The organism is Kribbella sindirgiensis (genome assembly GCF_004331435.1).
Lineage (GTDB): Bacteria > Actinomycetota > Actinomycetes > Propionibacteriales > Kribbellaceae > Kribbella > Kribbella sindirgiensis.
The window spans coordinates 57,672-115,342 of the sequence record NZ_SJKA01000006.1 but is presented as its reverse complement, the minus strand read 5'-3'; the positions used below and the strand labels follow the sequence as shown (position 1 = coordinate 115,342).

Genomic DNA, 57,671 nt, shown 5'->3' with positions numbered 1-57,671 from the left:
TACCCGACGACGCGGATCGGGCGTTCATCGTGATAGCGCGCGAGCAGGTACGAGCTCATCCCCGATACCTCGATCGGTTGCAGAGAGCCTGCCCGGCCGTCGGTCCCGGTCAACGAATCGTCGCCGTCTCTGAGGACCAGTTCATCAATGCGGTCAGCCGGCGTGCGGAGGCGGGGCGATGAGACATATCCGAGCCGCACGCACCTGGTTCCACCGTGAGCTCGAAGGTCATTACTGTCCGACTCCGGATCAGCCGTCGGTGACCGAGCTGATGCATACCGAGCTGTGCCTGTACCTTTTGAACTCGGTTGCCAACGGTCAAGCAGCCGAGGGTGTGCCAGCGCTCCTCGACGGTTATCGAGCTGTCTGGGACGCCGTGGACACCGTTCCCGCCGATGCCGACGTACGGCTGGCAAACGCCAGGGCCATTCTGTGGCGGACCCAACGACCATACGGCTGGGAAGCGACCCTCCGCGGGTACCTCACGGCGCCGGAGGAAGTACGCGGGTACTCCCTCGACGAGGAGGGTCGACCAGTCGATCGGTCATGCCGAGTAGCTGTGGATCGGTGGCAATTGTACGAACGGCTCCTCACCGAATCCTTGGCCTTCGAGTCGACCGCAGTGAAGTTCGCTGAGGCAGGCGACTATCGGATTAGCTCCACAGCGCGGGGAATCGGGATCTCTATCCCTGACGATCTGCCCGACGCACCAAGCCCAGCACACCACGACCTGTCCGTACGCCGCAGAGAAGTCGTGGAAGTTCCTTGGCAAGACCTGGTTGAGACCGCGAGCGGCATGGACGAAGAAGACCGGCGAGCCGGCCGACCGAACAGCCATTGGGCCGCGAGGCTGGACGATGTCACGTTGCAGGTGCGGATGTCCGACGACACCTTCAGCGACAAGGTCGGCGTACTGCGCATCGATCGAATCCTGCATCTCGTCGGCCTGGTCAGCGTCGGCAAAAGCACGCTGGTGATGGTTCTGGCTGTCTGGGCGGCGCAGCACGACCGCCGCGTGACGATTGTCGTCGGTGACAATTCGGCCGCCATGCGGATGGCGCACGACCTCTCCGGGTACGGCGCGGTGAAGGCTGCGCCCGTCATGGGGCAGAACCGGACACGCCACACCGAGCGCCTGCACAGGCTGCAGCCGCCACCACCTGGGCGTTTGATTCCGATCGATGCCTTCGGCTTCGATCTGGTCAGCACGGCCTGTGCATTGGATGCAGTCCGCGGCGGCCCACAGCCGCTCGCGGTCCGGGAGGCACCGTGCCAGCAGCTCATCGAAACAGATCCCGAGGCCCCGGTGGACGGCTGGCGAGACAAGCCGCGACGCACGTGCCCGCTCTGGTACGGCTGCCAACGGCACGAGGCCTCCAGGCAACTCGTGGAGGCGAACGTCTGGATCGCGACGCCTTGGAGCCTCGTTCACACCCCGGTTCCGGGGCCGCTGGCCGACGACAGCATGCGGTATCTGGAGGCCGCATGGCGACGGAGTGATCTCGTCCTGGTCGACGAAGCGGACCAGGTACAGGCGAACCTCGACGAGATGTTCGCCGGCGCCCAGGTTCTGCTCGGCCCCACCGACGAGGCCTGGATCGACGAACTCAATGAACGAGTCAGCGAGAGGCTGCGGGCATCGGGCCGCGCACAGGTCCGTTCGCATCAGGTCCGTCGCTTCACACTCGCGCTCGGCCATGCCCGCACGGCGGCCGACGTCATCTATCAGCTGCTCCAACGCGACCGTGGGCGGGCAGGCAAACCGGTCCTGCGCTGGATGGACCCCGATTACTTCACAGCTTGGGGACTGTTCGACGACCTCGCCCAGGACTGGGCCGGGTACGGGCGGCCCAGCGGGGGCAAACCCAAACCGGGCTGGGACAGCGACCCGCTCTACGTACACCTCCGGGAACAATTCGACCTGTTCATCGACAACCCGTCCGGCGCATCCGGAGATGTCGCGAGCGGGCTGACCCAACTGGCAGAGGCAGCACTGTCGATCACCGAGGAGGATGTCCGGGAGCAGGCAGTCCGGCAATGGCTGACCAATCTGAGCGACCAGGAACTGGTCGCCGGCCGGAAGATCTCGCCCTCCACCTTCGACTGGACAGTCTGGCGACTCGAGCTCGCGATCGCGGTGGCGGTCGTCGCGGATCGGCTCAACCTGATGCTCGCGATCTGGCCACAGGTGGCCGGCGAGCTCGACATGTACGACGCGCTGCCGACAGAGGCACGGCGCCCGCCCAGCGATCTCGCCGTTGCCGTCCCCGAGTCGCCGATGGGCAACGTGCTCGGATTCCAGTACATCGAGGACGAAACGAGGTCACGTGACGGAGAGCTCGGCGAGTTCCGGTTCTTCCGGTACGCCGGTGTCGGCCGCGCCCTGCTGACGGGGCTGCCGGATCTATTTCCCGCCGATGGCTCCGGGCCGCAGGTGTTGTTGCTGTCCGGAACAAGCTGGGCCGGGACGTCGCCGCGATACCACATCGACGTACCAGTCGGAGCAATCCTCAGCCCACCACCCGACAAGCTCACCGCGATCTCCAAGACAACCTTCGACCTCGACATCCAGCACACCGGCGAACGAACGACTCCGATCTGGGTCTCCGGTCGCTACGGAGCTGCCCGTACCGCAGCGCTGCGGGACATGGTGAAGGCCTTGACCAGGCCCGGTCCGGGATCGGGCAGACCCAACCGGCTCGAACGCGAACGGGACATCTTGCCGGACGGACGCCGTAAGCTCCTCCTCCTCGTCGGCAGCTATCACGAGGCACGCTACGTCTATGACGAGTTGCTGCGGCAGAAGTCTTCGTGGCAAGGCCAGGTGCGCTGCCTGATCCCGGACGACGAGCTCGAGACCGGCTGGGACGACGGTCAGCTTCTCCGCCGAGGCGATGTCGCCGACTTCGGCACAGACTCCGGCTGGTTGCTGATCGCACCGATCCTGGCAGTGGAGCGCGGGCACAACATCCTCAACACGGATGGTGTCGCAGCGATCGGCGCGGCCTTCTTCCTCGTTCGTCCACATCCGCGCCCCAAAGACCTCGCATACGTCACCCAACGCATCAACCAATACGCCATCGAGCAGCTTCGCCCACACCTGGTCGATGATGAATGGCCCGAGTACGAACGTCTGTCGCGCGCGGGGCAGCAGCGGCGACGAGCCGCTCAGCGCCAGTGGCGTCGGCTGCTGCACGCCCTGGTCGCCTACAGCCAGCTGAGCAATGACGAGCGCGACCGGGTCGCGTGGACCCAGCTCGTGACGATCTGGCAGGTCGTCGGTCGACTCCTGCGCGGCGGGCAGGCGGCAAGGATCTACTTCTGCGACGCGGCTTTCGCGCCGAACACAGCCCTTCGCAACGACGATCTCGATGACGCGAGCACCAGTCTGCTGCACGGCATGCGCGGTGTTCTCGCCCCCTACTTCGACGACACCAGCACCGACACCGACCGACACCTCGTCCAGGCGCTCTACGAACCGCTGTACCAGGCGTTGACCACCATGGGAGATCGCTGACATGGCCCCCAAGTACGACGAACTCGCTGTCACCGTGATGCGTCTGAACTCGGACGCACCAATCGAGCGCGGGTACCACCTCATGCACTTCCCCGGACGGTGGAAAGACCCGCTGCGACGGTTGGCAGCGACCAGGCGTGGCGGTGACTTCGTCACCATCCCGATCCGGGAACTCAACGCCGCGATCACCGCCCTCGTTCCGGACTGCGTCGTGACACTGGAGTACGCCGGTCGCGGCGACGACGACCAAGAATGGTTGCTCGCCCATCGCGACGTCAATCCTGCGGCCATCTTCAACATCGTCGCCGCATGGGTACGGTCGCAGAAGGCGGCTCCGGACCAGATCGCACAGACGCTGTCCCAACTCCGCGCTTCCGACCTCGTCTGGTCGACGGTCGAAATCAACCTGGCTGCTCCGGACGAGATCAGACGCGCGATGCGGCTACTACCGATGGACATCGCAGCCGCGCTTTCCCGACCCGAGGCCCACTGCGAATACAACAATCTGCGCTTTCTGCGCTGTCCGACCGACACCGGTGCAGAGCTGATCTCTTGGCCACCGGAACGGATCGAAGACCAGACACCGTTCTCCGTCATGATCGGAATCACCGCCCAAACGCTGCCAACCAGCGGCGAGGTGCTTATCTATACCTCGTACGGCGTCCGGCGTTGGGTACCTGTGCGCCCGATGCTCTCCCTGTCCAACGCTCACTCCGTCTACATCGCCCCCACAGTCCCGTACTTGAGTGATGCCGGGAACTCGCGGCACTTCGGAATCGTCAAGATCCGGGCATCCAGGATCAAGGGCGACGACGGCGAAATGACGTACCCCCCGCGGTGGGACGACAACCTCGCGGAGGTGCTCCGTCAGCTCGGCTGCCTGGACCGGCTGCCTGATCCACAGCAGCTGATCGACAAGCCCTTGGACTATCTTCAGCGCACCGGTGATGCAGCGGCGCTTGTATTCCGGACGGGCATGCTGGGCTCAGAGCGGGTCAGCCCCGGTTTGTCCCTGACGGATCGCGAACCTCTGGTGGAGTGGGTCGCATCCGAGCTGAAGCCCCACCTGGAGTTGGTCGCGCCTCTTCCGCGGGAGAAGACCGTGGTCTACAAGGGCCTGAGCGGAATCAGCGACGGTGCAATCTCACCGGAGTACCTTGGCAAGGTCGTTGGTCCCCGGCTGACCATCGAGCTGCTCACCGACTTGGACAACGCCACCAGCTACGCGCTCGAACGGCTGTCTACCAGACTCGGGGTGCCTCTGCCTGAGGCCAAGGACCTCGGCGAAACCGAAACGCTGATCGAACTCGGACCGGTGACCGTCGGACTTCGAAAGTTGAGCCGGCCAACGATTGTCGCGGACCTCGACCGGTCCAGGACCCAAAACAAGCAGTCTGCGATCGAGCAGCGCGTCGACCATATCGCAGGCGCCCTCGGCGACGTCGCACATCCGACGGTTACCCTCGTCGAGATCGCGCCGGCCGAGGCATACAAGAACGCGAAGCGTGGCAGCGATCCGAAGTGGGCCATCCGGCACGGGTTGGTCCGGACAGGTCGGCTCAGCCAGTTCGTCAATCCAGTAACAACGCCCAAGAAGCCTGGCCGTATGCGCCCGGACGGCACCACGTCGGACGCGAATCGAGAGCGTTTCGCCGCAGCAGTCGACGAACTGTTCCGTCACCTCGGCATCCGGCCGGCCCCACTGCCGGCTCCGCTATCCGGAACCCTCGCGCGGCAGCCCGCACTGCTCGCCGTGTGGATGATCAGGAAGAACAAGACCCGCCTCTGGGGCTTGGCCCGGCAGGTCCCAGTGGCAGTCCTTGTCGACCCGACTGGCCAGCACATCCAGGTTACGGCGCCAGGGATCGGCTGGCAGCCGTTGCACGAAGGGCTCGTCGAGATCGGCAAACGCTACATCAACGAGATGCTGCAATGCGGACCCGAAGACGTGGTGCGGTTCGTCAAGGAGACCATCGGCGAGGCAACTGCGGCGTACCCGGACACCTTGCTCCTGACCCATGCGCAGAACCTGCGGAGTGTGTGGGACCAACTCGGCAACAACCGTATCCGCCTCGACACCATCGCGTTCGGCGCCGCCGAAGTGATGCCGATCAGCAAGTTCCCGGGTCTGCGGCATGTGCGTGTCCGCGGCTCGGACGGCGGTGAAACACCAGAGTGCTACGGCGTCAACGAAGACGGCAGCGGTCAGCCGAAGGGGCTGTGGCGCTTCCTAAGGTCGCGAACCTTCGGCAGCACCAGCGGCAAGCCCAGTACCCATTCGGGCGCGCTCATGGGAGTGTCGAAGCTCATCCCGATGGAGTACAAGGACAAGCAAACCGCCCCGAGGCCGAAGGCTCAGGTGTGGAACCCACAGTTCGTCGAACTGTTCGTCGCCGGCTTGCAGGACGGCGACCAGGCCGAGCACTGGGCCGCACTTGCCCACGACCTACGCGACGCCGCGCCGTACGTCCGCGACACCACCGCCCTCCCTTGGCCACTACATCTCGCCAACAAGATCGAGGAATACCTCCTACCAAACCGAATCACCGTTGTCGGCGAGACCGCCGGGCCGGAGACGGACGAGGAAGGAGCCAGCTGACCTCGTGTGGTCGCTTCGCCATCGTGACGCACGAGGTCGAACCCCAGCGAATCTTTCTGCTCGGCCCGTGACAGCTGGCCGGCGGGGATCAGCGCGAGCAGCGCAACCGCTCGTCGGCTGCGTAGCCAGAGCGGCACGCCACCGAGTCCCGCGAGCACGAAGAGCGCGACTCCGACGGCCACCTTGTGCGATGACGGCGCATTTCGCACCAGCACATCGCCGAAGTACTCGCTCGCCCAGCCCAGCTACCGGGCCCAGGATGACGACTAGGGCAGCAGCAACCGCGTGGCGACCCTGATGTTTCGCGAATAACAGAGTCCCTCTGACCACAGCTTCCCTGGTCAGGGGGCCTCTGCCAGGAGCGGGGCAGGGATTGAATCTGCGACTCCGGACCCCTGCAACGTGGCAGTGATTTCCCTCCGATCGGACCGTTGTGTCACCTGGTCACAAGGCAGCTTGATCACCACTCCGGATCGCTAATCCTGAGCTGAGATTTCTATTCTGACCGTAATCTTGACGGTGGATTCCACATCATCTGCGGTGGCGCGGTTGGCCGCGTTCCCACCAATCGATCGCCTCGCCGTCCTCAGCCATGCGCTGGATGATATGAGCGGTGAGTTCAGCCTGGCTGCCGGTGGTCTGGCAGAACGTCCACAGTTGCCGCGCGGCACGCTGATACTGGAAGATCACTTCGTCGGCTTCGAAGACGTCCAGTTCACCGTCGCGGTGCCGATCGATCGCCGCAGCGACTCGCTGAACCAGAGCCGCCAGTTGAACCTCGTGATACGTAGCGACCTGCTGACGCGCAGCCTGACGCTCAGCCTTCGTGCTCACGGGCCCAACGTTACCCTTCATCCTTCATCCGGCGGTGGGGTACAGGATGGGTGGCTGTGCGTTTGTGATCGCTGGTTTAGATGTGTCGGGGCAAAGAGAAGGCTCGGTTTAGTCCTGGGACCGCGTTGTCTACTTGGGGTTTCTGGTGTCCCGCTCTGGCTTGTGGGCGGGCAGAGACTGTCGTTCGGGTGCTGTCGCCTGGATCCGGACACGGCTGCCTGTGGCGGTGATCATGACGGGGATGTGCAGCACGCGGTCTCGGAAGCTCTGCGGGGCTGGTTCGGGATCTCCCGGGTTGTCGGCGAATCCGAGAAGTCTGGTCAACCCGCCGGTGGTCGAGCGCGACCTCGGCACCAGGAACGTGATCAGCTATTTCTCGACCGACGTCGAGCAACTGTTCGCGGGAACGGTCGTCGATCCACGTCGGCAGCGGTTTCATGAGCGGCACGGGGCCTGGCACATCGGCGAGGGCTGATGTGATGCTTTGCGCCTGACGCGGCACCCTATGCCGAGGGGCGTCATCAGGCCCGGTCGAATCGCAGCCGCTTGTACCCGGGCCTGCGCCGCTGGAGCGAGGCCGCCAGCAGCGGGACGAGCGGGTCGTGGTAGTCGTGCACCTCGGCGACGGTCTTGCCTGGTGCGGGGCGGACGACTCGTCCGGCGCACTGGACCAGGAGCCCGTCGAAGGAGATCGGCGCCGCGAGGAACAGGGTGTCCAGGGCCGGTGCGTCGAACCCTTCGCCGACGAACGGTGTGGTACCCAGGACCAGGACGCCGTCCCCAGCCCTGGCGTCGGTGAGTCGTTCGACGACGGCGCGTCGCTCCTTGGCCGGCATGCCTCCCTGGAGCACAAGTGGTTCGTGGCCGCGACTGGCCAGGAGCGAGGTCATCGTTTCAAGGTGGGCGACCCGGCGGGTCAGGATCAGGCAGTTACGCCCCCGGGTGAGAGCGGCGTGGACGTCGCCGAGGATCTGCTCGTTGCGGTCTTTGTCGGCGGTGAGCGCCCGGTGGGCCTCGGCGATCGGTGACGGGGCGTCCTGATCGATATCTGCTGCGGTGAATGTGGTCTCGTGCATATGCAGCACTCGTGCCGGTCCGTCGCTGGTGTCGGCTGCTTCGGCCAGCGTCCCGGGTATCGCGTCGGTCATCGTGTGCCGGACCGGGCCGAGCTGCCAGCGCAGGAGCTCGCCAAGGCCGTCGCGGCGCTCGGGGGTGGCGGTGAGGCCGAGCCAGTACCGGGCGGTGATTTTCTTGACCGAGTGGTCATAGGCGGCTGCGGCGATGTGGTGTGCTTCGTCGACGATGACCTGCCCGTATCCGGCGGTCAGGTTCGCGACGTCGTCGTGTCTGGCCAGGGTGGGCAGCATGGCGACGTCGACGATCCCTGTCAGTTTGCTCCGCCCGCCGCCGACCTGTCCCGGTTTGACGCCGAGGAACTCGGTCAGTCGGGCGCGCCACTGGTCGGCGAGGGCCTTGCGGTCGACCAGGATCATTGTGGACACCGCTCGTTCGGCGATGATTGCGCACGCCATGACGGTCTTGCCCGATCCTGGCGGGGCGACGAGGACGCCGTCGTCGTGCGCGAGCAGCTCACCGACCGCCGCGGCCTGCCGGTCGGCGAGCTCGCCGATAAGCGCGACGTCGATCTCCATGCCGGCGGTCCGGTTGTCGGTGACGTCGAGGCGTGCGCCGCTGCGCTCGATGATGCCGGTGACCAGGTGCCGCAGTCCGCGAGGCAGGACTAGCTTCTCGTCCAGGGTCAGGTCGTAGCCGGTGACGAAACGAGGGGTGTCCCAGGTGGACTTGCGCAGTCGTTGCAACTCGTAGAACTTCGGGTTGGCCATCGATGCGGCGTGCTTGAAAGTCGCCAGAGCAGCAGGCGGAAGGTCGGTCGCGTCCAGGACGAGGCCGGCAGCGAGTTCGGCGCGCACAACCGGTGGCATGGGTGGGTGCACCTTGGTGGACTCGGCGCGCACGAGGGTCGTGACGTCGTTGCCGACGGATGCGCGCGACGACTTGCGGGCGAGCCGGGCGGCGTCACCGGGCGTTAGCCGGTCCAGCGTCGAGAGGAAGGCCCACTGGTCCTCGTAGGGCTCCAGGGTAGCCGGGTCGAGGAAGAGCGTGAGCCCGTCCTTGCGGCGGTTACCGTGGAGCGGTGCGGCGATCTGGTTGCCCGGCCCGGAGCCGGGCAGTACGTCCTGGCTCGGGAAGAGACGGTCGTAGGAGCCGAGGCTCATGGCGCCACGCTGGAGGATGGCCTCGTGGATCAGCGCGGTCCCGACCGCTCGTGCCATCTGCGCCGGGATCGCCTCGGTGAAGAAGATCCACACGTGCGCCCCGGCGCCGGACTGGGAGATCTCCAGCGCAGCAGGGACACCTGCAGTTCGCGCGGCCTTGACGTACGCCAGGGCGTCGAGCATCGCGGTCTTGCCGTCGAAGTCGGCAGCCAGCCACCAGCAGGTGTTGTCCGGGAGCATCGGGCACAGGCCAATGAACAGGTCCTGCCGCGACCTCGCGGCCAGGTGCTCGGCGACGACATCCGGGGTCAGCGGGAGCAGGCGGGCGGTCGCACGGGTCATGCCCTTGCGCCACCCACCCGCCGCCGCGGGCATCCACCCTCTCTTGCCCGTGCGCGGATCCTCCCAGCGCCTGGCGTAGGTGTCGGTCCTGGCACGGAACAGATCCAGGTAGAGGGCGAGCTTCTGCTGCGGCGTCGAGCCCGCCATCGACACCAGCCCGCCAGGCCCAACCGGCGCCGCGAGCTGCTCAGCAGCGGGCGCGGTGTCCTCGCCCCGCAGTTCCAGCAGACGGGACAGCCGCGCGTTCTCCGCCCGCAGCCGGTCCCGCTCGACCCGGAGCTCGAACAACTCACGACGCAAGTCCGGGCCGCCACCATCGCGATCATCACGAAGACTCACGCGACCATCCTGCCAGGGCGCAAGACCGCCCCATCCCCCTTACGCCGGCGTAGAACTGCGGGACGCGACATCTCCCGGCACTTGACCTCCCGTCAATTTGGTCCATTGACCCAGCCCCACTCGGGCGCGACCCCTCCGCGGAGATTGCGACAACGTTTGTCCCCGAAACTGGACACCATAGTTGCAATGGCTGATTCGACGCTGGTACGGCTCGGCTCCATCGCGGCACGCCGGTGGGGCCTGGTCACCACTGCCCAGGCCCAGAAGGCCGGCGTCCCCCGCAAGCAGCTGTCCCGGATGGCGTCAGCCGGCGTCATCGAGCGTGTGGCACAGGGCGTGTACCGCATTGCCGGAGCGCCACCACAGGATCACGAAGCAATCTACGCAACCTGGCTGGCCTTGGTGGAGCGACCGCCCCCCCGCACCGCGGCCGGCGTCGCATCGATCGTGGCAGCCGGCATCACGGCGGCGAACATTCACGAAATCGGCGACTACTTCCTCAACGGCTTCGACTTCATCGTGCCAGCACGCAAGGGAACCCGGCGTCCCGGCGTACGTCTGCGCATCCGGCAACTGACCCATGCCGAGGTAATGCCCGTCGATGGCGTCCCCACCCTGACCGTCGAACGCACGATCGCAGATCTCGTCGAGCTCGGAACCGACCTGTCCCTGATCGCCGACGCCGTGCGTGGCGCGGTCCGCGCCGACAAGCTCGTGGCACCCGACCGGCTCGCGTCCTACCCCGATCCCACCGCAGCGCGACGCAGGAGCGACGCCAACTCCCTTTGCGAACAACCTGTTCGAGCTGGCCGGCGTCACTCCGGAAGGATGGGACCATGACTGACCATGAGGGCTACGCCGACTGGCAATCCCTGGAACTGGCGATCAAGGACGCCGCGAAGAAAGCAGCCCAGCAAGCAGGCCCCGGCGTCAGCGCCGCCAGCATCGACGCCCAGATCCGACAAGCGCGCTTCGACAGGTTCCTCACCCGAGTCTTCGCCCACGGCGAGCAGACCGATTGGCTCCTCAAGGGCGGCATGAGCATGCTCGCCCGCGTGCCCCGCTCGCGCACCACCAAGGACATGGACCTAGCAGCCCAGCACGCGACCAATCTCGCCGAGGCCGAGAAAGCACTGACCGAACTGGTCGACGTCGACCTCGGCGACCATCTCACCTTCCGGATCATCGATAGCGTGTATCAAATCGCACCCTTCAACACCGCCATGGGGTATGATTTGGTACATGACGCCCGTCGAGCCGCCTCGCGCACGCCAACGGCTCGCGATGCTGCCGCCTACTTTCACCACGGCGCGGGCGCGCCAGGCCGGCCTGCCGTCGCGGGATCTGGCGACGCTGGTCAGCGAAGGCGCCGCGATTGAACTCTCGCGCGGCGTTTACCGTCAGTCAGACGCCCCGGAGACAGCGCACCTCGATCTGCTGGCTGTACACACACGAGCATCCCACGCGGTCGTCTGCGGTGAGTCCGCTCTCGCGCTGCACGAGCTGATCGACGACATACCGGCCGCCGTACATATCGCCGTACCGCGTGGCACCCGCCGTCCGGCGATCTCCTACCCGCCCACCGTCGTCGCGCAGTACGCCGCGAAAACCTTCGACCTCAACATCGAGCAGTACGAGGCGGCGCCAGGCGAGTTCGTGCCGGTCTACGACGCAGCCCGCAGCGTCGTCGATGCCATGCGCCACCGCAACCGCATCGGCCACACACTCGCCCTCGCCGCACTCGGACGGTACCTGCGAACCAGTGGGCCTGACGGAGTCGGCGATCTGCAACGCATCGCGCGTGAACTGCACGCTCTGTCCGTCATCCGGCCCGCCGTCGAAGCAGTGCTTGCCTGATGGTCAACCCAGCCCGCGACACCACCGCCGGTCGCGTCTACAACGACCTGCGGAACTCAGCACGCCGCGAACGGCGCGCAACCGACGAAATCATGGTCGAGTACGTCCTCGAACGATTCCTCTACCGGCTCGCCACATCTCCAGCCAGCCGCGAACACTTCATCCTCAAGGGCGGACTGCTCCTGGCCCAGTTCGGCGCACGCCGCACGACCCGAGACATCGACATTCTCGGGCAAGCCTTCACCGGCGAGGACACCGAGATCACCCGACGGATCAACGCAATTGCAGCGACCGAAGTCGACGACGGAGTCACGTTCGACGGCGGAAACCTGAGAACCGCGCCGATTCGAGACGACGGCCGCTACCACGGACTCCGCCTCGTCATGCCCGCCACTATCGCCCGCGCACAACTCAAACTCCAACTCGACGTCAGTATCGGCGATCCCGTCACCCCCGAACCTCAATTCATCGAGTACCAACAACTACTGGACGCCGGGACCTTCACCATCCTCGGCTATCCACTCGCCACCGTCATCGCAGAGAAACTGTCCACCGCCATCGAACTCGGCGACCTCAACACCCGCGACCGCGACTACGCCGACCTCTACCGCCTGCTACGCGCCAACACCCTCCACGCCGACGAGGTGACCACTGCTCTCGAAGCCACCGCAGCCCACCGACGAATCACCTTGCGACCACTCAGCTCGAGCATCACCGATCTCCCCCAGCAACGACAGCCCTCCTACACCGCATGGCTACGACGCCAAGGCCCAGCCGCTACCGGCTACCCAACCAGCTTCGCGGATGCAGTCGCGGTGATCACAGCCTTCGCAGACCCACTCATCAGCGGCCACGCCCGAGGTAAGGACTGGGATCCAGACAACGCTCAGTGGATCTGAACAACAGGTCACCGCACAGACCGCCGGACAACCTTCCTACGACAGGTCCGCCAACGGATCGACCAACCGACGACGCACCTCTTTACGCACCTCAATCAGCGCGAGAGGATGGTTGCTGATGAGAACTAATGCGAACCGAGCAGTCGCGGGATCCTTTACTTATAAGAGCTTTGGCTCACCAGTGACCGACGCTGGTCAGTCTCAGCTGGAAATCAGCGGGTTCGGGGTTCGAGTCCCTGGCGGCGCACAAAAGCCCTGGTCACGACGGTGACCAGGGCTTTCGCTTCTGTGGGTCCCAGGCTTTATCCCATGCTTTGTGTCCTACGCCACGTCGGACCCGTAGGTGTCGGACGTATCGGCCGGGCCACCGTGTCGGAGTCGGTCGGCAACCTCGGGTGATGTGTTGAGAGCTGCCTCCAGTGCGGCGGCTGCTGCCGGGTTCTTCGCCTTCCGTCCCATGTAGACATCCTGGGGCAGTGACGGCCGGGCGTGCCCGAGCTGGTCAGCGATCTGCCGGGCGCTTTGCCCGGCGTCTTCAGCGACATCAAGCGGATGCGCAAGGACCATGACGCCCATTGGCCCGGCGGATTGCTCCGCTGACGGCTCGGCGGCGCGATCAGATCTCGAGCTCGGTGCTGGCAACTTCGCGGATGGCGGTCGCCGGGCAGCCGAGCAGTGCCGCCAATGCGCTGCCAGCACATTTTGCCGGCCCTGGACCGACTGCGAGCGCCAGGCCCTCGGCGAATTGCTGAACCGCCTCATTCGCTGACCGACCGCATCACCCATGAACAAGCAGTCCTCGAGTGCTGCGGGTCAGGGCTGGTCGTCCACGAGTGCGATGGCGCGTGTCTCGGGAACTCCCAGCATCAGCAGGCTCGTGATCGTCGCTGCTCGGGCGCCGAGGGTCCCGTTCGACGGGTCGCTGTCCGCGATGGCGAACACGACGCCGTAGGCAATCTGACTCAGAATGCCTGGCGGCAGGTGTTGTGCGAACACGTCGCTGTCTTGGCCTCGCTTCACGAGGTCGGCGAGGAGTTCATCGAGCGGCCCGAGCAAGCCGTGGATCGCCTCGCCGTACTCGCCGCGGCGCAGCGCCAACAGCACTCGGTACCGGTGTGCCACCGGCCAGATGCGGGCGATGAATTCGACCCACATTGCGTCCGCTTCAGCGCCGGAGGCGTCGACTTCGGTGAGCACAGCTGTCATCTCGGTGACAGCCCGTTCCGTGAGTGTCCGAATCAGGTCGAGGCGCGAGGGGAAATGGCCGTAGACGGTGCGACGGACGACACCGGCAGCGGAGGCGATGTCACCCATTCCGGCGTCGGGGTTGTCTCCCAGCACATCGAGGGCGACGTCGAGGATGCGATCGCGTGTCTCGTTCATCGAGCGCACACGGGAGGACTCGGCGGGCACACCACCAATTATGCACACCGGTGTGCAATGAATCACAGTGCACACCCGTGTGCAACGAAGTAGACTGCACACTAGTGTGCAACGGAGAGTTGCGCCGTGCTTCGAAGCCCAGGAGAAGAAGGCAATGACCGCACCGACGCCGCCGGCCTCGACCCTCGTCCGCCCGTTCACCGTCTCGATCTCGGATTCGGCGATCGACGACCTCAAGCAGCGACTGGCCAGAACTCGATGGCCGGATCCGGAAACGGTGGGCGACTGGTCGCAAGGGGTTCGCGTCGAGAACGCCAGATCTCTGGTCGACTACTGGAAGCACGGCTACGACTGGCGGCGCTTCGAGTCCGAGCTCAATCGCTTCCCCCAATTCCTGACCGAGATCGATGGGCTGGACATCCACTACATCCACGTCAGGTCCAAGAATCCCAACGCGATGCCACTGATACTGACGCACGGCTGGCCGGGCTCGATCGTCGAGTTCCTGAAGCTGATCGGCCCACTGACCGATCCGGTTTCGTTCGGAGGAGACGCCGCCGATTCATTCGACGTCGTCGTTCCGTCGCTTCCCGGGTTCGGGTTCTCCCAGAAGCCCACGGAGACCGGGTGGACGGTATCGCGCATCGCCAGCGCATGGGTGGAGCTGATGCAGCGTCTCGGCTACACGAGATGGGCCGCGCAAGGCGGCGATTGGGGTGCCGTCGTCACCACCGCTCTCGGGGCCATGCAACCTGAAGGGCTCCTCGGAATTCATCTGAACACCCAGTACGCCTTTCCCGCACAGATACCCGACACCTTGTCGCCTGAACAGCACTACGCCGTGGAGACCCTGGCTCTCTACACCGGCAACCTCGGTGGCTCGAGCCACCTTCAGGGCACGAAGCCGGAGACTGTCGGATTCGCCCTGGCGGACTCTCCCGCTGGTCAGGCAGCCTGGATCTACGAGAAGTTCCAGTCCAAATCCGACAACCACGGTCTCGCCGAGGACGCTCTCAGCATCGACGACATGCTCGACGCGATATCCCTCTACTGGTTCACCAACAGCGCAGCGTCGTCCGCCCGCATCTACTGGGAGAACAAGTCGGCTACTTTCGCCGGCCCGAAGCTGGCGCTTCCGGTCGCGGTGACCGTCTTCCCGAGGGACATCCCACGCCTGCCACGAAGCTGGATCGAAGACACGTACAGCAATCTCATCCACTACGGCGAGGCCGACAAGGGCGGGCACTTCGCGGCCATGGAACAGCCCGAGATCCTGGTCAGCGAAATCCGCGCAGGGCTGCGCACCCTTCGGTCCTGACGCCACCCGCGAGATCTTGACCCACCACTAATTGCAGCGCGAGCTGGAGGCGACGCACCTGAACCCGGCTCATCCCCAATCAGCGGGCCAGCGGCTGGACGCGAATCGCCTATGCTGCACGCTCGGCGTCATGCCGCTGACCTCTCCTGGTCGCCTTCGTCATCGCGATCCTGGTCAACCAGGGCATCCGCGGCCGGTCGTTGTGGCGGACGATCTACTACCTGCCGACGCTGGTGCCGGCAGTCGCCAGTTCGGTGCTGTGGATCTGGATCTCAACCCGGGACTTCGGGCTGCTCAACAGCATGCAGCGACAGGTTGGGTTGCCGGAGTCGAGCTGGATCTACGGCGAGAGGAGCGCCGCACCCTCGCCGACCCTGATGGGCGTCTGGGGCCTCGGCAACACGATGGTGAGCTTCCTCGCCGGGTTGCTGGGCGCGCCGCGGCACCTGTACGAGGCGGTCGCGATCGACGGCGGCGGGACGTGGGCCCGGTTCCGGCACGTGACCTGCACAGGCGATCCCATCCTGCCCCTGAGACCGGCTCGCCGAGGGTCAACTCGACAGCGCACCCGTTGCCGCCAGCAACCTCACCCGTGGCCGTCAGGATCGAACTCGTAGAGCGCCGTCCTCGCGGACCGGCCGTAGACGGGGCCGATGGCAACAAACGGCGTCACTCGCACCAAGACCATCCGACCTGGCAGTTGCCCTGGGTTGCGTCACAGTCGCGCCTCCTTTACGATACGATCCAGCACCGTTTTGTAAATCGAAGGGTGAGGTATGCCAGGGGAAGCATCGCGGAACCAGGCCACGTCGACACCGGGAGTTCTGCGCGCACGGGGCAGGCCGCGCGATATCGGGCGTGATGTGGCGATTCTCGACGCGACACTGTGGGTGCTGACCGAACTTGGGTACGAGCAGATGTCGGTCGAGGCGGTCGCGGCTCGAGCCGGGGTGTCCAAGGCGACGATCTACCGACGCCACCCGAACAAGGCCGCCCTGGTCGTCGCAGCGGTCGAGCAGCGCGTGGCCGCCACTCCGCCCGTGATCACGTCGCGCGACCTGCGCGACGGGCTATTGGAGATCGTGTCCTGGCTGGCGCAGCAGGTCGCCGAGCAGGAGATCGGGCTGCTCGGCGCGCTCTTCGCCGGCATGCGCAGCGACCCGGATCTCGCCGCGGGGATGCGGCGCATCCTGCACCGCGACGAGGCCGCAATGGTCGAGGAGTCATTCCGCGGAGCCATCGAGCACGGCGAGGCGCTGGCACCACGCGCGGCGGAACTGTTCGCCGAGATCGCTCCGGCCGTCATCGTGCACCGGCTTGTCGTCGCCGGGAAGTCCTGTGACAGCGCATTCCTTGATCACCTCGTCGACGACATCCTCCTGCCCCTGTTACGGCGCCGATGAGCCGAGCTCAGGAATTTCATCACCGTTGTCCATATCCAGGAAAGGACGACCTATGCGCATAGTCCGGTACGACCGCTTCGGCGGCATCGAGCAGCTGTGGATCGACGAGATGGCCGTCCCCGACGCTGCACCAGGTCATGCGGTGGTGCAGGTTCAGGCGTCGTGCATCAACCCGGGGTCTTTATCCGCACTGCACGGATCGCCGTACGTACCTATCCGCGACCTTGCCGGGACGGTGACAGCCGTCGCCACGGACGTGCACGACATCAAGGTTGGCGATGACGTCCTCGGTTGGTCGCAAGACTGGTCGGCACACGCGGAGTTCGTCGCCGTGCCTGCAGAACAGTTGATAGCGAAGCCGGCTGTGCTGTCATGGGACGTGGCCGGTTCTCTCTACGTCACACCCATGGCCGGATTGGCCAGCGTCGAGGCTGTCGAAGCCAGCGACGGTGAGCTCATCGTCATATCCGCCGCGTCTGGCGGGGTCGGTCTCACGGCCGCACAGCTGGCCCGACGGAAAGGTGCGACGGTCATCGGCATCGCAGGCCCAACGAATGCAGGTCGCTTGCGGGCGCATGGCATCATCCCCGTCCCGTACGGCGACGATGTGAGCGACAACATCCGTGCCGCAGCCGACGGGCGTCGGATCGATGCCTTCATCGACGCGTTCGGGTCAGGTTACGTCGACCTTGCCCTGGCGCTAGGCGTGCCTACCGGGCGCATTAACACCGTGGTTGATTACCAGGCAGCCAAGGGGACGGGCGTCAAGGCGTTGGGCACGGCAAACGCAGGCGGTGCTCCAGCCCTCCGGAAGCTGGCCGAACTCGCCGCCTCGGGCGACCTCGACATACCCATCGGCGCAACCTTTCCACTCTCGGAGATACAAGCGGCCTATCGCGCACTCGCCGAGAGCCGCCCGTTCGGACGGATCGTCCTCCACCCACAGGCGTAGACGCTGACCTCGTAGCCGCCTTCGCGAGACTCGAGCCTGTTACAGGGCCTGTCGGACTTGCCCGACACACCAGATGCCGAAGCGGCCGACCCACCATTGCCTGTTCCCTGATCCCAGACCGGGATGATCACCACCCACACATCGGACAGGAGAGCGGGATAACCCTTCGGGTCAGACGACGGCGCCGCGGTCGGGTTGGGCGTCGCGGTCCACTTGGGTGCGTTTGGGGCGCGGGGGCGGGGCCGGGTAGCGGCGTTCGAGTTCGAGGAGGAACGGGGCCGCGGTGAGGTTGGAGGAGTAGGTGCCGACGAGGATTCCGAGCAGCAGCGCGAGGGAGAAGTCGGCGAGTGAGTCGCCGCCGAGGAACAGCGACGCGGCGAGGATGCACAGCACTGCTCACGATCTCGCGCATCGCCAACTCCGGCTGGCTCACCTGGGAACCTCACGAATCAGCCGACATCGTGCGCACCGACACCGTGATCCGCTTCTCGCCACACCGACACTATCCAGCCGGCACAGACCAGCCATGGGCCGAACTCGCCACGACCAGCGGCGCCGGCGTCATGATGCACGTGCCCCTGCCAGCGATCGTGTCCTACAGACCAGACCCGGCGATCTACGAACGCTGGTCCTCAAGATGGGCTTCACTCAAGCCATAAACGCCACAGCAAGCACACGCAGAACCTGCTGCCGAAGTCACCCCGATCCCACGGCAGGTAGCCGGTGAGGTGAGGTAACTGAACCCCTAACCCCCGTTTGACCGCGCCAGGCATGCTGGCCTGTCGCGTTGTTGCCCGAAGGTTGGCGCTGACCTGCGCGCTCTCCAATGGAGAGTTGCCGACGGCTGTGATCCGCACTCGCCTTTACTCACTCATTCCAGTGAGTACAAGCGTGAGCACACGACGTCGCCCGTCCGCGGACGCTCAATCCGAAGTCCCGTCTGGCGAGCGCATCTGTGTCGTGCGGTGTGATCCGAAGGGGCCAGATCGAGAGGTCCGTTCTCCAGGCGGACACCATGGATCAACGTTTGCCGCCGTCCGGACAGATGGCTCCCCGCGTCATACCGTTGTCGCGGGATCATTCCCGGCGGCGCACTTCGGCGACCTCGAACGTCGTCGGGTCGACCACCACGCCGTACTCGCGTTCCGCCGCTGTCACCGACACGAACCCGTTGCGGACGTCGGCCGCCACTCGCTCGGGGTCGCGTTCGAACGGGTTCCCGTAGCCGCCACCGCCGCCGGTGTTGTTCACGAGAACTTCGCCGGCCTCCAGCCGGTTGTAGCTCCCGCCCTGCACCACTTCGCGCTCGGTGCCGGGGTTGAGGACGATGTGATTGTTGTCGCCCTCGCGGCCGCCGTCGATCGCCCACGGCTTGGTCTTCGTCTTGTACACAAGGCAGATCCCGGTCGCCGGAGCAGTGAAGCGATAGGTACGGCCGACCCCCACTCCGCCGCGGTGCCGACCGGCACCCCCCGTGTCCGGCCGGTACCCGTACGACTCGATGAACATCGGGGACTTGGTCTCCAGCACCTCGACCGGATTACTGCGACAGCCTGGCTCGGTGAGATGCATGATGCCGTCCGCACCGTCGCCACCCGCGTGCCCGCCGAAACCGACCGCCTCGTTGGTTGCCTCCAGCCACTGCTCGCCGTTGCGAGGGTTGATCCCGAGCCCCATCATCGAGCAGACATCACCGCCCGAGCAGGCCGGGACCCGATCGGGCATCCCCTGCGCCAGCGCCTTCAGGACCACTTCGCCGCCGAGCAGCCCGGTCCACAGCGTGAAGGTCGGCATCGGCGGTACGGCGTGCACCACCGAGCCAGGCTCGGTGACGATCCGCAGCGGCCGGAAGTTGCCTGCGACAACTGGTGTGTCCGGCGTGGTGAGCGCCTTGAACACCAAGCTGCAGAACGCCGCGGTCTGGCCGACCGGCAGGTTGATCGGGCCGCGGACACCGCGATCGGTGCCTGTCCAGTCGATCACCATCTCCTTGTCGGTGACAGTGACGGTGACGTTGAGCTTCACCATCCGGTCGAGATCCACACCGTCGGAGTCGACGAAGTCGTACGCGGTCCACGTCCCCTTCGGCAGCTTCGCCAGCGCGAGCCGGGCCAACCGTTCGCCGTGATCGTTGATCGCCTCCATCGCACCGGTCAGCGCCGGTACGCCGTACTTGGCCGCGATCGCCTGCGTACGCCGTACCCCGGTCACACACGCGGACACCTGGGCCTGGAGGTCGCCGATCGTCCGTTCGGGCAGGCGGCTGTTGAAGCGGATGACGTTGAAGATGTCCTCGTTGGCCTCGCCCTCGCGGTACAGCTTCGTGGCCGGGAAGAACAGGCCTTCCTGGTACATGTCCGTGGAGTCGAGCACGTACCCGGGGTCCTTCTGCTTCAGGTCGAGTACGTGCACGCGGCACGAGGCGAACCCGATCAGCTCCTCGCCGACGTGGATCGGGGCGAAGACCAGCGGGTCGAGGGTGTGTGCGGACGACCAGTACGGGTAGTTCAGCAGGAACACGTCGCCGGGAAGCATCGCGTCCGCACCAAGGAACTCCTTCGCGGCCTTGATGCCGTGGTCGTTCCCGCGCGTGAAGACCGCGATGCCCGGCGCGTCGGCCACCACGTCCCCGGCCGCGTCGTGGATGCCGATCCCGTAGTCGTGGATCTCGTAGACGACGGTGTTGTACGCCGTCCGGCACAGGTTGCGGGCCATCTCCTCGGCGGCGGCCAGCAGACCGTGCCGGATGACCTCGATGGTGATCGAGTCGTTCATCAGACTCCTTCGACAGTGATGATCAGCTCGCCGTGATCGCCGACCCGGAGCAGGTCGCCGGCGTGGACCACGGTGGTCGCGGTGTGCTCGGCGATGACGGCCGGACCGGCCAGCTCGTCGCCGGCCAGCAGATCCTCGCGCGAGTACAGCGCGTACGACTCCTGCGGCTTCTCCGCGGACACATACACGGATCTGGTTGCTTCCGGCAATGGTTTCCCGGTGGTACGGCGGGGCAGCCGGGGCAGCGTCGGTTTGTCCACCAGCCCGGTCGCCCGCAGCCGCAGCGTGGTGATCTCGATCGGATCGTCCATCGTGTGGCCGTACTGCCGCTCGTGCAGCTCTGCGAACGCCTGCTCGACCGAACCCACGCGTCCGCCCTCCGGAACCGGCACCGTCACGCTGTGTTCCTGCCCCGAGTAGCGGACGTCCACGCTGCGAACCAGCACCTGCGCGGCGGGCCCGAACCCGTCGGCGGCCAAGGCGGACGCCGCCTCCTCGGCCATCGCGTCGTACGCCGCGGCCAGGCGCGTCTCGTCGAGGCCGGCGAGTGGCATCACCGAGGTCTGGGCGAAGTCGTGCTGGACGTCGGCGAACAACATCCCGAACGCCGAGAACGCACCCTGGCCGGGTGGAACGATCACCGTCGGTATCGACAACTCACGCGCGACATCGACCGCCACCAGACCGCCGCCGCCTCCGAACGACAGGAGCGCGAAGTCCTTCGGATCCCGGCCGACCTCGACGGTGATCGCCCGTACCGCGCCGGTGATCTTCGCGGTCGAGATGCGGATGATGCCGCGGGCCAGCGCGGCCGGGCTGAGCTCGAGCTGACCCGCCAGCGGTTTCAGCGCTGCCGTCGCGAGCGCGTCGTCGAGGACGAGCCGGCCGCCCAGCGGCGTGGACGCCCCGAGATATCCGACGGTCAGCGCCGCGTCGGTGAACGTCGGCGCAGTGCCGCCGCGACCGTACGACGCCGGACCGGGATCCGCGCCGGCACTCTGCGGCCCCACCTGCAGCACCCCGGCGTCGTCGAGCCAGGCGATGGATCCCCCGCCCGCGCCGATGGTGTGGATGTAGAGCGACGGGGTGTTGATGGGCAACTGCTCGAACTCCGCGCCCTGATGCAACACAGGTTCGCCGTCGACCACCAGCGACGCGTCCAGACTGGTTCCGCCCATGTCGATGGTGATCAGGTTCGGCTCGCCGATCAGTGTGCTGAAGGCGCTGGCACCGATGACCCCTCCGGCCGGTCCGGACAGGATCAGGCTGACCGGCTGTTCCCGGGCGACACTCGCGGTCATCGCGCCGCCGCCGGACCGGGTCATCAGGAACCGGCCCTCGAACCCGCCGCCTCGCAGCTCGCCTTCCAGCCGTTCGAGATAGCGCCGCACGATCGGCTTCACGTACGCGTCGAGGACCGCGGTACTCGTCCGTTCGTACTCGCGGTACTCGCGGGACAGCTCGTGCGACAGTGTCACCGCGACGCCCGGAGCCACCTCCGCCAGGATCTCCCGCATCCGCAGCTCGTGTGCGGGATTGGCATATGCGTGCAGGAACGCCACCGCCACCGAGTCGTATCCGCGCTCCGCGATCGTGGCGGCGACCACGCGCGCCGCATCGGCGTCGAGCGGACGATGGACCGATCCGTCGAACAGACTGCGTTCCGGCACCTCGAACGTGTCGTAGCGCTCCAGCAGCGCCGGCGGCGGGCGATACGTGATGTCGTAGTTGGTCCGGCGATCCGTCCGGCCGAGCAGATAGACATCCCGGAATCCGGCGGTTCCGATCACCGCGGTCCGGGCGCCGGTACGGGTCAGCAGCGCGTTGAGGCCGAGCGTCGTACCGTGCGTGAACATCGCCACCTCCGGCAGCCCGGTCCGCGTGATGCCGAACGCGTTCAGCACCGCCTCGGTGGGCTGTGCGGGGGTGGTGGGCACCTTGTCGAACCGGATCTCACCGGTGGCCGCCAGCAGTTCGACGACATCGGTGAACGTACCGCCGACGTCGATGGCGACACGGCTGGTGCTGGTCATGGTCTCTGGCCTTTCGCTCATCCGCGGGGCGCGGGCGCGCCGCACCGGGGATCGCCGCGACCCAGCGGAGATCAGCGGCGATCCAGGTACGGCGGTTGAGGCGGCTGACGTACAAGGGCCCGTTGTCCCCAAGGCGGAAGCCTTCCGGGCGACGGTCAGCCGGGTGATCCTCGCCGGTTGGCACGGCGGAGGACTCGAAAGTGACACAGCCGAATTCGGGGTGTCAACCAGTCCGCTGGGCCCGGACCCGGCGGCAAACGCCCACATGCACAGCGGTCATGCGGGCCGATGTGCTCGGCGCACATCGGCCTACCGGCGGCCGACGACAGCATTTGCCCACTCGACCACCCCGGATCCACCGGAGGCCCAGATGATCCGCAGTGTGCTCTCTCTTCGCGCCGCCGATATCAGCGCGCTCGAGGATCTGTACGCCGAGCACGGCATTCTGGCACGCGCCCGGCGGTTCCCGGGCTGCCGGGACGCGTCACTGCTGCGATCCGTCGACGGCGGACCGGCCACACACCTGGTCATCGCCGACTGGGACACGGCCGCGGACTACCAGCACTGGGTCGAGGATCCCTGGCGCGTCGCCTTGTCCGGGCAACTCGCCGCCGTACTGGACACCACAGCGGGCGAGCCGATCGTTGGCGCACTCTTCGAACTCGTCGCTGCTGACCCGTCCACTTCAGAATCCCCTGTGAGTTCCGCCCCCATCACGCCCGAGGAGCACCCGTGATACGAGCTGCCCGACTCGCGGTGGTCGGTGTGACCGCCGCACTAGCGATCAGCATCGCGGCCTGCAGCAAACCCGCGACCAGCACCGCCGGCGGAGCACCGACCTCGGTCGCCGCGGACAAACAGCTGAAGATCGGCTTCTTCGGCTTCGCCAAGGCCAACTCGTTCGCGCAGGCGGCCTGGGCCGGCGTCCAGTCGTACGCCGCGGCGAACAACGCGACGGCCACGTTCCTGGACTCCAACTTCGACGGCCCGACCCAGGTCAACCAGCTGCAGGACGCGGTGACCTCCAAGCGGTACGACATCGTGATCGTGCAGGCCAACGACGGGGTCGCGATGGTCAACCCGATCAAGCAGGCGATCGCCGCCGGCATCGTCGTGGTGGTCGAGTTCACCCCGGTCGGCGGCAAGTTCGACACCGCCGAACCCCAGGTCCCCGGCACCATCAACATCATCGACCCGCCGACGGTCAACGGGGAGGGTCTGGCCAAACTCGGCCTGGAAGCCTGCAAGACGGTGACCGGCGGCGCCTGCAAGGTCGCCTACCTGCAGGGCTTCGCGAACTACCCGCTCGACACCGCCAGGACCGAGGCCGCCGTCAACGCACTCAAGGCGGGCGGCGCCACCGTCGTCTCGAACTTCGTCGGCGGGTACACCCCGGACGCCGGCCGGGCCGCGATGCAGAACCTGCTGCAGTCCCATCCGGACGTCAACGTGGTGATCGGCTCGTCCCAGGCACTCCAGGGCGCGACACCGCTTGCCAAGGGCAAGAAGATCGGCTTCGTCGGCAACGGCGGCTCCACCCAGGCCTTCGGGTTCGTCAACGACGGCACCTGGTACGGCGTCTACGACGTACCGGAGAAGTCCGAAGGAGCCAAGGCCGCGGAACTGGGGATCGCCAAGGCCAGGGGCAAGGACGTGCCCGCCTCGACCGTCGCCTGCACCGCGCTGACGAAGTTCGAGTGCCTCGGCACCAAGGAGACGCTGAAAGGCCTGACCGCCGACTACTCCGATTGAGCTCCCCCATGACCACTGCTACCAAGGCGCCCGGCATCTCGGTTCGCGGCGTCGGGAAGAGTTACAGCGGCGTCAGCGTCCTGCGCGATGTCGATCTCGGCATCGCGCCGGGCGAGGTGCACGGGCTCGTCGGCGAGAACGGCGCCGGGAAGAGCACCTTGCTCAAGATTCTCGGCGGAGTGGTCCGGGCCGACCACGGCACGCTGACCTTCGACGGCGAGCAGGTGACGTTCGCGCGGCCGCGCGACGCGATCGCGCAGGGCGTCAGCCTGATCTCCCAGGAAGGCGCACTGGTTCCCGCCCTGACCGTGCTCGAGAACGTCTTCCTCGGTCGCTGGACGCAGACCGCCGGCGTACGGCGGGCCGCGCACGACCGGAAGCGATTCGACGAGCTCATCGAGCTGACCGGTTTCCAGGTGGATCCGCGGTCCCGGGTCGACCTGCTGCCGACCGGCGTACAGCAACAGGTCGAGATCCTCCGGTCCCTGGCCCGCGGTGCGCGGGTGCTCGCGATGGACGAGCCGACCGCCGTCCTCAGCGAGCACGAGAAGGACAACCTGATCGCGCTCATCCGCCGCCTCGCCGACGGCGGTACGACGATCCTGCTCGTCTCGCACTTCCTCGACGAGGTCCTCGGGGTCGCCGACCGGATCACTGTGCTGCGCGACGGGGCACTGGTCGCGACCGAGGACGCCGCCACCCAGACACCGCGCAGCCTGGTCCGGCAGATGGTCGGTCGCGAGATCGACATGCTCTACAGCACGCCGGACCCGGTCCCGGACGACGCTCCGACAGTGCTCTCGGCCCGCGGCCTGCGGCGCGGACCTGTCCAGGGCGTCGACCTCGACGTCCGGGCCGGAGAGATCCTCGGCCTCGGCGGCCTGGTCGGCAGCGGGCGCTCCGAGACGCTCCGGCTGCTGTTCGGCGCCGACCACGCGACAGCAGGCACAGTCCAGGTCGACGGCGCCACGCTCACCCGGCTGTCGCCGCGGCGGGCGATGGCCGCAGGCATCGCCTTCGTGCCGGAGTCACGCAAGGAGCAAGGCCTGGTGATGGCACGCTCGGTCAGCGAGAACGTCGCGCTGTCATCACTGCCACGCCGCCGGACCGGTCCCGTCGTACGCCGTACGGCCGAACGGACCGCGGTCGACACCGTGTCACGCCTGGTCGACATCCGCGCCGCGGCCAAGGACGCGCCGATCGAGACCCTGTCGGGCGGCAACCAGCAGAAGGCGCTGTTCGCCAAGTGGCTGCTGTGCTCGCCCCGGATCCTGCTCGTCGACGAGCCCACCCGCGGTGTCGACATCGCCGCGAAGAGCCACATCCACCACCTGATCACCGAACTCGCCCGGGACGGAATGGCCGTCGTGTGCGTCTCGTCGGAGATCGACGAGCTGCTCGCCCTGTCCCATCGGGTCCTCGTCCTCCGGCACGGGCGCCCGGTCGGCGAGTTCCCGCGGGGAACGGCCAAGGAGGTCGTCATCGCCGCCGCATTCGGAGACGAAGGAGAGCCGACGTGACCGTCGACGCAGCCACCCCCGCCGAACCGTCCACCCAGTCGCCGCACCCGGCCACAGGGTCCACAGGATCGCGGCGGGCGATCCGGATCCGCGACTACGGCATCCTGGTCGCACTGATCGCGATCGTGATCGCGTTGTCGGTCAGCACCGACACCTTCCTGACCAGATCGAACCTGATCAATCTGCTCGACCAGTGCACGGTGGTCGGGCTGCTGGCCGCCGGCGCGACGGTGTGCATCCTGAGCGGCGTGTTCGATCTGACCTCGAGTGCCACGCTCGCGGTGTCGGCGATCGTCGGCGTCGAGATCATGCGGTTGACCAACGTGCCGGTCGGCTTCGGCGCGGCCGTGGCGGCCGGGGCGGTGCTCGGTTTCGTCACCGGAATGATCGTCGTACGCAGCGGGATCAACTCGTTCATCGCGACTCTGGCGACCAGCATCATCTACCGCGGCGTCGCCGTCGTCGTGACCGCGGGAGCCATCGTCTACCCGCTGGAGACGCAGACGGAGAACTTCGGAGCGTTGACCTGGCCTTCCGTGTTCGGGCTGACCTCGGCCACGGTCATGTTCGTCGCCGTCGTGGTCGCCATCGGGCTGCTGATCTCGACGACCACCTTCGGGCGCCGGGTGTACGCCGTGGGCGGCAACCTGGAGGCCGCTCGGCTGTCCGGGATCCGGGTCGGTTCGGTCCACGTCGCGGCGTACGTCATCAGCGGGGTCTGCTCCGCGCTGGCGGGGCTGATCCTCGCCTCCCGGGCCGGCTCGGGCCAGTCGACCATGGCCACCGGCGCGGAACTGACCGCGATCGCGGCGGCGGTGATCGGCGGCACCAGCATCCTCGGCGGCGAGGGCGCGATCTGGCGCGGCGTGGTCGGAGCGTTCCTGCTGACCTTGATCGGGAACGGCTTCAACCTGCTCGGCTGGGACACCATCTACCAACAGGTCCTGCAGGGCTGCCTGATCCTGTTCGCGGTCACCACCGACCGTTGGTTGCGCCGACGGTCCCGCTAGCGGCTGTACCCTGACGTGGTGTCTCGCACTGGCGAGTTCGCACACGTCGGCGTGAGCCTGCACCCGGAGCGCTCGTTCGCGGTCGTGGTGCATGGCGCGGCCGTTCTACCGGTCGAGCCGGCTCGGGCCGACCTCGACGGGACGATCGCGTCCGCCGTCCGGACAGCGATCGGCGAGTTCCCGGGCGGGCCGATCGCGGTCACCGTGGACCTCGCGCCGATGTTGCTCGACGCCATCACCCGAGCGGACAGCGGGCTGCCGCGGGTAGCGGTGATCCGCGTCGTACCGCGGCCCGCCACCGACCCCGCGCTGGCACGCTCCCCTGCCGCCCTGGTCGAGCGGCAGGTGGCGCGCCGGTTCACCGTTGCCGGCGGCCACGACCTGCTCGGCAACGAACTCTGTCCGCTGGACCAGGGCCGGCTCGCAGAGGTCTGCGCCGAACTCGCGGCCGGCTCGATCCGGCATGTGGCGATCGTTGCCGCGGGCTCCCAGGCGCGCCCGGGCCACGAGCGGGGCGTCGCCGACGCGATCCAGACCGCGATTCCGGGCGCCCGGATCTCCGCCGCGAGCGAGTACGGCGGCCACGGACTCGTCGCGCGGGAAGCCACCGTTGTGCTCGACTGCGCCCTCGCGGGCGTCGCCGAGCAGCTGATCGACCGATGCGAGCGGGTGCTGAGCCGGTTACCCGGCGAATTCCAGCTGCGGGTGGCCCGGGGCGACGGCGGCTACACGACCGCGTCGCGGATCCGGACCATGCCAGTGGTCGCGTTCGGCGCGACCGACGCCCTCGAGGTCTGCGGCGCCGCCTACCTCGAGGGCCTGGCCGACTGCCGGGTTCTGCTGACCCGCGACGGAACGCAACTGGCAGGCGAGGTCCGGCACGGCCTGGCCCAGGTCAGCCTGGCCGAGTCGGCGGGCATCGGCACCGAACTCGTCGTACCGACCGCGGTCCTGACTCCCGAACGAGACGTCACGCGGAGCGGAGTGCCCGGCCGAATGCCCGACGTACCCATCGTGCGGGCACGACGGACTCCGGAGCTGCTGGCCTGCGTCGGCGCGGCCGTCAGCTCGCCGACGTCCTGGCTGGACGAGGTGGCGTTCATCGAGTCCGCCGACCAACTCAGGACAGTCCGCCGCGACGCCGAGGAACGCGCCACGGCGTACGTCACCGCCAACGGCGCGGCACCCGGTACCGCCTTCTTCACTGAGGTCTCGACGGTGGCCGTCCCGTACAGCCCGGCAGGCACGGTCCGCATCCGGGTCCGTGTCGCCGGTACGCCGGACATCGGCCTGGCCCAGCCACTCCAGGAAGCCCCATGAGCGGTGCCGCCACCTGGATCAGCGCAGCGGACGTGCCGGCGTTGTACGAGGGCGCCAAGTTCTACGCTCCGGCTGTCGGCGACGCGAGCCGGTCCTCCCTGACGTCATGGTTGACCGGGCTCCTCGAACGAGAGGGGCCGGTGCCGCTGCATCGCGTCGAAACGATGGCCCCGGAGACCCCCTGCGTGTCGTTGTGTGTGCTCGGATCCGGGTCGGCGCTGGCCGACCTGCCACCGGCCGGGGACGAGTTCGTGTCCGCGATCCGCCAGATCGAACAGTTGCAAGGTGTCCGATTCGGGGCCGTGTACCCGCTCGCTGCAGCCACGGTCAGTGCCCTCGTACCGGTCGCCGCCGCGGCCCAGCTCGGCGTACCGCTGCTGGACGCCGACGGTATGGGACGTGCGTTCGCGCTGATCCATCACACCGCGATGCACCTCGCCGGAATCTCGCCGACGCCGCTCGTCGCCTACGGACCCACGGGTGACAGTGTGCTGGTGGACGCGAGGACAGGTCTGCGGGCGGACCTGCTGCTCCGGGCCGGCCTCGATGCCCTGGGCGGCTGGGCAGCCCTCGCCTCCTACCCGACCACAGCCGGCGCGCTACGCCGGGGCGCACTGCCCGGCACCATCTCCCGGATCGCCAATGTCGGACGGGTGCTGCTGCAACAGAACGATCCGGATCTGCTGATCAGCCGGCTGGCCGCGATCACCGGATGCCGCCGGCTCGGCCGGGGACGGATCTCGGAGCTCGAGCAGCTCAGCCGGCCCACCGACGGCAGCATCCCGGCCCACCCGTCCAGCGTCGTGATCGACGAGATCGACGGTCAGCGACGACAGTTGCGCATCGAGCTGCGCAGCGAGATCGTCGCGGTGTTCGCCAACGGCGAGCTGATCGCGGGCGCACCCGACCTGCTGTGTCTCGTCGATGTCGCCCGCGGCACACTGGCGACCCTCGACAGCCTCGAACGCGGTGACCTGGTCGACGTGCTCGTGACCCCGGGCGACGCGGTCTGGTACTCCGACGAGGGCATGGCGATGGTGGGCCTGAACTTCCACGGCATCCCGCTCGACCATCCACGGCGACTGCGAGGTGAAGCGTGAGCCAAAGTCCCTCGACCCTGCCGATCACCCTCGGCGGCCTGGTCCGCATCCAGCCCCTGGCGGGCGCGAGCCGGTTGCACTTCGCCGACCCGTTGCGGCAGGTCGAGCAGGTTGTCCTGGCCCAGACGTTCGAGCGAATGCGCCGGTGCGCTCCGCACGTTCTCGTCGTACTGCACGACACGGCCGCCGCCGGCGGCTGGTCGCTGGCGGCCGCACTTCACCTGGCGTGGGAGCGCAACGTCTCGGCGGTCGTCGTTTCGCGCACCATCGCCGGGTCGGCCGGTGCCGCGCTGGCCGAACGACTGAACATGACGCTGCTGGCCATCGACACCGATCCGGTCGACGTCGCACTCCAGCTCGCCGGCCAGGTCAGCGCACCGGCCGCGGCACGGGCGTTGGGCCAGGCCCTGTGTGCCGAACGGCTCGCCGAGCAGACCAACGTTCGCGGTGTTCTGGGCGTCCTCAACAGCGAGCTCCAGAACATGCCGGTGGCGCTCGTGATCGGCGAGACTGCCGTGGCCGGCCGGGTCGCCGCGTTACAGGACAAGACGAAGGCTCGGCGGGTCGAGGTCGAGGTGCAAGGACCGGGCGAGCAGCCGTGGGCACGGTTGGTCGCGGCCGTTCCGGTGAACGGCCCGATGGCTGTCGAACAGGTCGAATCACTGCTCCGGTTGGCTCGTCCTTCTCTGCAAGCAGCTTGGGCTCAGACGCGGCTCGACTCGACCGTTCACTCCGCCCACGAGCAGGCGGCGTTCGGATTGCTGCGACGGCTGGCCGCCGAGCCGGTCCACGACGCTCCCGCCGTACAGCCCGAGATCGAAACACCGTCCTGGAGCAGCGAACTGGGCTGGCAGGTCGACGGCGCCAACCGGGCGGTGTGGATAACACCGCTCCGCCCATCCGGTGAACCGTCCGAAGAGGTCACTCATCTGGTCCGTGCAGCTTGGCAGCGCGGCCGAACGCACTGGCCTCTGGTCGTCGACAGCGACAGCTGGATCTCCTGGCACAGCAGTGAGGAACCAGACGACGTAGGACCGCTACGCCGGGCCGTGACAGCCTTTCGCGACTCGGCGGAAGCGCACCGGCTCGTCATCGGCGTCGGCCAGGCCCATCCGGGCGTCGCCGGGTTGCTGCGTTCGGTCGCCGAGGCGCGGCTCGCCGCACATGTCGCGCGCGAGCAAGGGCCGGCCGGCGTGCAGTGGTTCGACCAGGTCGGCGCGTCCGCCGCACTCGCCTGGCTGCCGACCACCGAGATCGCCCAGGTCGCCGACCTCTGCCTCGCCGAACTGATGGACGCCCGCGACCGGATGGCGCTGGTACAGACGGTGCTCGCCGTACTGGACTGCGGTGGCTCACTCAGTCAGGCCTCGCAGCGTCTCGGCGTACACCGGAACACTGTGCTGGCGAGACTGACCAGGGCCCGGCAGCTCGGGCTCGCGTACGACGAACCCGAGCAGCGGCTTGCCCTGCACGTCTTGTGTTACGCGCTGGCGGCCCTGTGGACGCAAGCCGGCGCCGAGGACTAGAGCGCTACCCCCCGATGCCGTAGCGGGTCATCGCGGCCTCGGCGCTGATGTTGCCGTCACTGACATCGGCGCGTACGTCGTCGGACGATCGCTCGACCGGATCGCCGTACCCACCGCCGCCACCGGTCGAGCAGCGGACCACGTCACCCGCCTTCAGGTCGAGGCCGTTCACCTTCAGCAGCCGCCGTTCGTCCGGGCGGCCGGGGTTGACGACCACCTCGGGGCCGACCGCGTCCTCGCCGCCGAACAGCCCCCAGGCCGGCTGCCGGGAACGCTCGAACCACAGTGACACCGACAGGTCGGTCTGCGCCTCGTACTCGCGGATCACCCCGTTGCCGCCACGCCATCGCCCCGCGCCGCCCGAGTCCTCCCGGATCCGGTACTCCGTGATTCGCCACGGGTACCGCGTCTCGTGGACCTCGATCGGGATGTCCTTCAGCGATCCGTTCACGTTGTTGATCAACGCGCTCTCACCGTCCGAGCCCCGCCAGGCGCCCCAGCCCCCAACCGTGGCCTCCAGGCTGACGAACTCGCGGCCGACGCGAGGATCGACCCCGGCCGTCAGGATGATCATCGAGTCGCCGTGGCTCGCCCCCGCCACGCTGTCCGGAAGCGCCGGAGCCAGCGCCCGGGCGACCATGTCGATCAGCAACCCGAGATGGGAGAAGTACCACTGGCAGGCCGCCGGAGAACGGGCCCCGAGCACCGACCCTTCCCGCACCTGGGTCGTCATCGAGCGGAACGAACCGCCGTTCCCCGGCAGGTCGGGACTGACCAGCAACTTGTAACCCACCCGCAGGGCCGACACCGCCTGGGCGACGCCGCAGTTCACCGGCCCGACGGTCTGGTCGGCGGACTCGGTCACGTCGAAGTCGATCGTGTCCCCCGCCACCGTGATCCGGAGCCTGATCGGGACCGGGGTGCTCAGATCGATGCCGTCGTTGTCGAGCACGCCCTCCGCGTCGTACACCCCGTCGGGGATGGCCGCGATCACCTCGCGTTCGAGCAGCTCGGTCTGCCGGAAGATCTCGTCCCGCGCGGCCTCGACCGTCTCCAGGCCGAACCGGCGCACGATCTCCTGCAGCCGCTTCTCCCCCATCGTGATGCACGCGATCATCGCGTTCATGTCGCCGGTGGTGGGATACGGGAACCGGACGTTGGTGGCGATCGTGTCGACGACGCCGTGCACCGGCTCACCACCGGCGACCAGCTTCTGCGGGCCCAGCCGCAAGCCCTCCTGGAAGATGGTCACCGAGTCCATCGAACCGCCCGGATCCTTCGAGCCCACGTCGATCCAGTGCGCCCGCGACGCGGTGAACCCGATCAGGGCGCCGTCGTCGAACACCGGTCCGAAGATCGTCACGTCGTTGAGGTGCGTGCCGCCCAGGTAGCTGTCGTTCAGGATCCACACGTCACCGGGCTGCCAGACCTCGCGCCCGAACCGCTCCTCGGTGGCCAGCGTGCAGGTCTCCAGGTTGCCGAGGAAGATCGGCAGACCCGCCGACTGGCCGAGCACCTGGTGATCGGCGTCCAGCAACGCGACCACGCAGTCGCCGCACTCGTAGATGATCGGGGTGTAGGCCGAGCGGATCAGCGTCGCGTTCATGTCGTCGGCCGCGGAGGTGAGCGCGTTGCGGATGATCTCGACCGTCACCGGGTCGATGTCGACGCGGTCCAGAGTGGTGGTCACAAGGTGTCCTTCCGCCGGATGAGCAGAGAGCCGATGTCATCGACGCCGACCGTGTGGTCCGGCGGTACGACGGTGGTCGCGGTGTCCTCGACGACGATCGCGGGGCCGTCGAAGGTGTGGCCGACGGACAGGTCGTCACGGCGTACGACGATCGACTCGCGAGGCTCACCGTCGAAGACCACCGTGCGGATCTGATGCGGGAACTCCGCGGAGGTCGCGGCCGGCCACGGCTGGGGAGCGGGCCGCGCCACCTCGCCGATCGCGGCTGTACGCAAGGTGACCAGCTCGATCGGCGCGCCGAGATTGGCATGCCCGTACCGTGCCTCGTGCAGGGCGGCGAACCGTTCCGCCAGCGTTTTCAGGAAGCCTGGCCGGGACGGTTCCTCCGCGTCGGTCAGCGGGACGGTCAAGGTGTATTCCTGCGCCTCGTAGCGGACGTCGACGGAGTGGTTCGCCGTACGCCGGTCGTCGGCGACGCCCTCGCTCGACAGCGCCTCGATACCCGACTGCTCCATCCGGGCCAGGGTGGCCGCCATGTCCGCGCCGTCCAGATCCTCGTCCAGGAAGAAGTACGGCTCGCTGTAGTCCTGCCGGATCTGCGTCTGCAGCATGCCCCAGGCGGAGAAGGCGCCGGGGAACCGCGGCACCACGGTCTCGGTGATGCCCAGCTCGCGGGCCAGGAACGCCGCGTGCATCGGTCCCGCACCGCCGAACGCGACCAGTGCCGAGTCGCGCGGCTCGATGCCGCGGGCAACGGTGATGGTCCGGATCGCCTGCGCCATCTTGGCGTTGGCGATGTCGCAGATCCCCTCGGCCATCGCCGTCGTACCGAGTTCGAACTGCTCCGCGAGGCGACCGACGGCCTCCGCGGCCAGCGTGGTGTCGAGGGTCAGCTGACCGCCGGCGAACCCCTCGGGGTCGATCCGGCCGAGGACCAGGTTCGCGTCGGTGACCGTGGGCTCGTCGCCGCCCCGGCCGTAACAGGCCGGCCCTGGCCGCGCACCGGCCGACCGCGGCCCGACCCGGAGGCCGCCCGCCTCGACCCATGCGACCGAACCGCCGCCCGCCCCGACGGTGTGGATGTTGACGACGCTCATCAGCATCGGCAGCCCTTCCAGCTGCGCCTCGGCGGAGACGTCCGGCTCACCGTCCACGATCAGCGACACGTCGAACGACGTACCGCCCATGTCGATGCCGATGAGGTTCGGCCGTCCGGTGCGGCCGGACAGCTCGGCGCACGCGATCGCACCGCCGACCGGGCCGGACAGCAACGTCTGCAGCGGCCGGCGACGCGCCGAGTCCGCGGTGAGAATGCCACCCGACGACTGCATGACGTGCAGCGGTACGGCGAGTCCACGCTCGGTCAGACGCTGCTCCAGGTCGGCCAGGTACCGCCGTACGATCGGGCCGGTGTAGGCGTCGACGACCGCCGACGAGGTGCGTTCGTACTCGCGCCACTCCTTGGCCGCCTCGTGCGACAGCGACACCGTGACATCGGCGCCCAGCTCCTCGATCAGGATCTCGCGGGTACGCAGCTCGTGCTCGGGGTTCTTGTAGCTGAACAGGAACGCCACCGCGATCGCGCCGTACCCGTTGCCGGCCGCGTCCCGTGCCGCCTTACGCACGGCCTCCTCGTCCAGCGGGGTCAGTTCCGAACCGTCCGCGGCGATCCGCCCGCCGATGCCGACGATGTCGCGGCGCGCGACCAGCGGTACGGGCTTGCGGTAGTGCAGGTCGTACAGACGTGTCCGCGGCCCGCGGGCGATGTGATAGCTGTCCTCGACGCCGGCGGTCCCGAGCAGCAGCACCGGCACCCCGCGCCGCTCGAGAAACGCGTTCAGCCCCTGCGTGGTGCCATGGACCAAGAACTCGATGCCGGCCGGCTTCTCGACCACCGTGTCGAGCCCGGCCAGCACCCCCTCACTGAGATCGCCCGGCGTCGTCGAGGCCTTGGACGCCGCGAACACCCCGTCCTGCTGGTCGTACGTGACCACATCCGTGAACGTCCCACCGATATCCATCGCGACCCGATAACGCCCGCTCATACACACTCCTCCAGCCGTCGGAACGTGCGAGAACCGTAGGTCGGACGACCGCGACCACACTGTGCGCCCGGCCCACCCGAACCGCCTTCACGCGTGCCGAGCGCACGATTCCACTACCCCGCGCTCGAGCGACCGGACTCATGTCGCCGAAGATCTGCCCGTCGACGCGCCGCTGGCCGGCGGTATCGCCCATCGCACTCGATATGAAGACGCGCTGCTCGGCGAACCATCACCCTACTCGCTGCTGACTGCGTCACACCGTGACATCTACCGGTCGCGCTAGCTGTCGCTGGTGCGTGGGGTGAGGCGGAAGCAGATTTCGAAGCGTTCGCCGTACTTGCGGAAGAACAGCTCGTTCGCGCGCCGGCGCTCGGCCCCGCGGACCTGGCGGACCGAGAACTCCGTCGGCGGCTCGTTCTGCCATTCACTCATCTGGACGAAGGCACGCTCCGCCAGGCCCGGATCCTCGGCAAGCTCCTCGCCTCGGACGTAGAAGATGCCTTGATCGGTGACATAGTGGACGTCGATCGTCATCGGATCATCGGCCGGACCGGAGAGCGTCAACTCCTTCGACCGGTACTGGTCGAGGGTGCAGGTCCGCTTGTCCGCGGTAAGGGCCGCGCGACGTTTGTCGATGAAGTAGCCCCAGGGCGTGCTGGTCATGTGGGTCTCGATCTGCGGCGCCTCCGCACTCAGCTCTCCCTCGATATGGAACGAGATCAGTGCGCGATCGTCCCACCGATACACCTGCACCTGCGGATGCTGATGGCAGACGTAGACGTGGAACTTCGACAGAAACTCCGCACCCTGACACTCGTCGCGCCACTTCATGATCAAGCGCAAGTTCGTGTAGATCGTCGTGGTGACGTCGAGCCGCGGGCCGAGCTCGTCGGTACGACGTCTCGCCGCGGTGGAGTCGGGATTCAGAATGAACAGCTCGAAGTACGCCCCGCGACGCAGCGACTCCTCGACAGCGGCGAGGAAGTCGTCACTCATCCACGGCTCCAGGAGTTCGGTGCAGGTCTCCAGAATCGTCACCTGCTGACTGCTCCTCCGCACATTGCGGATGTACACATTCGGGTCGAACCTCGGATGCTCAATGGTCGAAGACTCGTTCAGCGCGACCACGACCGCCTGCACCAGACCGTAGGTGATCAACGCCAGCAGGAGCGTCGACCCGACGTTCAGCAGCAGTCCCTGCCAGTAGCTGCCAGGGTCGTCCGGCCGGACCAGGAATGCACCGACAAGCATCGCGGCGGAGATCCCGGAGGTCGCGACCGCGAGTGCCAACTGCCTCGGCCTGCGTCTGGCCAGCATCCGCAACCGCACCGCCACACCGAGCCGCGTGCGGCGGCGCCTCAACGAACTCGAACCGGCCACCTGCCGAGACAATCGTCCTCCAGTTGCGCTCTCGGAGGGTCCGACCCTAGCGGCAATCCGGGTCCTGCAACTGCTACCCAGAGCGGTCGTCGGGAAAGTACTTGTACTCCACAATGATCCGCTCGTCGTCGACGCAGTAGTCCACCCCGCCGTCGCCACCCGGCCGTTCACCGCGTAGCCCCGCTCACCAAACTCGCGCCCCAGCAGGCACGGACTGATCAGGAACCTGCGCCAACGGCGAGCATGACAGACGCTCGTTGCCGAACGCCTCACAGCGACGCGGGAAGCGGGATGGAGATCAGCGGACTACGGCGCGTTCTGGGGCCACGACACCAAGGCCAGGGACGCCTACCGCTGGGCCAAGTCCTACGCCTTGAGCGAGCAGCATCTCGGTCCGCAACTGAAGGATCTCAGCGAGGAACTCCACGGAGCCGCGTGCTGACGACCACTCGCGACTACATCTACCGCGACGCCCGCCCAAGGTTGAAGGAGTACATGTTCTCGCGGCTGCGCGAGCAGAAGGTCGTCGTCGACATCATGGAACTAGGTACGACTGAGAAGGAGCAGATGCTCTACAACCATCTGAAGTCCGGCGATCAGCCGGCCGCAGTGCTGGCGGCAGGCGTCCCCATCTGCGCGCGGTGGCGACCGCTGAACGATTCCAACCCGAGATCGCACATCACTTGTCGTTGCGAGGATTCATGCCACCCGCTAGGCCCCTGGCGAAGCCGACCTGCTGGCGTGCTTCGAACACCCGAACGATCTTCTGACGGATGTTCTGAACGGCCTGGAACCCGAACAGCGCGCGGCCTTCGAGGCGGTTTACCTCTCGAACGATGAGCTCACTGCGCCGTTTGGTTGTGCCCGACAACCGATTGTCTGCAGCAGTGACGGCTCTCGACGCGACAGTCGCTGGAACCGCCCGAGCGTTCTCTGCCAGCATGGCTGACATCAGGCAGTGGTGACGAGTTTGTTGATGCGCTTGCGTACTCGGCGGCCGCCTCGGGCCAGGGCGAGGCCAGCGGGTGCCGATCGCTTGAGCAGGCAACGGAATCGCAGGTCTGCTTTCCAGAACAGCTTCACCACGTCAGGGTCGCCGAGGTCGGCCTGCCAGGCGATCGCGCCCGATCGCACATCGGCTACGAGTCGCTTCGACACCGATCGGACCGACCCGAGCAGGATGGCGACGGGTACGACGTACAGGAGCAGCAAGCTGAACACCACAGTGGTTGCCAGCGCCGATCGCCAGACCCAGTTCGGATCAGCCGGCCACCACCAGATGATGCCAACGGCAATGATTGCGTAGCACGTCCCATAGATCACCGACCAGGTTGCCGCCACCCCGCTGGAGTGGCTGACGCCGCGGGCCTGGTACACCTGGCCGGCGTCGGTGTTGACCTCGAACCAGGATTGCAGCCGCCGCCCGGTCAAGTACCCGACGATCCATCCGGCCGCTGCGGCACCTGCAGCGACGACAAGCAGCCAGAAGCGCTCGGTCTTCCAGGTTTCCACCTGACCGTCGGTCCAGTCGACCAGGCGGACCAGCCCGTAGACCGCGGCCGCGAGCACCGCGAGCCCAATGGCCGCCAGCACGATCCAGCCGAGGCAGGCCACAAGTCGCAGCACGACTCGCTGACGGACGGGCAGATCCGCAGCCGTCTTGCGGAAGAAGCGCTTCACCAGCTTGTCCAGCGCCCGGTACAACGTCGAGATCGGACTGCGCAGCTGCGACGGCAAACTCCCGAGGAGCATCAGCGCGAGCGCCAGCGCGACGATGATCCCGGCCACCGCCAGCGAGTGGTGCTGACTGGAGTCGCTGGTACTCGACCAGCCCTTGGACGCGAACGCGACGAGCGGAATGACCGGCGTCAGCAGTACGACGCCGTGCAGCAACGTACCGGTCCGCATCGCCGCAACGCCGAACGCTGTCAGCAATGCGCCGACGCCGATCGCGGTGGCTGGGCCGGCAGCCCATCCATTGATCTCGCCGAGCAGCGAGAGCGCAAGCAACAGCGCGCCCACCGCGAGGGTCAACTGGGCCAGGAACCGCGCGATAGCGCCACCACCCGCGAGGCCGAGAATCGTCCAGTAGGGCACCATCATGCCGCCCCGGAGTGTTCGGGTGACCGGCTTGATCGCATCCAGACCGGACCGGCTGCTGTCGGCCACCGTCACGGCGACACTCGCCGCCGTCGCCGCCGTACGGATCAGCTGGTCGCTGCGGGCCTCCTCGTTCAGCGGCTCGCGGCCGATACCGGCCCGATCGAAGGCCCGCAAGGCCTCCACACCTACCGTCACCTCTTTCTGCGTCAACGGTCCCGAATCCACGACATTCGCTCCGACCGCCTTCACTCTGGCGAGCAACGCCTTGTGCTCGACCAGGAACAGCTCCCCTTTCGAGTCCGGGTTCGCCCGGTCGATCCTGTCGGCGTTCACCGCGGCCTCGATCGACGGCAGTTCCTCGACCACCACCCGCAAATGCACCGCCCAGGCCGCCAGGGAAGCGAGCTTCGGCAGGTTCGCCGGCAACTCCTGCTTGTCCAACGAGTACACGGGCTCGAGCTCCGCCACCGCCTCGACCGCGAGCGCCTTCAGGTCCTTCGTCAGCGGCCACCGGAAGAGCTTTGACGTCAGGACGGCGACGAACTTCTCCGCGGTCTCGGGATCGGCGCCCTGGCTGAGCTGGATCGCGCGTCGCCGGAGTCTCTCCGGCGACAGGATGACCTGGCACAGCATCGTTGCCGCATCCATCCGGCCCCAGGTCCAGTCGTTCATCCGCCAGGACCGCTTGAGGAAGCCGCCGAAGCGGTTGAGCGACATCCCGCCGACCTTGTCGTCCAACGTGGTCGACTGCTGCGCGAAGTGGTTCTGCGTCTGCAGCGAGATCTGCACCAAGTCGAGGGGATGACTGCTCGCGGCACCGGACTCGTCCGCCAGTGTCCAGGCCGCGACGTGTAACCAGAGCAGGCGGGCGCGGACGATCCGCCGGTTCCGCTCCCGCGCAGCGGGATCGCCGTCCGGCGCGAGGTCGGCGAACAGTGTCTGCCACGGGCGGAGCCCGGACCACTCCGCGATCCTCGCGTCGTCGACCGACTGCAGGATCCCGAGGCTGTCGACGACGACGCCGACGATCCTGCTGATCGCATCGGCCGACGTGATGCCTGGTGTCCCGGCCGGCACGAAGTTCGCGTCGAGCGGAGCATCATCTGCCTGTCCGCTCAAGGACTCCAGCGCCTCCCGGCGTCGGCCGTCCCGCAGCCCGTCCTGATCGGCGCGATGCTCGCGTACGTCCTCGAAGATCTCGAACCCAAGGACTTTCAGTTCGGCGTCCGCGACTGCCGCACCGTCATTGGCCATCGCGCGGGCGTAATGCGCGAGCCGCAGCGTCCAGTAGTCCGCTCCCGGCCTGAGCGTACTGAGGACACGATCCTTGGTCCAAGGCCGGTCGATCTTTTCCCGTACGTCGCGAAGCTCGGCGCGGGCCGTACTGACAATCCCGCGCGCCGCAGACAGCTGTTCGCAGATGTCCGTTGCCGACGTCACGCTGATCAGCCGGTGCAAGAGATCCATCACCGCGTCGGCGACGTCGAGTCCTGCGGTCGTACCCCACGGCCAGTGCTCCGGCGGCTCGTCACCCTCGGTCGGCAGCTCTGCAGGGATGTACGGCAGACCTGGTGGGTCGGCTTCGAACCAGTGGCGCTGGGCGGTCTCGACGGCCCGTTGGATCCGGCGCAGCGACCAGTCCGCCGGAGGCACGACTCGCTCGGCGAGATCGCGAGCGGCCCGCCTGATTCGTTGGTTGCGGTACTGGCCGAACACCGACTTCGCCAACGGCTGCAGACCGCCCGGTCCGTCGAGTCCGCCCATGATGTCCAGTCGGGTGCCGCGCCGAGCGGTCGCGGCCGAGTTGTGTGCCTCAACCTCGTTGACGAACGTCCGGCTGCCCTGGCTCAACAGAGCACCGAGCACTCCACCCATCGCTCCGGCGGCCGTCGGCGGCTCGTCGTCCTGGTCGGCTTGATCCGGCCGATTGACCGGCGCGTGCGGATAGACGAGCAGCATGACGCGCTGCACCAGACCGGTGGCCGGCATCCGGGCGATCGCGCCGAGCGCGGCCTGGGTCGGCGTGTTCGCGAGCAGACCGCCGTCGACGGCGTACCTCGATCGATCGGGTGGCACGGCCTCCGCCGGTCCCGCGGACCGCCACGACACGAACCCACCGAGATCGGGCCGTGCGCCCGGGTCGGTGAGATCCATCGGCTTACCGTCCGGCATCGACGCCGGTCCGTCGTGGTGGCGAGCCGGGACGAAACACGGCTCGAACGCCAACGGGAACCCGGCCGTACAGCGGGCCGCCAACGCCAGCGCGGCGGCGAGTTCATGATCCTTGTCGAGCGTGAAGTCGTCACGCGATTCGCCGCGGCGGAACGTGAACACACCTTGATGCAACATCTGCGGCAACTGCTGCCCGAGCGAGTCCACCGTCACCGTCCTTGCCCCGTGCAGCAACGTCGTAGTGATCATGAGCTCGATCGGATGCCTGGCCCCGGTGTTGCTGTCGAGTCCCTTGCTGAGCTGCTTCATTGCCTCGTACAACTTGGGCAGGAAGTAGTCGTCACCCCGCAGCAACGACGCCGGCGATCCCTTGAACGGCCGCTGCAGCAGTGAATCCATCCGCCCCTGCTCGGACCACAGATCCCGCATCACCGCGACGTCGGCCTTCTCATTGGCCTGACTCAACGCCAGCGCAGCCCCATTGATCCCGCCGGCCGACGTACCGGCGATGACGTCCGCCCGAGCCGTCACGTCGAGCAGTTCAAGCAACCGCCCGTACGGCCCCTTGGGCTTGGTGACGCGATCGATCTCCCGCACCACCCCACCCATCCAGACCGCCAGGCTCACCCCACCATTCAGGACAACAGCAAACCGAATCTCCTCCGGCACACCCATGACGTCCCCCAAGCCACCCCTGAGCCGCCCCCGGCCCCTGGCTGGATGGTACGCCCACTGTCACCCTCCGTCACCCCCTGCAGCAGTCCTCCGCTCGGTGACGACAGGTCGCTCGCCCTCGACCTCGTCAGGGGCACCGGCGGCACCGACGATCAGGGGTGGAAAGCCAGTCATGGAAGCGGGAAATCGGGGGCGGTGACAATAGTGTCCGAACCACCTGCGTCGTTGCGAGAGCTCATCCGATCAACGGGCGCCAACGTCAACTTCCTCCTCACCGACGCCTACGGCCCACAACGCCTCGGCGACTGAACCAACCGCAGGACACGCCCCTGCCCCGGTCCGGCACTGCCGGACCGGGGCAGGGCCTTGTGGAGGTCTCGGGGCAGGGCCTCCCGGACTGGATTACCTTGGAAGCTTGACATGTCGAGACCACCGCTGCCGATCGGAACATGGGGACGCGTCTCCACCAAGGTCGTCAAGACCGAGAAGAACGGCAAGCCATCGAGCACCAGACGCCACCAGGTTCCGCGACCACGCGACAGTGGCGCATTCAAGGTCACCCGCAACGGCACGGGCGGCTCTCACCCCAGATGTCGTCCGATGGTCATGCGGAGCGTCGGCCGGTCGGCAACAGCGATCCCAGGTCGAGGGAGGTCGCAGCTGTGAGCAACTCCAGGCGCGACGCCGTGACGTGCTCGATCACGTGAAGTTCTCGCCTTGCGGCCCCTGGATCAACGGCGGAAGGTTGTGGTCGTCCCGCAGCTGATCACTTTGCGTTGTGCCGGCCAGAACGACCAGCTACCGACGCAGGACTTCATCGCATAGCGGGCGCCCTCTCCGGCATTGACATTGGCACAGGTACCTTCGCCCCGCCCGTTGTGTTCCCAGATCAAGGTCCGCCGTTCGTAGTGACCCTCGGGCCAGACCACAGTGACCGCGCTGTTGCCGTCGGTCTTCTCGTCCACAGCACAGGCGTTGTTGGTGGAGTCGAAGTAGCGAGCCGCCGTGGCGACTGAGCCGTGACCAGCCTCGATGCACTTGTTCGGATCTGGATTCACCCAGGTTTGGGTCCAGCACTTCGCCGATTCGTACGACGCGGCGTTCGCCGATGTCGTCGCCACGGACAGCAGCAAGCCCAAGGCGCCGACCACAGCCGCCACTCCCTTCATCATCACCTTCTCGATCTCCTCTCGCCTTCTGGCCTGGGCGCGGATCTGTCCGGCGCTGGGGTCAGCGGTTCGGGTTCCACTTCCAGTCGCTCTGGGCGTTGTCGTTCGGCGACGTGTTGCAGCCGTCCTTGCCTTCGCACTCCCGGACGATGACTCGTGCCGCGCCGATTGTCTCGGAGCTGTAGACCCGGAAGTCACCGTGATCGACATCGCCGTCGCTGCAGCCCGACGTGTCCGCGATGGGCGTGCGCTTCCACTCGCTGAACCCGTTGCCGAGACGCGTCTGGTACCAGATGTACGCACCTGCGCCGTCGCCTCCGCTGAGGCAGATGTCGGCAACCCGCGCGACGTGGATCGTGAACGACTTGGCGCCGTGCCAGGCGATCCGGCCGCCGGCCTCCGCATGGCCTGCGAACTCCCCGCCGTTCTGCGACTTGATCGCGAAGCCCGGCCCTTCCGGTACGTCCGGAGTGTCTGCCGCGGTGGCTGCCGTCCCGGCCGCGACCAGGCCGGACACCCCGATGGTCCCGGCAACCAGCAATGACGCGATCCTCATCATTTCCTCCAGATGGATGACTCGTGCCGGGTGGTCCCGGCCGGATGAGCATGCCGCCGTCGTGCCGGTCCGATCAGCCGAACTGATCGAATCCGATCACCTGCGGCCGCCGGACTTGCTAGCGTGCCGCCATGGAATCCGGCCGCGAGCCTCCCCGACCGGGCTCGGTGCGCACGTACGACGACCTCGCCGAGCGTCTTCGAGCGCTCAGATCGTGGGCCGGGGTGTCGTACCGCGAGGCGCACCGGCGGACGGTCCGCGACCGGACGGCCCGCGGTGTGTACGAGATCCCCGCGTATGCCACCGTCTACCACTGCTTCCAGCCTGGCCGGAGCCGGATCGACCCGGAGCTCGTGGTCGACATCGTTCGCGCGCTGGTCGGGGACGACGCAGCGGCGGCCGAGTGGAGGCAGGTGTGCCAGGTGGTCGACCAGCGCGCCGCCGAGGCGTCCGTCGTGGACGTGGCAACCCAGCTCCCGGCCGACCTGCCGCATTTCACCGGCCGCCGAGATGAGCTGAACCAGGTACCGGCCGACACCGAGTCCGGGCTGGTGACGATCCACGGAATGGCGGGCGCCGGCAAGACGACCCTCGCCACCCACATCGCCCAGCGACTGGCGCCAGGGACGCGCCTGTTCGTCGACCTGCGCGGCTACGACCCCGATCGACCACCGGCAGACCCGGCGGCCGTACTAGGTGCCTTTCTCCGCCGGCTCGGTGTGCGCGGCAGCGAGATCGCGCCGCTCGACCTCACACGGCGTACCGCGATGTACCGCGCCCTGCTTGCCCGTTCGCGGGCGCTGGTGCTGCTCGACAACGCCGGCAGCGAGGACCAGGTGGCGCCGCTGCTGACCGACGCTGACGGCTGTCTGACCCTGGTGACGAGCCGTCGGCGCCTCCAGCTGCCGGGTATCACCCAGGAGATCACGCTGGAGCCGTTCGCTCCGGCGGAATCGGTCGAGCTGCTGCGCCGGACCGCCACCGGCCAGGTCGACGCCGCGCCTGAGCTGGCCGCCCGGATCGCGGACCTGTGTGGCCATCTTCCGCTGGCGGTCGCACTCATCGCAGGCTGGATGGACAACCGACCGGACTGGACGCTGTCGGACCACCTCGATCGACTCGCAGACAGACGCGGCAGCCTCCGCCTCGACAACGCTGTCGAGGTCGCTCTGGCTGCGTCGTACGAGCGGCTGCCGGAGGACGACCAGCGGCTGCTGCGACTGCTGTCTCTTCATCCTGGCCCGGACCTGGACGCGTGCGCCGCGGCCGCGCTCACCGGCGGTGAGCTCAGCAATACGACTGCCACGCTCGACCGCCTGGTGTCCGCCAGTGTGCTGCGGCAGCCGGCGACCGGCCGGTTCGCGATGCACGACCTGGTCCGGATCTTCGCCTCGGACCGGGCTCGCGAGGAAGTGCGGCCAGCCGCACGGCGCTCCGCACTGGTCAAGCTCTACGACCACTACCGCCGTACGGCGAAGTGCGCGCTCGTGCACTACGCGCCGCAGGACCGCCACCGCCATCCGGAGGTGCCGGATCCGGGAACCCCCACGCCGCCGGTCGCCGACCGTGACAGCGCGGCTGCCTGGCTGGAGGCGGAGAGGGCGAACCTGCTGGCGATCGCCAGCCACGCCGGCAACAACGGTTCGGCTCAGCATGCCGTCGACCTGTCCGTCCTGCTGTTCCGCTTCCTCGACGATGCGGGGCACCACCAGGACGCCGCGAACCTGCACGAACTGGCGGCCAGGGTCGCGGCGCCACCCGGGCGAGCCCGCGCGCTGATCAACCTCGGAACCGCGTGCTGGCGGCTCGGCCGGTATGACGAGGCGCTGCAGCACAACCAGGATGCCCTGGTGATCCACCGGGAACAGGGCGACCGGATCGGCGAGGGGATCGCCCTGACCAACCTGGCTGTCAGCTACGGACGACTCGACCGGCTGCCGGAGGCGATCGAGCACTACCGATCCGCGATCGACATCCTGGCCACGACCGACGACCGGGTCACCGAAGGCGTGGCGCTCGGCAACCTCGGGTACGCGCTGGAGCGCAGCGGCCGGCTCGACGAGGCGCTCGAGCAGAACCTCAGGCACCTGCAACTGGCGAGGCGAATCGGCGACCGGGTAGCCCAGGGTGTTGCCCTCGGCAACGTCGGCAGCGTGTACCAGCGGCTGGGACGGCTCGACGAGGCACGGCAGCACCACGAGCAGGCCCTGGCGCTCGCCCGCGAGACCGGATATCGACTAGGCGAACTGTCGATCCTCAACGAACTCGGGGCGGACCTGCACCTGCTCGGCCGATTCGATCCCGCCCTGGAGACCTACCGCCGCGCCGAGTCCCTGGCCGACGAGCTCGACAATCCTGGCGAGCTGAGCAGTGCCCGCGCCGGGATCGAGCAGTGCCGGCAGGCCTTGGCCTCCCGGACCTCCGACTCAGGACGCTAGGACGGGAAGCAGCGCTTGGCCGGTTTGCCGTGCGGCGGATACTCCCTGGGCCGGCGGTCAGTGAACTGCTTCTCGGTCGGGTGCACCCGATGATCGGCGTAGCTGTAGTAGGCCAGCCGGGCGTAGATGCGGCCGTTCCACTCCCAGTACTGCGTGCCGGGCACGTACACGGTGCCGTCGGTCGGCCGGCGGAAATGCGGATAGCCGATGAACATCCGGCCGACGCCGTCGGTACCCAGGTACTTCCCGTCGAGCTTGCAGTTACGGACGGTCGCCCGCCACCAGCCCGCCCACTCGTAACGGTCCTCGTCCGGGTAGTACCAGCCGGTCCGACCGAGGTCTCCGACGGTCTGACCGCAGAACGCGCGGACCGTACCGTCCGACTCGACGCGCTCCGGCCCGCAGGCCTCGTACGCCTCGGCAGCCTGCACAGCCTGCACAGCCTCCCTGGACTCGGGCGCCACCCGGGCCACGGCCGTCGTACCCGGCCCCGGAACCAGCACCGCCAGCATCGCGGTAGCCGCGGCCAAGTGCAGGACGCGCCGAACGTGCTGTCTCGCAAACATCAAAGCTCCCCCGTAAGTCGACTGCGCGAGCCCGCCAGATCCTAATGGCTCGCGGGGCCAGCGGTCTGGTCAGCTCAAACCGACGCGGACGTCATGTCACGCACGGCCTCACCCGGCTCGCGGCACGTACTCTTCGGCGAACCAGCGCATTGAGTCAGCTCGACCGGTGTGGCTGCCGTTGTGATGCAGCGCTCGCAGCTTCAGGCAAAGTCCGTCGCTCGCAACGACTCGCCGCTGCCGGCGATCAGTGACTGCACCACTCGATTCGCCCGGTAACGGCCGCCTGTCGACGAGGGTGACGACTACGGCCGCCAGGTGGAATTCAGCGGGTTCGGGGGTAGTGCATGGGAGTCCCCGGTCGGTGGTAGTGGCTGGCGGCAACTGGGTGCGGCTCCTACTGTCGTGGGATGCGAGCGGAGCGGATGCGGGCCGGAATACGGGTACCACCGTGCCGGACCTCGTCGAGTTCGCGGCAGCACCACTGGACAATTGGTTGTCTATAGCAACTTTAGGCGCCGCCTGATCAGTCAGACACACGTCCGAGTGCTCCGCCACCAGCCGCTCTCGTTCGCTGAACCGCATCCGCACCACAATCGACGCGGAGTCGTACTGACGGGCCACGAGCCGACCACCAAGGCGATCGACCCACCGGGGGGCGAGCGGTATGCGGCTTAGTCAGCAGGCGTAGGACTTGGCCCAGCGGTAGGCGTCCCTGGCCTTGGTGTCGTGGCCCCAGAACGCGCCGTAGTAGCAGAGGATCGTCCAGGTCTGGGCGCCGACCCAGCCGTCGATCTTCGTGTTCGGATGGTTCGCGGCGCGGGCGGAGTTGCTGATGGACAACACGTTGGCCAGGCTCTGGATCGCCTTCACACAGGAGCCGGTGCCGCCCAGGCCGTAGATGTTCTGCCGGCAGGAGGCGGTAGCTGCCGAGGCCGGTCCGGCGACGACGGAACCGCCGAACAGAACCGTGAAAGCGACCAGGCTGCTGGGGTGATGGGCCCCTGGGACTGGAAGGATGGTGGACCGTCCGTGCCACCGGGGGGTCACGAAAGGACGTACGACGATGGCGGGTTCGATCGCGAGGCGCAGGAAGAAGGACGCCCTCTGGCTGGTCGCGGGTGTCCTGCTGATCGGCCTGGTCGGGCTGCTTGTCGGGCTCTTCGCACAGACAGGAGAGCAGGTCGCGCGGATGTGGGTCGGGGCCGAGGTGCGCCCGGACGGAAGCGCGCGGATCACCGAGGTCATCGACTACGACTTCGCCGGCAAGGACAAGCACGGGATCTACCGGACCGTGCCACTGGACAAGCGCGGCGATCTGCGGGACGTCTCGATCACGATGGACGGTGCGAAGGTCCCGTTCCGGCTCAACGGGTCCCTCGTCACCAAGATGGTGATCGGCGACCCGGCGTCGACCGTGACAGGCACACACCGGTACCGGATCGAGTACACCCTGCAGACGTTGGGAAAGTTTGAGCGGCTGGCCTGGGACGCCGTAGGTACCGAGTGGGAGGTGCCGATCAGGCGGGTGGAGGTGCACGTCGCCACGCCGTACGCGCTGCGGTCGGTGCTGTGCAACGCCGGTTCGTACGGTTCGGGAGATCCGTGCGCGACGATGCAACAACCCCGGCCGGGACAGTTGGATGCCGGCCACGGTGGCCTGGACAAGGGACAGGGCTTGACCGTGTACGGCACATTCACGGAGGCCAGTGGTGGCGGTGCCACACTGCCTGTGCCACCGACTGGACCGGCGCCCGCCGAGCCTGACGGGCACCTGGTACAGGGCTGGTTGTGGATCACGGGGATCGCTCTCCTGGCCGCGCTGGTGATCGCAGAACTCCTCCGGCTGGCGGGACGTCAGCGTGTCCAGGGCGGCCGCCGGATGGACCTGGGCAAGCTGGCCCGGACTGTTCGGCCCTCCCCCGTCCCCCCGGCCGAGCTCGGCCCGGCCCAAGGCGGCATCCTCCTGACCGGACAGGTGCGCAAGAACCATCTGGTCGCGTGGCTGCTCGGCGCCGCACTGGACGGCCACCTGCGCATCACCGGGGCGACCCGACCAGTACTGCGCAAAGCCCTCGAGGAGCCCGGCAACGCCGACGAACTGACCGAGCGAGTCGTCGGCACCCTGTTCGCCAGGAATCCGGACGTCTCGCTGCGCAAGTACAACAAGAATTTCGCCGAGGCCTGGCGCGAGTTGAAGAGTGGACTGAACGATTGGCGGCTGTCCGATGAGATGAAGCTGTGGGTGCCAGGTGCGGAGCGAGCGCGCCGCGTGGCCCTGATCGCCGGTGTGCTGGCCGGTGTCGCCGGTGTGATCCTCTTGATCTTCACGGCCGACGGCACGCTGGAGACGGGCACGGCCTGGCGCACGCCCACCGCCGTCGGCGCGGCACTGGCTGGTGGCGGTCTCGCGGCAGTACTGCGGTCCTGGGAGCTGCGGGCCCGTACGGCGCGTGGCTCGGAGCTGTGGTGCCAGGCCGAGGCGTACCGCCTCTATCTTGCCGGCCTTGAGGGGTGGGACGGCCGCGACGAGGACCTGCTCACCGCGTGGGCGGCCGGACTCGGCGAGACCACCGCCTGGACCATCGAAGCCGAACGGGCCACGAAGCAGGGCGGTTCGGCCCAGTATCACCATGACCGCTGGAAGTTGGGCCTATACCTGCCGATGGCCACCGACAGCGCCAGATCAGCCTCCGGCAGCTCCAGCGGGTCATCCTCCAGCAGCTACAGCGGAAGCTCCAGCAGCGGCGTCGGCGGCGGCTCCGGCGGCGGAGGCGGCGGCTCCTGGTGAACAGGACTCCACGCACGTTCTGGTACTCCAGCCGCGGATCGTCATCAGGGGCGGTGCCAGGATGGCGGCCTCGAGCACCGAGCAGCACCGGTCGAGACGAAGGCGTCCGCGATGCCCTCCGGCGTCAGGCGATCACCCTCGTAGTCGGTGTGCCGCCGCACGGCGTTCTTCGCTCGGCAGTCTCAGAGCACGCGCTGTTGGGTCGCTGTCTTGTCGGTACGGGCCACGTGGAGCACGATTCGGTGGCGGAGTTGCGGTAGGCCGAGAACCGCGGCGAGGTCCGACGCGGACTGGGTGACGAGCGGGTGGACCGCGTCCAGGTCGGCGCTCGGCTCGATGGTGCACTGGAGCTCCGCGACCAGCTCGCCGCGGTCTGCGACAACCCGCCCCGAGCTGTCCCGGATTTCCGGATGGCTCGTCAGGTCCCGTGCGGCAGCCGCGACGGCCGCGTGAGCATCGGCGACCAGGCGACCGTTCGGATCGGTGTCCGTGAGGGTGAAGCGACCGCTGATGCGTCGCGGCAGATGCCGCAGCAGCCACCACAGCCCGAGGAGGGCCAGCAACACGCCGCCGGTGCCAGTTGCCCACGGCCACCAACCGGTCCGTGTGTGGTCGGCTGGGCCGGACAGACTGATCCTGTCGGGTGCGCCGGGCAGTACGTCGTACCACCAGCTGACCGCCAGCGCCCCGGCCGCGATCAGTACGAGAGCGACTACGACGCCGACCGTCCGGTCCACGGCGATGACTCCACGTCTCATCTCAGTCCTCCCGGAGATCGATCCGAACGCGTGGACGTGGATCGATGCCGGCAAGCCGCCCGTCGATCGCTGCGCTGACATCGTCGGTTACCCGGTCCGGGTCACCGAAGGTCGTGACCCTGGCGCGGAGCCGCTTCCTCTTCGCGACGACGGACGTCGCCGTGACGGAATCCACCCGGCCGGCGCCGTCGGCTGCGAGCCGTGCGGTGTCCGCGGTCCGGAGCCAGACGATCGTGTCGGGGCCTTGCACCGCCAGATGCGTGCGTCGCCGTGGTTTGACGGCGAGGGCGAGCAGCATCAGACCGATGGCTACGGTCGCGATGCCGACAGGTCGCATCCAGCTCTCCGGTCGGAGTACGACGCTGCGCCCGAACCAGCTTCCCGGAATCACCTCGCCGTCCAGCAGCCCCACCGAACGCAACATCTCGGCTGTACCGACCGCGCCGAGTCCGATCAGAGCCAGCGCCACCACAACTCCGACGTACGCAACCGCCGGTGCCGCAGCCGGAGCCTTCGCTGCCGACGGAGGGGTGTCCACGGCCTGCCCTGGCGATCGGTCGAGGGACTCCACTGCGGACAGGTCCACGTCAACGCGGTCAACGCCGAGACCTGTGAATCGTTCGACGTCGGCCGCGACGTTTCGTCGTACCTCGGCCGCGACTTCGTTCAACGGGACTCCGAAGGCCGCGGCGACCTGTACCTCGATCCGGACACGCTGCCCCGCGATCACCGCCCGGGCTTTCGGCAGGCCGCGCCCCAGCACGGCGTCCCGCCGTACCACCGCACCATGGTTGCGCGCCGTGATCTCGGCGATCCGCTCCACCGCCCGCTGGGCGATCTCGAGCCGTCCTCGATCGCCCCCGTGAACGACCGAGGACGGCCCGGGCGCAGGCGTCGAAACCGCCGGGGCGGCAGTCGGTACGCCGGCGCCGCCGTCGTCAGCCACGACCACGGCGCGAGATCAGGTCGTCCAGACCCTTCGTCCCGTCCGACAGGAACCGGCCGACCACGAAACCGACCGCGCCCAGCACGAGAGCGAGCAGGAAGCCGGCGAACCCACCGGCCGCAGCGGCGATCGCGATCAGCAGACCGGCGAACAGCCCAATCGTCGATGTAGTCACGTGGTTCCCTCTGCTCTCGTGGAGATCTGTCAGTGCACCCGGCGTTCAGCCGGGGCCTCGTCGGTGTCGTCGTCCTCGTCGTCGCCCTCGAGGTGCACGTCGCTGACGGCGATGTTGACCTCGGTGACCTCCAGGCCGGTCATCCGTTCGACCGCCGAGATCACGTTCCCGCGGATCGCGACGGCCAGGTCGGCGATGCTCACGCCGTACTCCGCGACCAGCTCGATGTCGACCGCCGCCTGCTTCTCCCCGACCTCCACCGAAACGCCCTGCGACAGGTTCGTCCGCGAGCCGGGGATCCGATCCCGGAGCATGCCGACCGCCCGGGCCGCGCCGCCACCGAGCGCGTGCACGCCCTCGATCTCCCGGGTCGCGATACCGGCGATCTTCGACACCACCACGTCGGCGATGGTCGTCCTGCCGCCGGTCAGCTCGGTCGATCCGGTGCTGTCGGCAACGACATGACCGGAGCCACGCTTGGCAGCGGTCCGGCCGTCGGTCTTGGTCGTCACAGTATCGGTCATCGCCTGATGCCTTTCTCGTCAGCGGGTTGTGCCCGTACGCCGGTTGGACAACAGCACGACCGAAATCGTCACGCGACCTGCAGCAGGTCTTCCGTACCAGCCAACCGTGACATACCTCACGTACTCGATCCGGGAGATCAGCGTGACGTCTGCGCACTCCGTGTCGTCCTCACATCATGAAGCACCAGGAGTCGCGATGAGCGGCGGCACCACGGCGCTGGTGGAACTCGACGAGGCAACGCTGGTCGCCCGGGCGCGCGACCGCGACCCGGCGTCCTTCGAGCTGCTGGTACGGCGCTACCAGCGGCGCATCTACACGCTCTGTCTGCGGATGCTCAACGGCGCCAGCGGCGAGGCCGAAGACATCGCCCAGGAAACGTTCGTCACGGCGTGGCGCCGATTGCCTGAGATCCAGAACGACGCAGCGTTCGGCGGCTGGCTCTACCGAACCGCGACGAACAAGTGCCTTACCGTTCTCCAGCGGCGCCGGCCCACCGTCGACCTGGATGAGGATCATCCGGCGGCCGACGGCGACCCGGCGCGGACGGCAGGCACCAGCGCTGCGATGAGCGCGTTGTCCGAGGCACTGCGACAGCTCCCACCGCAGCAACGAGCCTGCTGGCTGCTGCGCGAGGTTCACGGCCGCTCGTACCACGAGATCGCCGAGTTGGTCGGTACGACGCCCACCGCGGTACGAGGACGAATAGCCAGAGCCCGCGCCGAGCTCGCGGAGGTGATGAAGCCATGGAGATGACACCCGGCAACCCGGTGACCGACCTGCACCCGCTAGCCTGCGGGCGCACCGTGGAAGACGTCTGGGACGATCTCGACAGCGGTAGAACGACCGCGCATCTCAAGGACTGCCCACACTGCCGGACGGCGCGCGCCAGCCTCGGGCAACTCGCCGACGCCACCGCGTTCCTGATCGACGACCCGGCCGAGGTTCCGGCCGGGCTGCTGGACCGCGTCATGTCGGCGGTCCGCGCGGACTTGAGTCTCGGCCGGACGCTCGCGCTTCCGACGGGCGCAGCGCAGGTCGACCTGTCAGTTTCGGCGCTGGCTGCAGTACTGCGCTACGCGGTCGACGGAGTCGCCGGGATCAGAGCCAGGCACTGCCGAATCGAGCTGGTGACCGACCAGCCCGACACCTTGACGGTGTCGATGACCGTCGCGCTGAGGTACGGCTCCGGGCGGGTCGCCGCGCTCGAGCTCGCCCGGGAACGGGTCGTGTCGGCGGTTCGTGCCCAGGCCGGCTTCGAGGTCGCTGAACTCGATTTCGAGATCGTCGACGTCTGGACGGATCAGCAATGAGTCAGGCCGAGCCTGAGATGCAACGGATTGCGGAGGTCGCTGCCGCGGCAGCCCGCGCAGTCCCGGGGGTGATCCGCCTACAGCCGGGGCTCGTCGGGCTCGTCAAACAGATCGCAGCCCAGGCCTGGCAACGCGGCACCGGCAAGCCGGTCGTAGACGTCGCCGGCGTCGATGTCGACCTGCATCCCGAAGGCTCCGTCCGCATCGACGTCCGCGTCGTCTCGGCCTTGAACCACCACGCGACCGACGTCGGCGCCGATGTACACACCGCCATCACCGCCGCTGTCGAAGCAACCACCGGCGAGATTCCTCACGTCCGCGTCCGCATCGTCGAGATCGATCTGGAACCACACCACCTCTGATCCCCACAACTGCGATCAGACCAAGTGGGCGGGATGCGCGTAAGCACATCCCGCCCGCTCACTCAGGATCGGCTGGAGCTGTATCTTTTTGGGTCCTGCAGGGAGACGAACGCCTCCGAAGACAGGATGTGCTCGCTGCTCGTCCGAGGCGGATGCGCGCGGCTCGCTTCGAGGTAACAACTGTGACACTGCCGCCACCAGGCACGCGGCGTTCGCGGATGGATGCCGAGTCAGACCCAGCAGTAGGTAGTCGACGAGTTGGACAAGCGGTTGGTGTCGTCGAGCGCAGAGCGGCGGCGAGTTCGACTCAAGCCCCTCTCGGCGGGCGTAGCCTGGGGTAGTGCAGTACACCGACTGGGGTGAGCGCGCGGCTCGCTGGTCCGGAATTCGCAGCGAGACAGTCGATGTGCACGGCACGAAGGTGCACTACCTGGTAACTGATCAGACGCGGACGTCAGAAGCGCCGGTTCACCTGCTCGTTCCCAACCCGGCCAACAGCGCCTCGAACTGGCTGGATGTACTCGCGGAACTGCGACCACGCGCACACGCGATCGCGGTAGACCTGCCCGGCACGATCGCCGGCCACACCGCGCTGCCGAACCGGCGCGCGGCCGGCGTCGAAGCCAACGCGCTGTTCCTGCTCGATTTCGCTGAGGCACTCGAGCTCGATCGAGTCGTGGTTCACGGCTGGTCCGCGGGCGGGATGATTGCACTGCTGTTCGCCGACCAGGCACCCGAACGGGTCCGCGGGCTCGTGTTGGTGGATCCGGCACTGCCTCCCCCGCTGAGCGACGGCGAGGCGCGGATGTGGCAAACCCTCGGCAGGGCGGGGTTGGCCATCGTCGCTCCGGTCGCCCTTGTGCTGCTGCGCGTTTCGGGGCGGCGCCTCCTCGCAGCGCAGCTGCGGGTCCTGGACGATCCCGCGTCGATTGCGGGCAGAAGATGGAATACGGGCGGTGACCTGACGAGAATGTCGCCGGAAATCGCCGGTCTTCTGCGGGAAGAGATGTCGGCGGTCGAGCCGACCCGTTTGGGAGGCGCGGTCACGGTGTACGCCTCGCTGATGTCGCTGATGTTCGTCCGGCGGCGACCCGTGCTCCACGCGATGCGCCGGGTCGCGTCGCCGACTCTCCTTGTCTGCGGCGATGAGGATCGCCTCATCCCCCGGGCGTCGATCGATGACTGGACGGCGCAGCGGCCCGACTGGAACCTGGTGGTCCTCCACCGCGTGGGTCACGCGCCACCGTTCGAAGTCCCCGCCGATTACGCCCGCACGGTCATCGACTGGTGCGGTCCACGGGTTCACGACCGGTAGAGCCACAGGGCGGTCACCGTTGCGTGGCATGATGTGGCGCGATGACCGAAGGACAGGTGGCCCGGCGCTCGCGACGCGGGAGGGACGCGATCAACTGGCGCCACCCGGGCCGGGTGGTCGTGGCCGGTTTCGCAGTGGGGACCGCGATCGGGACTGCCCTTCTCATGCTCCCGTTCGCCACCGCGAGCGGCGAAGCAACCGATCTGCTGACAGCGTGGTTCACCGCCGTCTCGGCAATCTGCGTCACGGGGCTGGTCGTGGTCGACACACCGACGTACTGGTCGGGATTCGGCGAAGGGGTCATCTTGGGGTTGATCCAGATCGGCGGGCTCGGCGTGATGACGCTGGCCTCGGTGCTCGCGCTCCTGGTCGCGCGCCGGCTCGGCATGCGGATGCAGCTGTTCGCGCAGACGGAGACCAAGGCGCTCGGGCTCGGTGACGTACGCCGGGTGGTCGCCGGCGTGATCCGCCTGAGTCTGACGATGGAGGCCGCCGTCGCTGTGTTGCTCGCCGTACGCTTCGCCTGGCGGTACGACGAACCGTTCTGGGACGCGGTCTATCTGGGGGTGTTTCACGCGATCTCGGCGTACAACAACGCCGGCTTCGCGCTGTACAGCGACAGCCTGATCAGCTTCGCCACGGATCCGTTCATCCTGGTGCCCATCATCGTCGCGGTGGTTGTCGGAGGCCTGGGCTTCCCGGTCATCAGCGAGTTGCTCCGACGACGCCTGCGCCGCGGCAAGCCGTGGTCGTTACACACGCGCGTGACGGTGCTGACGTACGGCGCGCTGCTCGTGGTCGGCTCCGTTGCGGTGACATTGACCGAGTGGTGGAACCCCAAGACCCTCGGCCCGCTCGACCTGCACCACAAACTCCTGGTCGGCCTGTCGCACGGCGTCATGCCTCGTACGGCGGGCTTCAACAGCCTCGACCTCGCGCATTTCGAGCCGACCACACTGCTGATCAACGACGTGCTCATGTTCATCGGCGGCGGCAGTGCCGGAACAGCCGGTGGAATCAAGGTCGGCACCTTCGCCCTGCTGGCGTTCGTGATCCTGGCCGAGATCCGCGGTCAACCGACTGTTCATGTGTTGGGGCGCCGGCTGCCGGCCGATGCACAGCGCCAGGCTCTGACCGTGGCGCTGCTGGCCGTTGGCGTGGTGATGACTGCGACGGTCGCGCTGCTGGCTGTGTCGTCGTTCGCTCTCGACCAGGTGCTGTTCGAGGTGATCTCGGCCTTCGGTACGGTCGGCCTGTCGACCGGGATCACCGCGAAGATCCCGGCGGTCGGCCAGCTCATCCTGATCGCGCTGATGTTCATCGGCCGGCTCGGGCCGATCACCATGGCCTCGGCGCTGGCGCTGCGTGAGCGCCCGCGCCGCTACGAACTACCAGAGGAGCGACCAGTCGTTGGCTGACAGACAGCGCCCCACAACCCGTACACGCGTGGTCGTCATCGGGCTCGGCCGATTCGGCGGCGCCCTGGCGCGTGAGCTGGCTCGCCGGGGCCACGAGATCCTCGGTGTCGACGCCGATCCGCGGCGAGTTCAGGCGCTCGCCGACGACCTGACCAACTGCGTGGTGGCCGACACCACTGACGAAGAGGCTCTGCGGCAGCTCGACGTACCCGGCTTCGAGCGAGCAGTGGTGGGGATCGGCACCAACCTCGAGGCCAGCATCCTGACCACCTCCTTGCTGGTCGACTTCGGCATTCCGAAGATCTGGGCGAAGGCGCTCAATCAGCAGCAGGCCAGGATTCTCGAGCGCGTCGGCGCGCACCACGTCGTACGCCCTGAACACGACATGGGAATGCGGGTCGCGCATCTGGTCACCGGCCGGATGCTCGACTTCATCGAGTTCGACGACGACTACGCGATCGTCAAGACGACCGTGCCCCGGGAAGCCGACGGTCTGCCGCTCGGCCAGAGCAGGCTGCGCAGCAAGTACGACGTGACCGTGGTCGGGGTCAAGCGTCCGGGCGAAGGGTTCACCTACGCGACCGCCGAGACGGTCGTTCATCGGGGCGACGTCATGATCGTGGCCGGGAAGACCGCAGCCGTCGAGCGAGTCGCCGACCTGGACTGATGACGTCAGCGGGAGAGCATCAGGTCGACGAGCAGCGCGAGAGGAATCATCGCGGCTCCGGTGACGAACGAGACGACCACGACCTTGATCGGCCGCCGTTGTGGCACGAGGCCCGCGGCCCCACGACCGAGCGGCACCCGCGGCGTGGCGTAGTAGACGGTCCGCGGCTCGTTGCCGATCGCAACAGACAGGCGAGCCTTGCCGGTCCGGAGACAGCCGAGCTGCGAGTACAACTGCAGGTCGTAGGAGCCCGGCGGCAACCGCAACTCGTTGGCGCCGCGACCCAGCGAATAGCGCAGTCCTCCGCCGAAGTCGGCGTACATCACGTATGTGTGGTACCTGGCTCGGAGCGGCTTCGACGCGATGACGGTCACCGGAACCAGTGACGGCTGCTCCTCCGGGAGAATCACAACCGCGACGCTACAGTCCACCCGGTCCGTTACTCCAAGGAGGATTGGGGCCGACCCGGGGTCGTTCAGCATCAGTCGTCGGCGTGGTGATGCGCGCGGATCGTGGTCGGGGCGGTTCATCAACACCTCACGCAGGCGGAAGCCGGTCTGGCCGTCACGGGGGGAACGGCCAGACCGCGCGGGTCGAAAGTAGCGGCTGCCAACCCTCCCCAGCAAGGCCCTCGCTACGGCAGTCATCTTCGGCGGGGACCGCGACCCATCTCTTCATGAGATCGACCTGTGTGAACAGCCGGAGGCGCGGCGGCGTTGGAAGGTTGTTTGCATCGGGCGGGCGGATAGGAGAGGGTGAGATTCGGAGCGCCGGGAAGTCTGGTCGGCAGCGCCCGCCCCCTGGCCTGGGGTGCGGGCCGGTCGACGACCCCGGGAGGCTTCGTGACGTTGCAGGTCCCGAGTTGCCCCGATGCCGTCTGCGCCCTCCACCCGGTCCGAGTACTGTGGGAATGTGCACGCCGATCAGATGGCCGAGGACTTTCCGGTCGTCACCCTGGATTCCGATGCCCGCGACGCCGTGAAGCTGCTCGCGGAGCGTCGCTTGCCGGGGCTCATCGTGGTGGATGCCAAGGGACAGCCGACGTCGGTGCTCGGAGCGTCACAGGTCGTTCGCTTCCTGGTGCCGAGCTACGTGCAGGACGACCCGTCGCTGGCCCGGGTGGTCGACGAGACGCTGGCCGATCGGGTCGCCGACAAGCTGGGGAATCTGACTGTCCGCAAGCTGCTGCCATCGGATCCGGCGGAGCTCCCGGTGGTGAATCACGACGACACGGTCCTCGAGGTGGCTGCGATCATGGCCCGGCTGCGGTGCCCGTTGGTCGCGGTGATGAAGGACAAGGAAGTCGTCGGCGCCATCACCGCCTCCCGCCTGCTCGAACTGGTGATGCCGCACTGACGATCGGGCCGATCGTCGCATGACCGTCATCGCGCTCGTCGTCTTCGTCGCCGCCTACGTCCTGATCGCGACCGAGTGGACGCACAAACTGCTGGCCGCGCTCGGCGGCGCCGCCGTCCTGCTGGCGCTCGGCGTCACCGATTCCGAGCACGCGTTCTACTCCCACGAGACGGGCATCGACTGGGACGTCGTCTTCCTGCTCCTCGGGATGATGATCATCGTCGGCATCCTGCGCCGTACGGGCGTTTTCGAGTACGTCGCGATCTGGGCCGCGAAGCGGGCGAAGGGCTCGCCTCTGCGGGTGATGATCCTGCTGACCCTGATCACGGCCGTCGCCTCGTCGTTCCTGGACAACGTGACCACAGTGCTCCTGATCGCGCCGGTCACGCTACTGGTCTGCGACCGGCTCGGCATCAACCCGGTGCCGTTCCTGATCGCAGAGGTGATGGCATCGAACATCGGCGGTGCCGCCACCCTGATCGGTGATCCGCCGAACATCATCATCGCCAGCCGGTCCGGCCTCACGTTCAACGATTTCCTG

The 57,671-nt window shown here is 67.6% G+C and carries 50 protein-coding genes and 2 pseudogenes (2 of these 52 cut by a window edge); 31 read left to right on the top strand and 21 right to left on the bottom strand.

Translation table 11 applies throughout. The features are described from left to right. The 4 genes and pseudogenes from E0H50_RS18355 to E0H50_RS18345 all read left to right on the top strand — a co-directional run. On the top strand, positions 1-182 hold the 3' portion of the coding sequence (locus tag E0H50_RS18355) for a restriction endonuclease-related protein (protein ID WP_131289839.1). 931 nt of this gene lie to the left of the window's left edge; the window shows 182 of its 1,113 coding nt (coding positions 932-1,113); its start codon lies off the left edge, out of view; the stop codon is at positions 180-182. After that, positions 179-718 (top strand): annotated as a pseudogene (locus tag E0H50_RS44530) (pPIWI_RE_Z domain-containing protein); the annotation flags it as partial. The gene E0H50_RS18355 and the pseudogene E0H50_RS44530, both read left to right, overlap by 4 nt. A gap of 78 nt (positions 719-796) precedes the next feature. Continuing rightward, entirely contained in the window at positions 797-3,517 is a 2,721-nt protein-coding gene (locus tag E0H50_RS18350; protein ID WP_238151051.1) for a hypothetical protein, read from the top strand. A gap of 1 nt (position 3,518) precedes the next feature. After that, positions 3,519-6,116 carry a pPIWI_RE module domain-containing protein gene (locus tag E0H50_RS18345; RefSeq protein WP_131289835.1) on the top strand — a complete coding sequence of 866 codons (2,598 nt, stop codon included), beginning with the start codon at positions 3,519-3,521 and terminating at the stop codon, positions 6,114-6,116. Between the two features lie 531 nt (positions 6,117-6,647). Here the strand turns inward: E0H50_RS18345 and E0H50_RS18340 are convergent. Next, positions 6,648-6,950: a hypothetical protein gene (locus E0H50_RS18340; RefSeq protein WP_131289833.1), complete on the bottom strand. Its 303-nt coding sequence runs from the start codon at positions 6,948-6,950 to the stop codon at positions 6,648-6,650. Between the two features lie 295 nt (positions 6,951-7,245). On the opposite strand from E0H50_RS18340, the gene E0H50_RS18335 reads away from it, so the two are divergent. Next, complete coding sequence (locus tag E0H50_RS18335) at positions 7,246-7,425, top strand: hypothetical protein (protein ID WP_131289831.1); 180 nt, start codon at positions 7,246-7,248, stop codon at positions 7,423-7,425. Positions 7,426-7,471: 46 nt separating this feature from the next. Here E0H50_RS18335 and E0H50_RS18330 read toward each other — a convergent pair whose 3' ends face one another. Continuing rightward, positions 7,472-9,868 (bottom strand): DEAD/DEAH box helicase, encoded by a 2,397-nt coding sequence (locus E0H50_RS18330; protein ID WP_202868204.1) that lies wholly within the window; start codon positions 9,866-9,868, stop codon positions 7,472-7,474. Between the two features lie 186 nt (positions 9,869-10,054). On the opposite strand from E0H50_RS18330, the gene E0H50_RS18325 reads away from it, so the two are divergent. The 4 genes from E0H50_RS18325 to E0H50_RS18310 all read left to right on the top strand — a co-directional run bounded on the left by E0H50_RS18325 (position 10,055) and on the right by E0H50_RS18310 (position 12,624). Next, positions 10,055-10,708: a type IV toxin-antitoxin system AbiEi family antitoxin domain-containing protein gene (locus E0H50_RS18325; protein ID WP_238151050.1), complete on the top strand. Its 654-nt coding sequence runs from the start codon at positions 10,055-10,057 to the stop codon at positions 10,706-10,708. Beyond that, positions 10,705-11,247, top strand: coding sequence for a nucleotidyl transferase AbiEii/AbiGii toxin family protein (locus E0H50_RS43855; protein WP_238151049.1), 543 nt, complete (start codon positions 10,705-10,707; stop codon positions 11,245-11,247). The genes E0H50_RS18325 and E0H50_RS43855 overlap by 4 nt, the downstream gene beginning before the upstream one ends. Next, positions 11,153-11,725 carry a type IV toxin-antitoxin system AbiEi family antitoxin domain-containing protein gene (locus tag E0H50_RS18315; RefSeq protein ID WP_238151048.1) on the top strand — a complete coding sequence of 191 codons (573 nt, stop codon included), beginning with the start codon at positions 11,153-11,155 and terminating at the stop codon, positions 11,723-11,725. Before E0H50_RS43855 ends, E0H50_RS18315 begins: the two co-directional genes overlap by 95 nt. A 92-nt stretch (positions 11,726-11,817) precedes the next feature. Next, positions 11,818-12,624, top strand: a complete 807-nt coding sequence (locus tag E0H50_RS18310) for a nucleotidyl transferase AbiEii/AbiGii toxin family protein (RefSeq protein ID WP_202868203.1) — start codon at positions 11,818-11,820, stop codon at positions 12,622-12,624. Positions 12,625-12,945: 321 nt separating this feature from the next. On the opposite strand, the gene E0H50_RS43010 is transcribed toward E0H50_RS18310, so the two are convergent. Both E0H50_RS43010 and E0H50_RS18300 read right to left on the bottom strand, forming a co-directional pair. After that, positions 12,946-13,083, bottom strand: coding sequence for a hypothetical protein (locus E0H50_RS43010; protein WP_165547184.1), 138 nt, complete (start codon positions 13,081-13,083; stop codon positions 12,946-12,948). Positions 13,084-13,437: 354 nt separating this feature from the next. After that, positions 13,438-14,037 carry a TetR/AcrR family transcriptional regulator gene (locus E0H50_RS18300; protein ID WP_131289823.1) on the bottom strand — a complete coding sequence of 200 codons (600 nt, stop codon included), beginning with the start codon at positions 14,035-14,037 and terminating at the stop codon, positions 13,438-13,440. A gap of 124 nt (positions 14,038-14,161) precedes the next feature. Between E0H50_RS18300 and E0H50_RS18295 the strand changes: the two genes are divergently transcribed. The 4 genes from E0H50_RS18295 (at position 14,162) to E0H50_RS18280 (ending at position 17,680) form a co-directional block, all read left to right on the top strand. Next, positions 14,162-15,325, top strand: a complete 1,164-nt coding sequence (locus tag E0H50_RS18295; RefSeq protein ID WP_131289821.1) for an epoxide hydrolase family protein — start codon at positions 14,162-14,164, stop codon at positions 15,323-15,325. Between the two features lie 200 nt (positions 15,326-15,525). Then, positions 15,526-15,942 carry a carbohydrate ABC transporter permease gene (locus E0H50_RS18290; protein ID WP_131289819.1) on the top strand — a complete coding sequence of 139 codons (417 nt, stop codon included), beginning with the start codon at positions 15,526-15,528 and terminating at the stop codon, positions 15,940-15,942. A gap of 246 nt (positions 15,943-16,188) precedes the next feature. Further along, complete coding sequence (locus tag E0H50_RS18285) at positions 16,189-16,728, top strand: TetR/AcrR family transcriptional regulator (RefSeq protein ID WP_202868202.1); 540 nt, start codon at positions 16,189-16,191, stop codon at positions 16,726-16,728. Positions 16,729-16,780: 52 nt separating this feature from the next. Beyond that, the gene (locus E0H50_RS18280) at positions 16,781-17,680 is read left to right on the top strand and encodes an NADP-dependent oxidoreductase (protein ID WP_131289815.1); all 900 of its coding nucleotides are present in this window, start codon (positions 16,781-16,783) and stop codon (positions 17,678-17,680) included. A 171-nt stretch (positions 17,681-17,851) separates the two neighbouring features. Here E0H50_RS18280 and E0H50_RS18275 read toward each other — a convergent pair whose 3' ends face one another. The 3 genes from E0H50_RS18275 to E0H50_RS18265 form a co-directional block, all read right to left on the bottom strand. Next, entirely contained in the window at positions 17,852-18,073 is a 222-nt protein-coding gene (locus E0H50_RS18275; RefSeq protein ID WP_238151047.1) for a hypothetical protein, read from the bottom strand. 684 nt (positions 18,074-18,757) lie between these two features. Then, a complete protein-coding gene (locus tag E0H50_RS18270) occupies positions 18,758-20,455 on the bottom strand; it encodes a hydantoinase B/oxoprolinase family protein (RefSeq protein ID WP_131289812.1) in 1,698 nt (565 codons plus the stop codon). Then, entirely contained in the window at positions 20,455-22,488 is a 2,034-nt protein-coding gene (locus E0H50_RS18265) for a hydantoinase/oxoprolinase family protein (RefSeq protein WP_131289810.1), read from the bottom strand. The genes E0H50_RS18270 and E0H50_RS18265 overlap by 1 nt, the downstream gene beginning before the upstream one ends. Positions 22,489-22,858: 370 nt before the next feature. Here E0H50_RS18265 and E0H50_RS18260 point away from each other — a divergent pair, with 370 nt between their 5' ends. The 7 genes from E0H50_RS18260 to E0H50_RS18230 are packed head-to-tail and all read left to right on the top strand — an operon-like array spanning position 22,859 to position 30,716. Beyond that, positions 22,859-23,224 carry an antibiotic biosynthesis monooxygenase family protein gene (locus E0H50_RS18260; protein ID WP_131289808.1) on the top strand — a complete coding sequence of 122 codons (366 nt, stop codon included), beginning with the start codon at positions 22,859-22,861 and terminating at the stop codon, positions 23,222-23,224. Continuing rightward, a complete protein-coding gene (locus E0H50_RS18255; protein ID WP_202868200.1) occupies positions 23,221-24,240 on the top strand; it encodes a sugar ABC transporter substrate-binding protein in 1,020 nt (339 codons plus the stop codon). Before E0H50_RS18260 ends, E0H50_RS18255 begins: the two co-directional genes overlap by 4 nt. Positions 24,241-24,248: 8 nt before the next feature. Beyond that, positions 24,249-25,760 (top strand): sugar ABC transporter ATP-binding protein, encoded by a 1,512-nt coding sequence (locus E0H50_RS18250; RefSeq protein WP_131289807.1) that lies wholly within the window; start codon positions 24,249-24,251, stop codon positions 25,758-25,760. Next, positions 25,757-26,770 carry an ABC transporter permease gene (locus E0H50_RS18245; RefSeq protein ID WP_131289805.1) on the top strand — a complete coding sequence of 338 codons (1,014 nt, stop codon included), beginning with the start codon at positions 25,757-25,759 and terminating at the stop codon, positions 26,768-26,770. The genes E0H50_RS18250 and E0H50_RS18245 overlap by 4 nt, the downstream gene beginning before the upstream one ends. An 18-nt stretch (positions 26,771-26,788) precedes the next feature. After that, complete coding sequence (locus E0H50_RS18240; RefSeq protein WP_131289803.1) at positions 26,789-28,090, top strand: hydantoinase/oxoprolinase N-terminal domain-containing protein; 1,302 nt, start codon at positions 26,789-26,791, stop codon at positions 28,088-28,090. Continuing rightward, positions 28,087-29,190 carry a DUF917 domain-containing protein gene (locus E0H50_RS18235; RefSeq protein ID WP_131289801.1) on the top strand — a complete coding sequence of 368 codons (1,104 nt, stop codon included), beginning with the start codon at positions 28,087-28,089 and terminating at the stop codon, positions 29,188-29,190. Before E0H50_RS18240 ends, E0H50_RS18235 begins: the two co-directional genes overlap by 4 nt. Continuing rightward, positions 29,187-30,716: a PucR family transcriptional regulator gene (locus E0H50_RS18230; protein WP_131289799.1), complete on the top strand. Its 1,530-nt coding sequence runs from the start codon at positions 29,187-29,189 to the stop codon at positions 30,714-30,716. Before E0H50_RS18235 ends, E0H50_RS18230 begins: the two co-directional genes overlap by 4 nt. A 4-nt stretch (positions 30,717-30,720) precedes the next feature. Here E0H50_RS18230 and E0H50_RS18225 read toward each other — a convergent pair whose 3' ends face one another. From E0H50_RS18225 to E0H50_RS18215, 3 genes are all read right to left on the bottom strand, one after another. Beyond that, positions 30,721-32,406, bottom strand: coding sequence for a hydantoinase B/oxoprolinase family protein (locus E0H50_RS18225; protein WP_238151046.1), 1,686 nt, complete (start codon positions 32,404-32,406; stop codon positions 30,721-30,723). Continuing rightward, positions 32,403-34,451: a hydantoinase/oxoprolinase family protein gene (locus E0H50_RS18220; protein WP_202868199.1), complete on the bottom strand. Its 2,049-nt coding sequence runs from the start codon at positions 34,449-34,451 to the stop codon at positions 32,403-32,405. Before E0H50_RS18220 ends, E0H50_RS18225 begins: the two co-directional genes overlap by 4 nt. A gap of 279 nt (positions 34,452-34,730) precedes the next feature. After that, on the bottom strand, positions 34,731-35,831 hold the full coding sequence (locus tag E0H50_RS18215) for a hypothetical protein (protein ID WP_131289797.1): 1,101 nt from the start codon (positions 35,829-35,831) through the stop codon (positions 34,731-34,733). Between the two features lie 243 nt (positions 35,832-36,074). On the opposite strand from E0H50_RS18215, the pseudogene E0H50_RS44525 reads away from it, so the two are divergent. After that, positions 36,075-36,407 (top strand): annotated as a pseudogene (locus E0H50_RS44525) (nSTAND3 domain-containing NTPase); the annotation flags it as partial. Between the two features lie 103 nt (positions 36,408-36,510). On the opposite strand, the gene E0H50_RS18210 reads toward E0H50_RS44525, so the two are convergent. From E0H50_RS18210 to E0H50_RS18195, 4 genes are all read right to left on the bottom strand, one after another. Then, a complete protein-coding gene (locus tag E0H50_RS18210) occupies positions 36,511-36,783 on the bottom strand; it encodes a hypothetical protein (protein WP_131289795.1) in 273 nt (90 codons plus the stop codon). After that, positions 36,783-40,781 carry a patatin-like protein gene (locus E0H50_RS18205; protein WP_131289793.1) on the bottom strand — a complete coding sequence of 1,333 codons (3,999 nt, stop codon included), beginning with the start codon at positions 40,779-40,781 and terminating at the stop codon, positions 36,783-36,785. Before E0H50_RS18205 ends, E0H50_RS18210 begins: the two co-directional genes overlap by 1 nt. 731 nt (positions 40,782-41,512) lie before the next feature. Continuing rightward, positions 41,513-41,941 carry a hypothetical protein gene (locus E0H50_RS18200; protein WP_131289791.1) on the bottom strand — a complete coding sequence of 143 codons (429 nt, stop codon included), beginning with the start codon at positions 41,939-41,941 and terminating at the stop codon, positions 41,513-41,515. A gap of 70 nt (positions 41,942-42,011) precedes the next feature. Beyond that, positions 42,012-42,506 carry a hypothetical protein gene (locus tag E0H50_RS18195; RefSeq protein WP_131289789.1) on the bottom strand — a complete coding sequence of 165 codons (495 nt, stop codon included), beginning with the start codon at positions 42,504-42,506 and terminating at the stop codon, positions 42,012-42,014. 131 nt (positions 42,507-42,637) lie between these two features. Between E0H50_RS18195 and E0H50_RS18190 the strand changes: the two genes are divergently transcribed. Then, the gene (locus E0H50_RS18190; protein WP_131289787.1) at positions 42,638-44,944 is read left to right on the top strand and encodes an ATP-binding protein; all 2,307 of its coding nucleotides are present in this window, start codon (positions 42,638-42,640) and stop codon (positions 44,942-44,944) included. On the opposite strand, the gene E0H50_RS18185 is transcribed toward E0H50_RS18190, so the two are convergent. Next, complete coding sequence (locus E0H50_RS18185; protein WP_131289785.1) at positions 44,941-45,510, bottom strand: hypothetical protein; 570 nt, start codon at positions 45,508-45,510, stop codon at positions 44,941-44,943. The two genes, E0H50_RS18190 and E0H50_RS18185, sit on opposite strands and share 4 nt — an antisense overlap. A 675-nt stretch (positions 45,511-46,185) precedes the next feature. Next, entirely contained in the window at positions 46,186-46,557 is a 372-nt protein-coding gene (locus E0H50_RS18180; protein WP_131289783.1) for a hypothetical protein, read from the bottom strand. Between the two features lie 16 nt (positions 46,558-46,573). On the opposite strand from E0H50_RS18180, the gene E0H50_RS18175 reads away from it, so the two are divergent. Further along, entirely contained in the window at positions 46,574-48,298 is a 1,725-nt protein-coding gene (locus E0H50_RS18175; RefSeq protein WP_165547191.1) for a DUF2207 domain-containing protein, read from the top strand. A 182-nt stretch (positions 48,299-48,480) separates the two neighbouring features. On the opposite strand, the gene E0H50_RS18170 is transcribed toward E0H50_RS18175, so the two are convergent. From E0H50_RS18170 to E0H50_RS18155, 4 genes are read right to left on the bottom strand one after another with little or no spacing between them, the layout of a single operon-like run. Continuing rightward, positions 48,481-49,056, bottom strand: coding sequence for a hypothetical protein (locus E0H50_RS18170; protein ID WP_131289780.1), 576 nt, complete (start codon positions 49,054-49,056; stop codon positions 48,481-48,483). 1 nt (position 49,057) lies between these two features. Beyond that, complete coding sequence (locus tag E0H50_RS18165; RefSeq protein ID WP_131289778.1) at positions 49,058-50,008, bottom strand: DUF6286 domain-containing Asp23/Gls24 family envelope stress response protein; 951 nt, start codon at positions 50,006-50,008, stop codon at positions 49,058-49,060. After that, complete coding sequence (locus E0H50_RS18160; protein WP_131289776.1) at positions 49,995-50,177, bottom strand: hypothetical protein; 183 nt, start codon at positions 50,175-50,177, stop codon at positions 49,995-49,997. The genes E0H50_RS18165 and E0H50_RS18160 overlap by 14 nt, the downstream gene beginning before the upstream one ends. Before the next feature lie 29 nt (positions 50,178-50,206). After that, the gene (locus E0H50_RS18155; RefSeq protein WP_131289774.1) at positions 50,207-50,701 is read right to left on the bottom strand and encodes an Asp23/Gls24 family envelope stress response protein; all 495 of its coding nucleotides are present in this window, start codon (positions 50,699-50,701) and stop codon (positions 50,207-50,209) included. A 106-nt stretch (positions 50,702-50,807) separates the two neighbouring features. Here E0H50_RS18155 and E0H50_RS18150 point away from each other — a divergent pair, with 106 nt between their 5' ends. The 6 genes from E0H50_RS18150 (at position 50,808) to E0H50_RS18125 (ending at position 55,774) form a co-directional block, all read left to right on the top strand. Continuing rightward, complete coding sequence (locus tag E0H50_RS18150; RefSeq protein WP_202868198.1) at positions 50,808-51,455, top strand: RNA polymerase sigma factor; 648 nt, start codon at positions 50,808-50,810, stop codon at positions 51,453-51,455. Further along, complete coding sequence (locus E0H50_RS18145) at positions 51,446-52,012, top strand: Asp23/Gls24 family envelope stress response protein (protein WP_202868197.1); 567 nt, start codon at positions 51,446-51,448, stop codon at positions 52,010-52,012. The genes E0H50_RS18150 and E0H50_RS18145 overlap by 10 nt, the downstream gene beginning before the upstream one ends. Beyond that, positions 52,009-52,374 carry an Asp23/Gls24 family envelope stress response protein gene (locus E0H50_RS18140; RefSeq protein ID WP_131289772.1) on the top strand — a complete coding sequence of 122 codons (366 nt, stop codon included), beginning with the start codon at positions 52,009-52,011 and terminating at the stop codon, positions 52,372-52,374. The genes E0H50_RS18145 and E0H50_RS18140 overlap by 4 nt, the downstream gene beginning before the upstream one ends. Before the next feature lie 340 nt (positions 52,375-52,714). Beyond that, positions 52,715-53,689 (top strand): alpha/beta fold hydrolase, encoded by a 975-nt coding sequence (locus tag E0H50_RS18135; RefSeq protein ID WP_131289770.1) that lies wholly within the window; start codon positions 52,715-52,717, stop codon positions 53,687-53,689. A 41-nt stretch (positions 53,690-53,730) separates the two neighbouring features. Further along, a complete protein-coding gene (locus E0H50_RS18130) occupies positions 53,731-55,107 on the top strand; it encodes a TrkH family potassium uptake protein (RefSeq protein ID WP_238151045.1) in 1,377 nt (458 codons plus the stop codon). Beyond that, positions 55,100-55,774, top strand: coding sequence for a potassium channel family protein (locus E0H50_RS18125; RefSeq protein WP_202868196.1), 675 nt, complete (start codon positions 55,100-55,102; stop codon positions 55,772-55,774). Before E0H50_RS18130 ends, E0H50_RS18125 begins: the two co-directional genes overlap by 8 nt. A gap of 5 nt (positions 55,775-55,779) precedes the next feature. Here the strand turns inward: E0H50_RS18125 and E0H50_RS18120 are convergent, their stop codons facing one another. Then, complete coding sequence (locus tag E0H50_RS18120; RefSeq protein ID WP_131289768.1) at positions 55,780-56,184, bottom strand: hypothetical protein; 405 nt, start codon at positions 56,182-56,184, stop codon at positions 55,780-55,782. A gap of 502 nt (positions 56,185-56,686) precedes the next feature. Here E0H50_RS18120 and E0H50_RS18115 point away from each other — a divergent pair. After that, on the top strand, positions 56,687-57,130 hold the full coding sequence (locus E0H50_RS18115; RefSeq protein WP_131289766.1) for a CBS domain-containing protein: 444 nt from the start codon (positions 56,687-56,689) through the stop codon (positions 57,128-57,130). Between the two features lie 19 nt (positions 57,131-57,149). Further along, positions 57,150-57,671: the 5' end (the start) of an ArsB/NhaD family transporter gene (locus E0H50_RS18110; RefSeq protein WP_131289764.1), read on the top strand. Its footprint extends 768 nt past the window's final position; only the first 522 of its 1,290 coding nucleotides appear in the window; its start codon is at positions 57,150-57,152; the stop codon falls past the right edge of the window.

Coding starts and splice junctions, on each gene's coding strand:
- E0H50_RS18310 (WP_202868203.1), top strand. CDS start 11,818: ATGGTCGAGTACGTCCTCGAACGATTCCTCTACCGGCTCGCCACATCT.
- E0H50_RS18175 (WP_165547191.1), top strand. CDS start 46,574: ATGGCGGGTTCGATCGCGAGGCGCAGGAAGAAGGACGCCCTCTGGCTG.
- E0H50_RS18195 (WP_131289789.1), bottom strand. CDS start 42,506: ATGAGGATCGCGTCATTGCTGGTTGCCGGGACCATCGGGGTGTCCGGC.
- E0H50_RS18260 (WP_131289808.1), top strand. CDS start 22,859: ATGATCCGCAGTGTGCTCTCTCTTCGCGCCGCCGATATCAGCGCGCTC.
- E0H50_RS18315 (WP_238151048.1), top strand. CDS start 11,153: ATGCTGCCGCCTACTTTCACCACGGCGCGGGCGCGCCAGGCCGGCCTG.
- E0H50_RS18280 (WP_131289815.1), top strand. CDS start 16,781: ATGCGCATAGTCCGGTACGACCGCTTCGGCGGCATCGAGCAGCTGTGG.
- E0H50_RS18350 (WP_238151051.1), top strand. CDS start 797: ATGGACGAAGAAGACCGGCGAGCCGGCCGACCGAACAGCCATTGGGCC.
- E0H50_RS18130 (WP_238151045.1), top strand. CDS start 53,731: ATGACCGAAGGACAGGTGGCCCGGCGCTCGCGACGCGGGAGGGACGCG.
- E0H50_RS18185 (WP_131289785.1), bottom strand. CDS start 45,510: ATGTTTGCGAGACAGCACGTTCGGCGCGTCCTGCACTTGGCCGCGGCT.
- E0H50_RS18210 (WP_131289795.1), bottom strand. CDS start 36,783: ATGTCAGCCATGCTGGCAGAGAACGCTCGGGCGGTTCCAGCGACTGTC.
- E0H50_RS18270 (WP_131289812.1), bottom strand. CDS start 20,455: ATGAACGACTCGATCACCATCGAGGTCATCCGGCACGGTCTGCTGGCC.
- E0H50_RS18145 (WP_202868197.1), top strand. CDS start 51,446: ATGGAGATGACACCCGGCAACCCGGTGACCGACCTGCACCCGCTAGCC.
- E0H50_RS18170 (WP_131289780.1), bottom strand. CDS start 49,056: ATGAGACGTGGAGTCATCGCCGTGGACCGGACGGTCGGCGTCGTAGTC.
- E0H50_RS18325 (WP_238151050.1), top strand. CDS start 10,055: ATGGCTGATTCGACGCTGGTACGGCTCGGCTCCATCGCGGCACGCCGG.
- E0H50_RS18190 (WP_131289787.1), top strand. CDS start 42,638: ATGGAATCCGGCCGCGAGCCTCCCCGACCGGGCTCGGTGCGCACGTAC.
- E0H50_RS18220 (WP_202868199.1), bottom strand. CDS start 34,451: ATGAGCGGGCGTTATCGGGTCGCGATGGATATCGGTGGGACGTTCACG.
- E0H50_RS43855 (WP_238151049.1), top strand. CDS start 10,705: ATGACTGACCATGAGGGCTACGCCGACTGGCAATCCCTGGAACTGGCG.
- E0H50_RS18345 (WP_131289835.1), top strand. CDS start 3,519: ATGGCCCCCAAGTACGACGAACTCGCTGTCACCGTGATGCGTCTGAAC.
- E0H50_RS18295 (WP_131289821.1), top strand. CDS start 14,162: ATGACCGCACCGACGCCGCCGGCCTCGACCCTCGTCCGCCCGTTCACC.
- E0H50_RS18205 (WP_131289793.1), bottom strand. CDS start 40,781: ATGGGTGTGCCGGAGGAGATTCGGTTTGCTGTTGTCCTGAATGGTGGG.
- E0H50_RS18235 (WP_131289801.1), top strand. CDS start 28,087: ATGAGCGGTGCCGCCACCTGGATCAGCGCAGCGGACGTGCCGGCGTTG.
- E0H50_RS18250 (WP_131289807.1), top strand. CDS start 24,249: ATGACCACTGCTACCAAGGCGCCCGGCATCTCGGTTCGCGGCGTCGGG.
- E0H50_RS18155 (WP_131289774.1), bottom strand. CDS start 50,701: ATGACCGATACTGTGACGACCAAGACCGACGGCCGGACCGCTGCCAAG.
- E0H50_RS18265 (WP_131289810.1), bottom strand. CDS start 22,488: ATGACCAGCACCAGCCGTGTCGCCATCGACGTCGGCGGTACGTTCACC.
- E0H50_RS43010 (WP_165547184.1), bottom strand. CDS start 13,083: ATGGGACGGAAGGCGAAGAACCCGGCAGCAGCCGCCGCACTGGAGGCA.
- E0H50_RS18140 (WP_131289772.1), top strand. CDS start 52,009: ATGAGTCAGGCCGAGCCTGAGATGCAACGGATTGCGGAGGTCGCTGCC.